Annotated in this window: 60 protein-coding genes and 1 pseudogene (2 of these 61 cut by a window edge); 46 read left to right on the top strand and 15 right to left on the bottom strand. The window is 69.3% G+C overall.

Annotation, left to right across the window (positions count from 1 at the left end; translation table 11 throughout):
* The 10 genes from sufD to G7071_RS15365 form a co-directional block, all read left to right on the top strand.
* Positions 1–1,071 carry the 3' portion of a Fe-S cluster assembly protein SufD gene (gene sufD, locus G7071_RS15410; RefSeq protein ID WP_246210061.1) on the top strand. The gene continues 66 nt to the left of window position 1, outside the view, so only the last 1,071 of its 1,137 coding nucleotides appear in the window; its start codon lies beyond the left edge, outside the window; it ends in the stop codon at positions 1,069–1,071.
* Entirely contained in the window at positions 1,068–1,415 is a 348-nt protein-coding gene (locus tag G7071_RS15405; RefSeq protein ID WP_166320202.1) for a non-heme iron oxygenase ferredoxin subunit, read from the top strand. The genes sufD and G7071_RS15405 overlap by 4 nt, the downstream gene beginning before the upstream one ends.
* The gene (gene sufC / locus G7071_RS15400) at positions 1,412–2,173 is read left to right on the top strand and encodes a Fe-S cluster assembly ATPase SufC (RefSeq protein WP_166320192.1); all 762 of its coding nucleotides are present in this window, start codon (positions 1,412–1,414) and stop codon (positions 2,171–2,173) included. The genes G7071_RS15405 and sufC overlap by 4 nt, the downstream gene beginning before the upstream one ends.
* Positions 2,174–2,175: 2 nt before the next feature.
* On the top strand, positions 2,176–3,432 hold the full coding sequence (locus tag G7071_RS15395; protein WP_166320190.1) for a cysteine desulfurase: 1,257 nt from the start codon (positions 2,176–2,178) through the stop codon (positions 3,430–3,432).
* Between the two features lie 4 nt (positions 3,433–3,436).
* The gene (sufU, locus tag G7071_RS15390) at positions 3,437–3,889 is read left to right on the top strand and encodes a Fe-S cluster assembly sulfur transfer protein SufU (RefSeq protein WP_166320188.1); all 453 of its coding nucleotides are present in this window, start codon (positions 3,437–3,439) and stop codon (positions 3,887–3,889) included.
* A gap of 107 nt (positions 3,890–3,996) precedes the next feature.
* Positions 3,997–4,275, top strand: coding sequence for a metal-sulfur cluster assembly factor (locus tag G7071_RS15385; RefSeq protein ID WP_246210657.1), 279 nt, complete (start codon positions 3,997–3,999; stop codon positions 4,273–4,275).
* Between the two features lie 30 nt (positions 4,276–4,305).
* A complete protein-coding gene (locus tag G7071_RS15380) occupies positions 4,306–4,683 on the top strand; it encodes an ASCH domain-containing protein (RefSeq protein ID WP_166320184.1) in 378 nt (125 codons plus the stop codon).
* Positions 4,684–5,226, top strand: coding sequence for an NYN domain-containing protein (locus G7071_RS15375; RefSeq protein ID WP_166320182.1), 543 nt, complete (start codon positions 4,684–4,686; stop codon positions 5,224–5,226).
* Positions 5,223–5,834 (top strand): acVLRF1 family peptidyl-tRNA hydrolase, encoded by a 612-nt coding sequence (locus G7071_RS15370; RefSeq protein ID WP_166320180.1) that lies wholly within the window; start codon positions 5,223–5,225, stop codon positions 5,832–5,834. The genes G7071_RS15375 and G7071_RS15370 overlap by 4 nt, the downstream gene beginning before the upstream one ends.
* An 11-nt stretch (positions 5,835–5,845) precedes the next feature.
* Complete coding sequence (locus tag G7071_RS15365) at positions 5,846–6,748, top strand: aminoglycoside phosphotransferase family protein (RefSeq protein ID WP_166320178.1); 903 nt, start codon at positions 5,846–5,848, stop codon at positions 6,746–6,748.
* A 12-nt stretch (positions 6,749–6,760) separates the two neighbouring features.
* Here the strand turns inward: G7071_RS15365 and ypfJ are convergent, their stop codons facing one another.
* Complete coding sequence (gene ypfJ, locus G7071_RS15360) at positions 6,761–7,714, bottom strand: KPN_02809 family neutral zinc metallopeptidase (protein WP_166320176.1); 954 nt, start codon at positions 7,712–7,714, stop codon at positions 6,761–6,763.
* A 143-nt stretch (positions 7,715–7,857) separates the two neighbouring features.
* Here ypfJ and G7071_RS15355 point away from each other — a divergent pair, with 143 nt between their 5' ends.
* From G7071_RS15355 to G7071_RS15285, 15 genes are all read left to right on the top strand, one after another.
* The gene (locus tag G7071_RS15355; protein ID WP_166320174.1) at positions 7,858–9,456 is read left to right on the top strand and encodes an ABC-F family ATP-binding cassette domain-containing protein; all 1,599 of its coding nucleotides are present in this window, start codon (positions 7,858–7,860) and stop codon (positions 9,454–9,456) included.
* Positions 9,457–9,465: 9 nt separating this feature from the next.
* Positions 9,466–9,822 (top strand): VOC family protein, encoded by a 357-nt coding sequence (locus tag G7071_RS15350; protein WP_166320172.1) that lies wholly within the window; start codon positions 9,466–9,468, stop codon positions 9,820–9,822.
* Between the two features lie 84 nt (positions 9,823–9,906).
* Positions 9,907–10,692 (top strand): enoyl-CoA hydratase/isomerase family protein, encoded by a 786-nt coding sequence (locus G7071_RS15345; protein WP_166320170.1) that lies wholly within the window; start codon positions 9,907–9,909, stop codon positions 10,690–10,692.
* Positions 10,693–10,734: 42 nt separating this feature from the next.
* Positions 10,735–12,618 (top strand): ABC transporter ATP-binding protein, encoded by a 1,884-nt coding sequence (locus G7071_RS15340; protein WP_246210060.1) that lies wholly within the window; start codon positions 10,735–10,737, stop codon positions 12,616–12,618.
* Between the two features lie 53 nt (positions 12,619–12,671).
* A complete protein-coding gene (locus G7071_RS15335) occupies positions 12,672–13,913 on the top strand; it encodes an RDD family protein (RefSeq protein ID WP_166320168.1) in 1,242 nt (413 codons plus the stop codon).
* Positions 13,914–13,961: 48 nt separating this feature from the next.
* Positions 13,962–18,458 carry a type VII secretion EssC family protein gene (locus G7071_RS15330; protein WP_166320166.1) on the top strand — a complete coding sequence of 1,499 codons (4,497 nt, stop codon included), beginning with the start codon at positions 13,962–13,964 and terminating at the stop codon, positions 18,456–18,458.
* A gap of 87 nt (positions 18,459–18,545) precedes the next feature.
* Positions 18,546–18,833, top strand: coding sequence for a WXG100 family type VII secretion target (locus G7071_RS15325; protein ID WP_206062826.1), 288 nt, complete (start codon positions 18,546–18,548; stop codon positions 18,831–18,833).
* Positions 18,834–18,910: 77 nt separating this feature from the next.
* Positions 18,911–19,207 (top strand): flagellar protein FlgN, encoded by a 297-nt coding sequence (locus G7071_RS15320; protein WP_166320164.1) that lies wholly within the window; start codon positions 18,911–18,913, stop codon positions 19,205–19,207.
* Between the two features lie 140 nt (positions 19,208–19,347).
* Positions 19,348–20,613 carry a hypothetical protein gene (locus G7071_RS15315; protein WP_166320162.1) on the top strand — a complete coding sequence of 422 codons (1,266 nt, stop codon included), beginning with the start codon at positions 19,348–19,350 and terminating at the stop codon, positions 20,611–20,613.
* Positions 20,614–20,623: 10 nt separating this feature from the next.
* Positions 20,624–21,271 carry a hypothetical protein gene (locus G7071_RS15310; protein ID WP_166320160.1) on the top strand — a complete coding sequence of 216 codons (648 nt, stop codon included), beginning with the start codon at positions 20,624–20,626 and terminating at the stop codon, positions 21,269–21,271.
* Entirely contained in the window at positions 21,268–21,891 is a 624-nt protein-coding gene (locus tag G7071_RS15305; protein ID WP_166320158.1) for a protein TPRXL, read from the top strand. The genes G7071_RS15310 and G7071_RS15305 overlap by 4 nt, the downstream gene beginning before the upstream one ends.
* Before the next feature lie 47 nt (positions 21,892–21,938).
* Positions 21,939–22,697: a hypothetical protein gene (locus G7071_RS15300; RefSeq protein WP_166320157.1), complete on the top strand. Its 759-nt coding sequence runs from the start codon at positions 21,939–21,941 to the stop codon at positions 22,695–22,697.
* Between the two features lie 57 nt (positions 22,698–22,754).
* On the top strand, positions 22,755–23,174 hold the full coding sequence (locus tag G7071_RS15295; RefSeq protein ID WP_166320155.1) for a hypothetical protein: 420 nt from the start codon (positions 22,755–22,757) through the stop codon (positions 23,172–23,174).
* Between the two features lie 213 nt (positions 23,175–23,387).
* Complete coding sequence (locus G7071_RS15290) at positions 23,388–25,121, top strand: periplasmic substrate-binding domain-containing protein (protein ID WP_166320153.1); 1,734 nt, start codon at positions 23,388–23,390, stop codon at positions 25,119–25,121.
* A 7-nt stretch (positions 25,122–25,128) separates the two neighbouring features.
* The gene (locus G7071_RS15285) at positions 25,129–26,040 is read left to right on the top strand and encodes a spermidine synthase (protein WP_166320151.1); all 912 of its coding nucleotides are present in this window, start codon (positions 25,129–25,131) and stop codon (positions 26,038–26,040) included.
* Positions 26,041–26,077: 37 nt separating this feature from the next.
* On the opposite strand, the gene G7071_RS15280 is transcribed toward G7071_RS15285, so the two are convergent.
* The gene (locus G7071_RS15280) at positions 26,078–26,863 is read right to left on the bottom strand and encodes an SURF1 family cytochrome oxidase biogenesis protein (protein ID WP_166320149.1); all 786 of its coding nucleotides are present in this window, start codon (positions 26,861–26,863) and stop codon (positions 26,078–26,080) included.
* 59 nt (positions 26,864–26,922) lie between these two features.
* Here G7071_RS15280 and moaA point away from each other — a divergent pair, with 59 nt between their 5' ends.
* Complete coding sequence (moaA, locus tag G7071_RS15275) at positions 26,923–27,906, top strand: GTP 3',8-cyclase MoaA (protein ID WP_206063050.1); 984 nt, start codon at positions 26,923–26,925, stop codon at positions 27,904–27,906.
* A gap of 23 nt (positions 27,907–27,929) precedes the next feature.
* Here the strand turns inward: moaA and G7071_RS15270 are convergent, their stop codons facing one another.
* The gene (locus tag G7071_RS15270) at positions 27,930–28,151 is read right to left on the bottom strand and encodes a hypothetical protein (RefSeq protein WP_166320145.1); all 222 of its coding nucleotides are present in this window, start codon (positions 28,149–28,151) and stop codon (positions 27,930–27,932) included.
* 160 nt (positions 28,152–28,311) lie between these two features.
* Positions 28,312–28,590, bottom strand: coding sequence for a DUF3099 domain-containing protein (locus tag G7071_RS15265; RefSeq protein WP_166320143.1), 279 nt, complete (start codon positions 28,588–28,590; stop codon positions 28,312–28,314).
* Between the two features lie 75 nt (positions 28,591–28,665).
* Here G7071_RS15265 and G7071_RS15260 point away from each other — a divergent pair, with 75 nt between their 5' ends.
* The 4 genes from G7071_RS15260 (at position 28,666) to G7071_RS15245 (ending at position 31,059) form a co-directional block, all read left to right on the top strand.
* Positions 28,666–28,878, top strand: coding sequence for a dodecin (locus G7071_RS15260; RefSeq protein WP_166320141.1), 213 nt, complete (start codon positions 28,666–28,668; stop codon positions 28,876–28,878).
* A gap of 62 nt (positions 28,879–28,940) precedes the next feature.
* The gene (locus G7071_RS15255) at positions 28,941–29,666 is read left to right on the top strand and encodes a beta-ketoacyl-ACP reductase (RefSeq protein ID WP_166320139.1); all 726 of its coding nucleotides are present in this window, start codon (positions 28,941–28,943) and stop codon (positions 29,664–29,666) included.
* Position 29,667: 1 nt separating this feature from the next.
* Complete coding sequence (fabI, locus tag G7071_RS15250) at positions 29,668–30,468, top strand: enoyl-ACP reductase FabI (protein ID WP_166320137.1); 801 nt, start codon at positions 29,668–29,670, stop codon at positions 30,466–30,468.
* A 63-nt stretch (positions 30,469–30,531) separates the two neighbouring features.
* Positions 30,532–31,059 carry a SixA phosphatase family protein gene (locus G7071_RS15245; RefSeq protein WP_246210059.1) on the top strand — a complete coding sequence of 176 codons (528 nt, stop codon included), beginning with the start codon at positions 30,532–30,534 and terminating at the stop codon, positions 31,057–31,059.
* A 42-nt stretch (positions 31,060–31,101) separates the two neighbouring features.
* Here the strand turns inward: G7071_RS15245 and serB are convergent, their stop codons facing one another.
* Both serB and G7071_RS15235 read right to left on the bottom strand, forming a co-directional pair.
* On the bottom strand, positions 31,102–32,313 hold the full coding sequence (gene serB, locus G7071_RS15240) for a phosphoserine phosphatase SerB (protein ID WP_166320135.1): 1,212 nt from the start codon (positions 32,311–32,313) through the stop codon (positions 31,102–31,104).
* A gap of 34 nt (positions 32,314–32,347) precedes the next feature.
* The gene (locus G7071_RS15235; RefSeq protein WP_166320133.1) at positions 32,348–33,067 is read right to left on the bottom strand and encodes a hypothetical protein; all 720 of its coding nucleotides are present in this window, start codon (positions 33,065–33,067) and stop codon (positions 32,348–32,350) included.
* 57 nt (positions 33,068–33,124) lie between these two features.
* Here G7071_RS15235 and G7071_RS15230 point away from each other — a divergent pair, with 57 nt between their 5' ends.
* Genes G7071_RS15230 through G7071_RS15215 form a run of 4 tightly spaced genes read left to right on the top strand, consistent with a single transcriptional unit; the run spans position 33,125 to position 36,314 of the window.
* Positions 33,125–33,925 (top strand): ABC transporter ATP-binding protein, encoded by an 801-nt coding sequence (locus G7071_RS15230; protein WP_166320131.1) that lies wholly within the window; start codon positions 33,125–33,127, stop codon positions 33,923–33,925.
* A 17-nt stretch (positions 33,926–33,942) separates the two neighbouring features.
* The gene (locus G7071_RS15225; protein ID WP_166320129.1) at positions 33,943–34,404 is read left to right on the top strand and encodes an NfeD family protein; all 462 of its coding nucleotides are present in this window, start codon (positions 33,943–33,945) and stop codon (positions 34,402–34,404) included.
* A gap of 30 nt (positions 34,405–34,434) precedes the next feature.
* Complete coding sequence (locus tag G7071_RS15220; RefSeq protein WP_166320127.1) at positions 34,435–35,559, top strand: SPFH domain-containing protein; 1,125 nt, start codon at positions 34,435–34,437, stop codon at positions 35,557–35,559.
* A complete protein-coding gene (locus G7071_RS15215) occupies positions 35,556–36,314 on the top strand; it encodes a sulfite exporter TauE/SafE family protein (protein WP_166320125.1) in 759 nt (252 codons plus the stop codon). The genes G7071_RS15220 and G7071_RS15215 overlap by 4 nt, the downstream gene beginning before the upstream one ends.
* Positions 36,315–36,331: 17 nt before the next feature.
* On the opposite strand, the gene G7071_RS15210 is transcribed toward G7071_RS15215, so the two are convergent.
* Entirely contained in the window at positions 36,332–37,288 is a 957-nt protein-coding gene (locus G7071_RS15210; protein WP_166320123.1) for an alpha/beta hydrolase, read from the bottom strand.
* 93 nt (positions 37,289–37,381) lie between these two features.
* Between G7071_RS15210 and G7071_RS15205 the strand changes: the two genes are divergently transcribed.
* The 4 genes from G7071_RS15205 to G7071_RS15190 all read left to right on the top strand — a co-directional run bounded on the left by G7071_RS15205 (position 37,382) and on the right by G7071_RS15190 (position 41,133).
* Complete coding sequence (locus tag G7071_RS15205) at positions 37,382–38,563, top strand: PP2C family protein-serine/threonine phosphatase (protein ID WP_166320121.1); 1,182 nt, start codon at positions 37,382–37,384, stop codon at positions 38,561–38,563.
* Between the two features lie 258 nt (positions 38,564–38,821).
* Entirely contained in the window at positions 38,822–39,214 is a 393-nt protein-coding gene (locus tag G7071_RS15200; RefSeq protein WP_166320119.1) for a hypothetical protein, read from the top strand.
* Positions 39,215–39,696: 482 nt separating this feature from the next.
* Positions 39,697–40,470 (top strand): hypothetical protein, encoded by a 774-nt coding sequence (locus G7071_RS18770; RefSeq protein WP_206062825.1) that lies wholly within the window; start codon positions 39,697–39,699, stop codon positions 40,468–40,470.
* 171 nt (positions 40,471–40,641) lie between these two features.
* Positions 40,642–41,133: a class F sortase gene (locus tag G7071_RS15190; RefSeq protein ID WP_246210057.1), complete on the top strand. Its 492-nt coding sequence runs from the start codon at positions 40,642–40,644 to the stop codon at positions 41,131–41,133.
* A gap of 12 nt (positions 41,134–41,145) precedes the next feature.
* On the opposite strand, the gene G7071_RS15185 is transcribed toward G7071_RS15190, so the two are convergent.
* Both G7071_RS15185 and G7071_RS15180 read right to left on the bottom strand, forming a co-directional pair.
* Entirely contained in the window at positions 41,146–41,628 is a 483-nt protein-coding gene (locus tag G7071_RS15185) for a CAP domain-containing protein (RefSeq protein WP_166320117.1), read from the bottom strand.
* A gap of 367 nt (positions 41,629–41,995) precedes the next feature.
* Positions 41,996–42,517 carry a YbhB/YbcL family Raf kinase inhibitor-like protein gene (locus G7071_RS15180; protein ID WP_166320115.1) on the bottom strand — a complete coding sequence of 174 codons (522 nt, stop codon included), beginning with the start codon at positions 42,515–42,517 and terminating at the stop codon, positions 41,996–41,998.
* 77 nt (positions 42,518–42,594) lie between these two features.
* On the opposite strand from G7071_RS15180, the pseudogene G7071_RS15175 reads away from it, so the two are divergent.
* Both G7071_RS15175 and G7071_RS15170 read left to right on the top strand, forming a co-directional pair.
* Positions 42,595–43,593, top strand: a pseudogene (locus G7071_RS15175) (siroheme synthase family protein); the annotation flags it as partial.
* A 240-nt stretch (positions 43,594–43,833) separates the two neighbouring features.
* On the top strand, positions 43,834–44,637 hold the full coding sequence (locus G7071_RS15170) for a TrmH family RNA methyltransferase (RefSeq protein WP_166320113.1): 804 nt from the start codon (positions 43,834–43,836) through the stop codon (positions 44,635–44,637).
* On the opposite strand, the gene def is transcribed toward G7071_RS15170, so the two are convergent.
* Entirely contained in the window at positions 44,616–45,239 is a 624-nt protein-coding gene (gene def, locus G7071_RS15165; protein WP_166320111.1) for a peptide deformylase, read from the bottom strand. The genes G7071_RS15170 and def overlap by 22 nt on opposite strands.
* Before the next feature lie 596 nt (positions 45,240–45,835).
* On the opposite strand from def, the gene G7071_RS15160 reads away from it, so the two are divergent.
* On the top strand, positions 45,836–46,720 hold the full coding sequence (locus G7071_RS15160) for an acyl-CoA dehydrogenase family protein (RefSeq protein ID WP_246210056.1): 885 nt from the start codon (positions 45,836–45,838) through the stop codon (positions 46,718–46,720).
* On the top strand, positions 46,720–47,934 hold the full coding sequence (locus tag G7071_RS15155) for an acyl-CoA dehydrogenase family protein (RefSeq protein ID WP_166320109.1): 1,215 nt from the start codon (positions 46,720–46,722) through the stop codon (positions 47,932–47,934). Before G7071_RS15160 ends, G7071_RS15155 begins: the two co-directional genes overlap by 1 nt.
* A gap of 104 nt (positions 47,935–48,038) precedes the next feature.
* Here the strand turns inward: G7071_RS15155 and chrA are convergent, their stop codons facing one another.
* Together chrA and G7071_RS15145 are read right to left on the bottom strand one after the other, a co-directional pair.
* Complete coding sequence (chrA, locus tag G7071_RS15150; protein WP_246210055.1) at positions 48,039–49,439, bottom strand: chromate efflux transporter; 1,401 nt, start codon at positions 49,437–49,439, stop codon at positions 48,039–48,041.
* Between the two features lie 71 nt (positions 49,440–49,510).
* Positions 49,511–49,801 carry a YiaA/YiaB family inner membrane protein gene (locus tag G7071_RS15145; protein WP_166320105.1) on the bottom strand — a complete coding sequence of 97 codons (291 nt, stop codon included), beginning with the start codon at positions 49,799–49,801 and terminating at the stop codon, positions 49,511–49,513.
* A 97-nt stretch (positions 49,802–49,898) separates the two neighbouring features.
* Between G7071_RS15145 and G7071_RS15140 the strand changes: the two genes are divergently transcribed.
* The 4 genes from G7071_RS15140 to G7071_RS15125 are packed head-to-tail and all read left to right on the top strand — an operon-like array spanning position 49,899 to position 53,964.
* Complete coding sequence (locus G7071_RS15140; RefSeq protein ID WP_206062824.1) at positions 49,899–51,323, top strand: pyridoxal phosphate-dependent decarboxylase family protein; 1,425 nt, start codon at positions 49,899–49,901, stop codon at positions 51,321–51,323.
* Positions 51,324–51,327: 4 nt separating this feature from the next.
* Entirely contained in the window at positions 51,328–51,942 is a 615-nt protein-coding gene (locus tag G7071_RS15135; RefSeq protein ID WP_166320103.1) for a hypothetical protein, read from the top strand.
* A 23-nt stretch (positions 51,943–51,965) separates the two neighbouring features.
* The gene (locus G7071_RS15130; protein ID WP_166320101.1) at positions 51,966–53,402 is read left to right on the top strand and encodes a GuaB1 family IMP dehydrogenase-related protein; all 1,437 of its coding nucleotides are present in this window, start codon (positions 51,966–51,968) and stop codon (positions 53,400–53,402) included.
* A gap of 19 nt (positions 53,403–53,421) precedes the next feature.
* Positions 53,422–53,964, top strand: coding sequence for a nucleosidase (locus tag G7071_RS15125; protein ID WP_206062823.1), 543 nt, complete (start codon positions 53,422–53,424; stop codon positions 53,962–53,964).
* Here the strand turns inward: G7071_RS15125 and G7071_RS15120 are convergent.
* The 3 genes in view from G7071_RS15120 to G7071_RS15110 are tightly spaced (at most 9 nt apart) and all read right to left on the bottom strand, a layout consistent with a single transcriptional unit that may run on beyond the window.
* Positions 53,961–54,539 (bottom strand): LysR substrate-binding domain-containing protein, encoded by a 579-nt coding sequence (locus G7071_RS15120; protein ID WP_166320097.1) that lies wholly within the window; start codon positions 54,537–54,539, stop codon positions 53,961–53,963. The two genes, G7071_RS15125 and G7071_RS15120, sit on opposite strands and share 4 nt — an antisense overlap.
* Positions 54,532–55,239 carry an FHA domain-containing protein gene (locus G7071_RS15115; protein ID WP_246210054.1) on the bottom strand — a complete coding sequence of 236 codons (708 nt, stop codon included), beginning with the start codon at positions 55,237–55,239 and terminating at the stop codon, positions 54,532–54,534. Before G7071_RS15115 ends, G7071_RS15120 begins: the two co-directional genes overlap by 8 nt.
* Before the next feature lie 9 nt (positions 55,240–55,248).
* A protein-coding gene (locus G7071_RS15110; protein ID WP_166320095.1) for a vWA domain-containing protein crosses the window boundary here: on the bottom strand, positions 55,249–55,409 show its end. It continues 1,117 nt past the right edge of the window; the window shows 161 of its 1,278 coding nt (coding positions 1,118–1,278); the start codon falls outside the window, past its right edge; it ends in the stop codon at positions 55,249–55,251.

The following is a 55,409-nucleotide window of genomic DNA, read 5'->3' as shown; positions in this document are numbered from 1 at the left end:
GAGGAGATCTGGCGGTTCACGCCGCTCAAGCGCCTGCGTGGCCTGCACGCCGACGCGGAGTTCAACCGCAGCGCGATCAAGGCCTCGTGGAACACCCCCGACGGTGCGCGGGTGCAGGGCGTCACCGGCGACGAGGCGCGCTCGTTGCGAGGCATCAGCGGTCTCGTCCCCAACACCAGGTTCGCTGCCCGCGTGCTGGCCGAGGTCCCCTCGACGCTGCTGGTCGACGTGCCCGCCGAGGTCGAGCTCGCGGAACCGCTGGTGGTCCAGCTCGACGGCCACGACGTCACCAACACCGAAGCCGGTCACGTCGTGATGCGCTTCGGCGCCCACAGCAAGGCGATCGTCGTGGTCAACCACACGGGCTCCGCCTCGGTCGCTGCGGTCGTGGAGATCGTCGTGGGCGACGGCGCCGACGTCACGGTCGTCTCGATCCAGGACTGGGCCGACGACGCCGTCCACCTCTCCCACCACCAGGCGCTGGTGGGTCGCGACGCGACATACAAGCACGCGGCCATCTCCTTCGGCGGTGACGTCGTCCGGATGGACGCCAACGTCGCCTACGACGGTCCCGGCGGTTCGGCCGAGCTGCTCGGCCTCTACTTCGCCGACGAGGGCCAGCACATCGAGCACCGGATCTTTGCCGACCACAACGCCCCGCGCACCAAGAGCAACGCCATCTACAAGGGCGCTCTGCAGGGCGACAAGGCACACACCGTGTGGGTCGGCAACGTCTTGATCCGCAAGGTCGCCGAGGGCATCGAGACCTACGAGGAGAACCGCAACCTCATCCTCACCGACGGCTGTCACGCCGACTCGATCCCCAACCTGGAGATCGAGACCGGCGAGATCGCCGGCGCCGGTCACGCCTCGGCGACGGCCCGCTTCGACGACACCCAGCTGTTCTACCTCCAGTCGCGGGGCATCTCCGAGAAGGAGTCGCAGCGCCTGGTCGTCCACGGCTTCTTCAACGACCTGATCCGCAAGGTCGGCGTGCCCTCCATCGAGGAGCGGTTGCTGGCCACGGTCGAGGCCGAGCTGGCCAAGAACGTCCTCAAGGAGGTCCAGTGACCTACGTCCAGGTCTGTGCCCTCTCCGAGGTCCCGACCGACGAGGCCCTCGCGGTCACGGTCGGCCCCTACGACGTGGCCGTCGCCCGCGACGGTGACGAGGTCTTCGCCCTGCAGGACCTCTGCTCCCACGCGGCCGTGGCCCTGTCGGAGGGCGAGGTCGCCAACTGCATGATCGAGTGCTACCTGCACGGATCGACCTTCGACCTGCGCACCGGCAAGCCCACCACGTTCCCCGCGACCGAGCCGGTCGCCACCTTCCCTGTCGACGTCCGGGCCACCGATGACGGCCTTCACGTATACGTCGACGTCGAGACCACCCTGAATGGAGTGACCCCCACATGAGCAAGCTGGAGATCAACGACCTGCACGTCTCGGTCGAGACCGACGACGGCCCGAAGACCATCCTCAAGGGCGTCACCCTCACCATCGACGACGGCCAGACCCACGCCATCATGGGCCCCAACGGCTCGGGCAAGTCGACCCTGGCCTACTCGATCGCCGGCCACCCCAAGTACACCGTCACCGGCGGCACCGTCACCCTCGACGGCCAGGACGTCTTGTCGATGAGCGTCGACGAGCGCGCCCGCGCCGGCCTCTTCCTCGCGATGCAATATCCGGTGGAGGTCCCAGGTGTCTCGGTCTCCAACTTCCTGCGCACGGCCAAGACGGCCATCGACGGCGAGGCCCCCAAGCTGCGCACCTGGGTCAAGGACGTCAACGCCGCGCTCAAGCAGCTCGACCTCGACCCGACCTTCGGCACCCGCTCGGTCAACGAGGGCTTCTCCGGTGGCGAGAAGAAGCGCCACGAGATCGCCCAGCTCGAGCTGCTCGACCCCAAGGTCGCCGTGCTCGACGAGACCGACTCGGGCCTCGACATCGACGCGCTCAAGACGGTCTCGGACGGTGTCAACCGGTTCAAGTCCAAGGGCGACAAGGGTGTCCTGCTGATCACGCACTACACGCGCATCCTGCGCTACATCAAGCCCGACTTCGTCCACGTCTTCGTCGACGGCCGCATCGCCGAGCAGGGTGGCCCCGAGCTCGCCGACCAGCTCGAGGCCGAGGGCTACGACCGCTACACCAAGTCCGCGACGGTCTGACCATGGACGGCCTGCTTCCCGAGCTGGAGGTCATCCGCAAGGACTTCCCGATCCTCGAGCGCCAGCTCGCGGGAGGGATGCCGCTGGTCTATCTCGACTCGGCCAACACCTCGCAGAAGCCGCAGGTCGTCATCGACACCATGGTCGACCACCTCGAACGCCACAACGCCAACATCTCCCGCGCCATGCACCAGCTGGGCGCTGAGTCCACCGAGGCGTTCGAGGCTGCTCGTGACCGGGTCGCCGCCTTCATCAAGGCGCCGAGCCGCGACGAGGTGATCTTCACCAAGAACGCCACCGAGGCGCTCAACCTGGTCGCCAACACGCTCGCGTGGGCGACCGGTGACCTCGCGATCGGGGCCGGCGACGAGGTCGTCATCACCGAGATGGAGCACCACTCCAACATCGTGCCGTGGCAGCTCCTGACCGAGCGCAAGGGAGCGACGCTGCGCTGGTTCGGCCTCACCGACGACGGCAGGCTCGACCTGTCCGACATCGACGAGCTGATCAACGAGCGCACCAAGGTCGTCTCGCTGACCTGGGTGTCCAACATGCTCGGCACGATCAACCCGGTGGCGCAGATCGCGGCTCGTGCCCACGAGGTCGGGGCGATCGTCGTCGTGGATGCCTCCCAGGCCGTGCCCCAGCTGCCGGTCGACGTGGTGGCCTCGGGCGCCGACGTCCTCGTCTTCACCGGTCACAAGGTCGTCGGGCCCACGGGCATCGGCGTGCTCTGGGGTCGACGCGAGGTGCTGGAGTCCCTCCCTGTGTTCCACGGTGGCGGGGAGATGATCGAGACGGTGACGATGGCGCGATCCACCTACGCGGGCCTGCCGCACAAGTTCGAGGCCGGCACCCCGCCGATCATCGAGGCCATCGGCCTCGGCGCTGCTGTCGACTACCTCGACCATGTGGGGATGGAGGCCATCCACGCCCACGAGCAGGCCCTCACCGGCTACGCCCTCGAGGGACTGGCGAGCGTTCCGGGCCTGACCGTGCTCGGGCCGCGCGACGCGGTGTCACGCGGAGGAGCGATCTCCTTCGAGCTGGCGGGCGTCCACCCCCACGACATCGCCCAGGTGCTCGACTCGCGCGGGGTGGCGGTGCGCGCCGGTCACCACTGCGCGAAGCCGGCCCATGCTCGCTTCGGCGTCCAGGCCTCGACCCGGATGTCGTCCTACCTCTACACCACGCCGGCTGAGATCGATGCCCTCGTCGACGGGCTCCACCACACCCGGTCCTACTTCAAGGTGGGTTGATCCGATGGATGCCGCTCTCGACTCGCTCTACCAGGAGATCATCCTGGACCACTACAAGCACCCCCACCACGCGGGCCTGCGCGACCCGTTCGAGGCAGAGGTGCACCACGTCAACCCGACCTGCGGCGACGAGGTGACCCTGCGGGTCCATCTGGCCGGTGACACCGTCGAGGACGTGTCGTACGACGCCGTGGGCTGTTCCATCTCGCAGGCCTCGGCCTCGGTGATGGCCGACCTCCTCATCGGCAAGCCGGTCGACGAGGCGATGGGGATCCACCAGAGCTTCCTCGAGCTGATGCAGGGCAAGGGCCAGGTGGAGCCCGACGAGGACGTGCTGGAGGACGGCATCGCCTTCGCCGGCGTGGCCAAGTTCCCCGCGCGCGTGAAGTGCGCACTGCTTTCATGGATGGCGTGGAAGGACGCGACGTCCCAGACCCTCTCCAAGGAGAACTCATGACCGAGACCAGCCCCATCGACCACAGCGACCTGCCCGACGTCCCCGAGGCCTCGGGCGCGACGACGGGTGGCGGCTCGACCGTCACCGTCGACGACGTGACCGAGGCGATGAAGGACGTCGTCGACCCCGAGCTCGGGATCAACGTCGTCGACCTCGGCCTCGTCTACGACGTCCACCTCGACGAGGGATCCAACGTCGTGCTCGACATGACGTTGACGTCGGCTGCCTGTCCGCTGACCGACGTGATCATGGACCAGACCAACTCCGCGCTCGAGGGCCTGGTCAACGACGTGGCCATCAACTGGGTGTGGATGCCGCCGTGGGGCCCGGACAAGATCACCGACGACGGCCGTGAGCAGCTGCGCGCCCTGGGCTTCAACGTCTGAGGCTCGCGACCCGGGGTCTAGTCTCGGGGCATGACAACCGACGACGAGATCGCAGCCTTCTGGGATCTCGCCCGCTTCCACGCCAAGCTCAACGCCGCCCCGTCCTACTTCGGACCGACCACCCTCGAGGTGGTCAGGCCCCCGGCGTGGTCCTTCGGGGAGACGCCGGCCGACGCCGACGAGTTCATCGCCCGCCTCGACGCCGGCGAGGAGGTCACGACGTCGACCCCCGCATCGGCATACAGCGAATCGGGTCACGAGCAGGACACCGCCCTCCCCGTGGAGGGAGCGCTCTCCATCCTGTGTGACGGCAGCGGGCACCCGGTCGCCCTGCTCGAGACAGAGCGCGTGGAGGTCGGGAGCGACGTGGTGGAGCACTTCCGCGTCGTCTATCGCAGCGAGGGCTGAATGGAGCGCACCACCTATCTCCTCGTCGACGGGGAGAACATCGACGCCACGCTCGGCAACTCCATCCTGGGGCGCCGACCGCGGCCCGAGGAGCGCCCCCGCTGGGACCGACTCCTCGAGTGGTGCGAGCGGGCGTTCGACCAGCCGGTCAAGGGACTGTTCTTCCTGGCCGCCGGCACCGAGATGCCGACCACCTTCGTCCAGGCGCTGATCGCGATCGGCTTCACGCCGGTGCCGCTCAGTGGTCCCGGGAAGGTCGTCGACATCGCCATCCAGCGGACGGCCGAGGCGTTGGTCGCCAGGGCGGCCGACGTGGTCCTGGCCAGCCACGACGGCGACTTCGTCGACCAGGTCTCGGCGTTGTGCGACGGCAGCCGTCAGGTGGGCGTCGTCGGTTTCGGCGAGTTCGTCAACGGTGCCTTCCGGGGACTCCCGGGCCTGCGGATCATCGACCTCGAGTACGACGTCGAGGCGTTCAACTCCGCGCTGCCGCGGGTCAGGGTCATCCCGATCGACGAGTTCGACCCGCTCGACTTCCTGTGACGCACGTGCTGGTGCCGGCCACCCGGCTCGTGCGCTGGGTCGACAACTTCACCGGGCGCCACGGGGCCACCGCGCTGTCGGTGCGCGAGGGGGTGCTCCACGGCACCGCCGAGGACGGTTCGGCCTTCTCCGCCGGTCTGCCCTTCGCGACCGCCTACGAGGGCGCTCCGGACGTCGCGTCCTTCCTTGCCGCCGCAGCGGCGCCGGGGGAGTGGGGCGTCCTGCTGGTGCGCAAGGGCGGCTTCGCCGTGGCGCGCCTGCGCGGTCGCGACCTCGTCGAGCACAAGATCGGTCAGCGACACGTCCAGGGGCGGACGAAGGCGGGCGGGCAGAGCCAGCAGCGCTTCGCCCGGCGCCGCGACAACCAGGCCCGCCAGGCCTATGAAGCGGCCGCCGACCACGCCGCGCGGATCCTGCGCCCTGGCCCGGTCGTCGTGGGCGGCAACCGGCCGGCGGTCGACGAGGTCCTCGCCGACCAGCGGTTGCGCGGACTCGCCGTGGTCGAGCCCTGGCTGCCGGTCCGCGACCCGCGTCGGGCGGTGCTCGACCAGGCGGTGCTGGATGCGATGTCGGTGAGCATCGAGGTCGTCAACGCGCCGATCGGCTAGCGTCGCCCGACATGTGGCAACCCGAGCCGGCCTGGGAGCGGCTTCCGGGCGGGTCCAGCCCCTCGGCGTACGGCGTGTGGCTGGCCCACGAAGGCGGCAGGGAGGTGGTCGTGAAGCGGCTGCTGGCGCCGAGCGACACGACGCTGCCAGAGCTCGCCGACTGGCGTTCGTTCGCCTGGTGGGAACGCGAGGCACAGGTCGCCCTGCACGGACTGGTCGCAGAGACGTCAGGGTTGCGTGGACCGGTGACCATCCGCGCGGAGGAGGACGACGAGGGCATCACGCTCGTGCAGCAGCGCGTGGCCGATGCCGCCAACCCGGGGCTGTTCGTGGCGCGGGCCATGGGGCGTTTCGCGCGCACCACCCCTCCCGACGTGCCCTGGCTCGCAACCCACCAGCTGCGCGACCGGCTCAGGCGGATCGAGCGCAGGGGCGGCTGGCGGACGCTCGCCCGGACCACCCTGGCTGACGTCGCCGACCACCTCTGGCACCAGCGCAGCAGTCACCTGGCGGCGCTGGAGGAGGTGCCACAGGTCCTGCAGCACGGCGATCCGACACCGGCCAACCTGCGAGGGCGTTCGGGCGACGACGTGGTCGCGATCGACTGGAGCTCGCTGGGCACCGGTGCTGTCGGCCACGACCTCGGGTTGTGGGCGCTGGCGGCCCGCGAGGACTTCGAGCCCCTGCTGGCGGCGTACGTCGACGGGCTGGCCGATCCCGCGCTCGCTGACGCGGCGGCGCTGGCGGCGCGGGTCACGTCGGCGTACACCGCGCTGAGCCGGCTCGACTGGGCGCTGCACCAGGTCGTCGACGGGGAAGGTGCGCTGGCCGGGAAGTACTCCCACCCCAGCGTCGCCCCTTATGTCTTGTCGATGCAGCGCCAGGCCGCGCAGATCGAGGCGCTGCTCGGCTGAGGTGGTCTGCGCTCAGAGCTGGCTGGCCGAGAACGTGTCGCAGGCCTGGAGGGTGCCCTGCTCGTAGCCGGTGGTGAACCACGCCATCCGCTGCTCCGAGGAACCGTGGGTCCAGCCCTCCGGATCCACACCCTGGCCGGACTTCTGCTGGATCCGGTCGTCGCCGACGGTCTTGGCCGAGTCGAGCGCCTCGTCGATGTCGCCCTGGTCGAGCTCGGCGAGGATCCCGTCGCCATCGCTGGCGTCGCGGGTCCACATGCCGGCATAGCAGTCGGCCTGCAGCTCCAGTCGCACGGCGTCGGAGTCGGGACCCTTCTGCGTGCGGACCTTGCCCATCGTGCCGAGGAGGTTCTGGATGTGGTGGCCGTACTCGTGGGCGAGCACATAGGGCTCGACGAAGTCGCCGCCCTCTCCGCCCAGCTGTCCCTCGAGCACGTCGGCGAAGAACGTCGTGTCGAGATAGATCCCCTGGTCGGCGGGGCAGTAGAACGGCCCGACCTGTGAGGTCGCCTGGCCGCACCCGGTGCCCACGCCGCCGCTGAAGGTCTTGGTCTGGGCCGGCGCCAGCTGGGGGCCGCCCTGTTCGGGGAGGGTCCGTCCCCAGAACTGCTCGAGGGAGAAGAGCACCGCCTTGCGTGCGCAGTCGACGTCCTCGTTGGCGTCCTGGCCCGTCTTGCAGTTGGCGTAGCGCTCGCTGTCCTCCTGCAGGCCCTGCGGGCTGCCGGCCTGGCCCTGGGGGTCGATGCCGGTGCCGGGGCTGGTGGAGCCTCCGCCGCCGTTGCTGCCCATGCACATGTTGAGCACGATGATGAGCACGACGATCAGGACGCCGCCGATGCCGCCACCGGCGCGCGTGCCGCCCGGGATCGGGATGCGCATGCCGCCGCCGCCCATACCGCCGCCGCCGCCGCGACCTGCGTCGCTGACGCGACCACCGCTGATGTCAGCCTTGGGGTTGAACCGCATGTGCGTCTCCGTTCGTCGAAACCAGCGTCCGGGCCGGCTCTGGGCAATCTATCGAAAGCTGGCCCCCGACGTGTCTGCGTGCCCCCTCACGGGTGGTCCGCGATGCCGGGGAAGTGTCCTCTCCCCGATAGCCTGAACACCTGATGATCACTGCTCAACAGCTCGAGGTCCGTGCCGGCGCCCGACTCCTGATGGAGGACGTCACCTTCCGCATCGCCGCCGGGGACAAGGTCGGACTCGTCGGTCGCAACGGAGCCGGCAAGACCACCCTCACCAAGATCCTGGCCGGGGAGGCACAGCCCGCCTCCGGCAAGGTCCTGACCTCCGGTGAGGTCGGCTACCTCCCTCAGGACCCCCGGATCGGTGACCCCGAGGTGTTGGCCCGCGACCGGATCCTGTCCGCGCGCGGCCTCGACGACGTCGTGCGCCGCCTGCGGGAGGCCGAGGACGAGATGGGCTCTCCGGAGCCGGCGATCCACGAGCGCGGCATGAAGCGCTGGGCCCGTGCCGACGCCGAGCTGCACGCCGGCGGCGGCTACGCCGCCGAGTCGGAGGCCGCCCAGATCGCCGGCAGCCTCGGCATCGAGGCCAGGATCCTCGGTCAGCAGCTCAAGACGCTCTCGGGTGGTCAGCGCCGCCGGGTCGAGCTGGCCCGCATCCTGTTCTCCGGCGCCGAGACCCTGCTGCTCGACGAGCCGACCAACCACCTCGACGCCGACTCCATCGTGTGGTTGCGCGACTTCCTGAAGTCCCACCGCGGGGGTCTGGTCGTGATCAGCCACGACAACGCGCTGCTCGAGGCAACGGTCAACAAGGTGATGCACCTCGACGCCAACCGCTGCGAGATCGACGTCTACAACATGGGCTGGAAGAACTACCTGACCCAGCGCGAGACCGACGAGCGGCGCCGCAAGCGTGAGCGGGCCAACGCCGAGGGCAAGGCCAAGACCCTCACCGACCAGGCCAACCGGATGCGCGCCAAGGCCAGCAAGGCCACCGCGGCCCAGTCGATGCTCAAGCGCGCCGAGAAGATGATGGCCAACCTCGAGGGCGAGCGTCAGTCCGACAAGGTCGCGCGGATCAAGTTCCCCGCCCCGGCGCCGTGCGGCAAGACCCCCATCACGGCCGAGGAGCTGTCGAAGTCCTACGGCTCGCTGGAGGTCTTCACCGACGTCGACCTCGCGATCGACAAGGGCTCGCGGGTGGTGATCCTGGGTCTCAACGGTGCCGGCAAGACCACGATGCTGCGCATCCTCGCCGGTGTCGACCAGGCAGACACCGGGCGGGTCGTGCCCGGACACGGGCTAAAGCTGGGCTACTACGCCCAGGAGCACGAGACGCTCGACACCGACCGGACCGTGCTCGAGAACATGCAGTCGGCAGCCCCCCAGCTGACCGACAGCGAGGCGCGCAGCGTGCTCGGGTCGTTCCTGTTCTCCGGCGACGACGCCCACAAGTCGGCCGCGGTGCTGTCGGGCGGCGAGAAGACCCGCCTCGCCCTGGCCAGCCTGGTCGTGTCGAGCGCCAACGTCCTGTTGCTCGACGAGCCCACCAACAACCTCGACCCCGCCTCGCGCGAGGAGGTGCTGGCCGCGATCCGCACCTACGAGGGGGCGATCATCCTGGTCACGCACGACGAGGGGGCGGTCCGTGCGCTCGAGCCCGACCGGGTGCTGCTGCTGCCCGACGGCGATGAAGACCTGTGGAACGAGGGCTACGCCGACCTGGTGTCCTTGGCCTAACGTGGCCGGATGGCCATCGCGCGCTTCCCGAGCATCGTCCTCGACTGTCCCGATCCGCATGCCCTCGCCGAGTTCTACGGCAAGATGCTGGACTGGAGGATCGAGGTCCAGGACGACTGGGTCGAGATCCGCGCGGACTACGGGCAGTGCATCTCCTTCCAGCGCGTGGAGGGCTACGTACCGCCCGACTGGCCGGGCCAACAGTCCCCGCAGCAGATGCACCTCGACGTGGTCGTCGACGACCTCGACGAGGCCGAGTCCGCCGTCGTCGGACTGGGCGCCACCAGGCACGAGCACCAACCCGGCGAGACCTTCCGGGTCTTCCTCGACCCGGCTGGGCACCCGTTCTGTCTCTGCCTGACCTGAAGCCTGACCTGGAGCCAGGGCGACCGTCGACGCGTCGAGCATGCCGCCGTCCCGGACCAGCCGGAGGCTGGGAGAATCACGGCCATGACGCTCCCTGACCTTGCTGCAGTCGGCCTCGAGTACGCCGTGGACGGCGCCGTCGCCACCATCACCCTCAACCGGCCCGACGTACGCAACGCCCAGACCCCCGCCATGTGGCTCGCGCTCGCCGAGCTGGGTCGCCAGATCCCCGACGAGGTGCGGGTCGTCGTGGTGAAGGGAGCGGGCGAGACGTTCTCCGCCGGCCTCGACCGGGCGATGCTCGACCCCACCACGACCGGCGAGCAGAGCGTGATCGGCCTGTTGTCGCTCAGCGACGACGACATGTCGGCAGCGATCGAGGAGTTCCAGCAGGGGTTCACCTTCCTGCGTGACCCGCGCTTCGTCTCGATCGCCGCAGTCCGGGGCTATGCGATCGGCGCCGGCTTCCAGCTCGCCCTCTCCTGCGACCTGCGCGTGGTGGCCGAGGACGCCCAGTTCTCCATGAAGGAGTCGGCGCTCGGCCTCGTGCCCGACCTCACGGGAACAAAGCCGCTCGTCGAGAGCGTTGGCTATTCCAGGGCACTCGAGATCTGCGCCACCGCCCGCCTGGTCGGCGCGCAGGAGGCCGTCGACATCGGGCTGGCCACCAAGGTCGTCCGGGCCGCCGACCTCGACGGTGAAGTCGCCGACCTGGCAGCTGCCCTGGCCGCTCCGATGCCGGACGTGGTCACCGAGACCAAGACACTGCTCCAGGGGGCCGCTGACCGTGACCTCGATGAGCAGCGCCGGCTCGAGCGCGAGTCACAAGTACGCCGATTCCGCGCCCTCGCTGCTGCCCTCGCCGGCTGAACCCCTGGCCGGACCGGGCCGCCCATTGAGAAGGAGACCGCGATGTCGATGATGGGACCTGGCGGGGGCGGGCCGCCCTGGCGCCACCTCCGCTCCGACCGGACCGTCGTCGAGGAGCGCATCGAGCGCCAGACCGTGCGTCGCGTCCTGTCCTTCGCCCGGCCCCACCGCAAGGCGATCACGGCCTTCCTGGTCGTGACGATCGTGGACGCGGGCCTCGTCGTGCTGCCTCCGCTCCTGCTCCAACGCATCGTCGACGACGGCATCACCAGCGGAGACGTCTCGCTGGTCGCCTGGCTGGCCGGGGCCATCGCGGTGGTCGCGGTGCTCACGGCAGGGCTCGGGCTGGTCGGCGGCTATCTCTCCAGCCGGATCGGCGAGGGCCTGATCTTCGACCTCCGCACCCAGGTCTTCGCGCACGTGCAGCGTCAGTCGCTCGCGTTCTTCACCCGCACCCAGACCGGCGCACTGGTCAGCCGTCTCAACAACGACGTGATCGGCGCCCAGCGAGCCTTCACGTCGACGCTCTCGGGGACGGTCTCCAACGTGATCTCCGCCGTGGTCGTCGGCATCACGATGCTCGCTCTCAGCTGGCAGGTCACCCTGGTCTGCCTGCTCCTGTTCCCGTTGCTGCTGCTCACCTCACGGTGGGTCAGCAACCGCCTTGCCGGCCTCACCCGACAGCAGATGGACGGCAACGCCGACCTCGGCAACGCGATGACCGAGCGGTTCAACGTCGGCGGGGCGATGCTCCTCAAGCTCTTCGGGCGCCGCGAGACCGAGGACCGGAACTATGCCGCCAAGGCTGCCGTGGTCCGCGACCTCGGGGTGCGGATCTCGCTGCTCACGCGGGTCTTCTTCGCCGCGATGACCCTGCTGCCGTCGCTTGCCACCGCTCTCGTCTATGGCATCGGTGGCTATCTCGCCATCAAGGGCGAGCTGTCCGTCGGCACCCTGGTCGCCCTCGGCATCCTGCTGCTGCGGCTGCTCGGACCGCTGCAGGGCCTCTCCAACGTGCGCATCGACGTGATGACGGCGCTGGTCAGCTTCGATCGGGTCTTCGAGCTGTTGGACCTCCCGTCGCTGGTCAAGGAGAAGCCCGACGCCCAGGTGCTGCCGGCGAGCGCCTCGTCGCTGGAGTTCGAGCACGTCGACTTCACCTACCCGAGCGCCGAGGATGTGTCGTTGCAGTCGCTGGAGACGATCGCCCGCACGGAGACGCGTCCCAGCGGTCAGGTCCTCACCGACGTCACGTTCACCGCCGAGCCGGGACAGATGATCGCCATGGTCGGCCCTTCGGGGGCCGGCAAGACCACCGTCACGCACCTCGTCGCGCGGCTCTACGACGCCACCTCCGGGACGGTGCGTGTCGGCGGCGTCGACGTACGCGACGTGACCCTGGAGTCGCTGGCCGGCGTCGTCGGCTACGTCACCCAGGACGCGCACATGTTCCACGACACGATCCGTGCCAACCTGCTCTATGCCAGGCCTGACGCCACCGACGACCAGGTCTGGACAGCCCTCGAGGCAGCCCAGATCGCCAGTCTGGTGCGCGCCCTGCCGGACGGCCTCGACACGGTCGTGGGTGATCGCGGCTACCGCCTCTCCGGCGGTGAGCGCCAGCGGATCGCGATCGCTCGACTGCTGCTGAAGGCTCCCTCGATCGTGGTCCTCGACGAGGCGACCGCACACCTCGACTCCGAGTCGGAGGCGGCCGTCCAACGCGCCCTGGACGCGGCCCTCGCATCGCGGACCTCCCTGGTCATCGCCCATCGACTCTCCACCGTGCGCAACGCCGACCTGATCCTGGTCCTCGAGGAGGGCCGCGTCGTCCAGCGCGGCACCCACACCGAGCTGCTCGCCCAAGGCGGGCTCTATCGCACGCTCCACGACACCCAGTTCCGCGACGACGTGCCCGTTGCGTGACGTCGGTGGAGTCGGCGCTCACGTCGCGGTGAGGCTCGGTTAGCATCACGCGCATGTCGATGACGTCCCAGGCTTCGATCTGGGAGCTGCCCGACAGCGACCGCCCCGTGGAAGGCCTCGACGCGTACGGCGCGCCCGATCCCGCATACGCAGCAGCCCTGGGGCTGGTGTCGGCGCCCCTGGGCCGTCGCGCCGGTGCCGCGGCGATCGACATCGGTCTCTTCTGGCTGCTTCAGCTGCCCTTCCTGATCCTCTCGCTGCCGCTCTTCCGTCGCCTGCTCAGCGGGCGGATCACCTGGTACGGCTTCGTCAACCATCCCGACTTCGTGCTCTCAGTGGTCGTCGCCGCGGTCACGCTGCTGTTGACGATCCTGTTGCTGGTGGCTCAGCTCGTGGTGCAGGGGCGGTGGGGGTTCACCTTGGGGAAGCTCGTCGTCGGCCTACGCGCGGTCAACGTCAGAACCCTCGAGCGGCCGGGCTTCTGGCTCGTCACCCTGCGGGCGCTGGTGGTGTGGCTCCCGGTCCTCACCGTCCTCGGTCCCATCCTGTTCCTGGCCTCGCCACTGTGGTCCCGCGAGGATCGCTGCCGTGGCTGGCACGATCGTGTCGGGCGGGTCTGGCTCGTCGATGCGCGCCGGGGACTCGATCCGTTCGACAAGAAGCGGATGCGCATCGCTCGCAAGACCGTGACCTCGGCCGGCGCCCCACGGGTGAAGAGACTTCCGTCCCTCGCGACCGACGCCGCGTTCAACGGGTCCAACGGATACCGCCCCGGTGCCAGGACCAGTGCCGGAGTCCTCGGCGTGGCTCGCCCGCACGCTGGCGACAGGCGAGTGGTCGTGGGGCTCTCCGGTTTCGAGGCCGGCGAGCCCGCGCCGATGCCATCGACGACGACGGACCGCCCTCGCCTCGGCGCTCCGCTGACAGCGCCGTCCTCCGACGCGTCGACGCAGCTGGTGTCCCATCCGCACGCCGGGACCGGGGTCACCCTGCTCCTCGACGACGGCCAGCGCATCCCGGTCTCGACGCCCGTTGTCGTCGGACGCTCACCGGTGGCGATCGACGGGGCGCTCCCGTTGGCGATCGCCGATCCGGACTTCTCGATCTCCAAGGTCCACGTCGTGCTGCGGCCCGTGAGCGCTGGACTGGAAGTGATCGACCAGGGATCGACGAACGGGACCTCGGTGGTCCACGACGGGCGTGAACAGCCGTTGGCAGCGGGCGAGGTTGCGACTGCCAGGTTCGGGGACACGATACGAATCGGTGAGCGAACTGCCCAAGTGCTCAGCTCCTGACCGAAGCGTGCTCAGCGGCAACCGCCGCTGTCTTGAGAAGGGTGATGGATGAAGGTCAAGCTGACGCTCGTTCGCGACGGGGGAGAGCCGGCGGACATCGTCGTCACGGCCGACTCGACGGCCACGGCCGCCGACGTCGCTCGCCACATCGCGACGTCGGATCCCGCGCGCTCCGTGCTGGTCGGTGCCGGCGACGTGGTCACCCTTGCGGTCGCCCCGCCTGACGGATCCGCGCTGGAACCTCTGGATCCGTCGATCCACATCGGCGAAGCACCCCTCGGCTCGGGCTTCTCGGCAGCTGTCGTGAACTATGGACCGGACAAGTCTGCGGGCGCGGCGACCTACGACACCCGCAAGAACGTCGGCGTCCTGGTGGCCACGGCTGGCCCGCTGCGTGGTCAGGAGTTTCCCCTCAACGTGGGTCACGCGACCCTTGGCCGTGCGCCCGCCAACCACATCGCGCTCGACGACCCGATGGTCTCCAAGCTGCATGCGCGCATCGAGGTCGGCAGCTGGATCGAGCTCGTCGACCTCAACTCGGCCAACGGGGTGCTCGTCGACGGCGTGCCGGTCCAGCGCGTCCGACTCGTCCCGAACAGACCGATCGTCATCGGCGCCACGACTCTCGTGCTCCAGCTGGCGAGCGACTTCGAGGTGGGAGAGCGCGAGATCCTCGAGCGTGGAGGGGGGTTGCACTTCAACCGGAGCCCGCGCGTCGACGTACGTTATCCGGGCACCGCGCACCCGCCGCCCCGGATGCCGACAGAGCAGGCCGGGCGGGTGTTCCCGTGGACGATCCTGGTCGCGCCGATCATCATGGCCCTCGCGATCTATGCGATCACCGGGCGAGAGCGGGCGCTGCTGCTCATCTTCATGACGCCGCTCATGGCGATGGGCAACTTCATGAACATGCGCACGCAGACGTCGAACAAGAAGAAGTACGAGATGGAGCTCTTCGAGCGACAGTTCGAGAAGCTCGAGGAGGTCCTGTTCAGGTCGAAGCCGGAGGAGGAGGGCGCGCGCAACGACGAGGTGCCTCCCGTGGCCGAGGTGTTCGAGCACGCGGTCCGGCTCGGCCCCATGCTGTGGACGCGTCGACCTGAGCACTGGAACTTCCTGGCGCTCCGCCTCGGCACGACGCGCGCGCCGTCTCGCAACTCCATCGCTGAGCAGGACACCCAGGACGGCCTGCCCGAATACATCGAACGGCTCGACCGACTCCGCGACCGCTATCGCTATGTCGACGACGTGCCGGTCCTCGAGTCGCTGCGCGCCGTGGGCTCGGTCGGGGTCGCCGGACCGGCGGGCCCTGCCTCCGATGCCCTCCGCGGCATTGCGGTGCAGCTCTTCGGCCTGCATGCGCCCAACGAGGTCGTCGCAGTCGGCATCGCAGGCAGCGACTGGACGCCCGAGCTCGAGTGGATGAAGTGGCTGCCGCACACCACGAGTGAGACGAGTCCGTTCAAGGACCTGCCCCTCGCCGACTCAGCACCCACGGCGAACGCCCTGCTGAGCGCCTTGGAGGAATACGTTCTTCGAGCCGGCAAGCAGCCGGAGCCACGCGGACCCTTCGCGGAGACGTGGAACCCGATGCAGTACGGCACCGATGTGAACCGGGCGGCCGAGGAGGGGGCGACCAAGCAACGCGTGTCGGTGATCGTCATCGTCACCGACGACGCCCCCGTCGACCGGCCACGCCTGGTGCAGGTGCTCGAGCGCGGGGCAGACGTCGGCGTGCACGCCGTGTTCTGCTCACCGACGGTCGAGTCGCTCCCAGCAACCTGCCGGAGCTTCCTCGACGTCACCGCCGGCCTGCACGACACCACTGTGGGCCTGGTGCGCAACGGCGACCTTCACGAGCACGTCCGGGTTGAGGGGGTCTCCAACGACTACATGCACACCTTCGCGAAGCGGATGGCTCCCGTGGTCGACGCCAGCACGGTGATCCAGGACGCATCCGACATCCCCAACTCCGTGATGTTCCTGTCGCTCGTGGGACAGGAGACCGCGCAGGATCCCGAGGCTGTGATCGAACGGTGGCGTCAGAACAACACCATCATCGACCGGAGCCTTGCCGAGCGTCCCAGGTTGAGGCAGTCGGGCAACCTCCGGGCCATCATCGGTCAGGGTGCCAGTGATGCGATGACCCTGGACCTGCGCAGTCAGGGGCCGCACGCCTTGGTGGGAGGCACCACAGGCGCCGGCAAGTCGGAGTTCCTGCAGGCATGGGTGCTCGGGCTGGCCTCCGCGCACAGCCCGGACCGCGTGACGTTCCTGTTCGTCGACTACAAGGGTGGGTCGGCCTTCGCGGACTGTGTCGACCTGCCGCACTGCGTCGGCATGGTGACAGACCTGAGTCCCCACCTGGTGCGCCGGGCTCTCACCAGCCTGCGGGCCGAGCTGCACCACCGCGAGCACCTGTTCAACCGCAAGAAGGCCAAGGACCTGCTGGAGCTGGAACGGCGGCAGGATCCCGATTGCCCGCCTGCGCTGGTGCTGGTGATCGACGAGTTCGCGGCGCTCGCCGGCGAGGTGCCGGAGTTCGTCGACGGGGTGGTGGACGTCGCGCAGCGGGGCCGGTCCCTCGGCATCCACCTGATCCTGGCCACGCAGCGGCCGGCCGGCGTCATCAAGGACAACCTGCGAGCCAACACCAACCTGCGCGTGGCCCTGCGCATGGCCGACGAGTCAGACTCCAAGGACGTGGTCGACGACCCCGTCGCGGCGACGTTCCCCTCGAGCCTGCCCGGACGAGGAATCGCCAAGACCGGACCGGGACGCCTCACACCGTTCCAGTCCGCCTACGTGGGCGGCTGGACCAGCACCAACGAAGACGTCATGGCCGACGTCAAGGCCGCCGAGCTCCGCTTCGGCTCGACCGTGCAGTGGGAGCCCGAGCGGCCTCCCGAGTCCGACTCCCACGACGAGGACCTGGGCCCGAACGACCAGAAGCGGGTCGTCACCACGCTGACCCGGGCTGCCGACATGGCGGGCATCCCGACGCCGCGTCGGCCGTGGCTCGACGACCTCGCCGATGTCGTGGACCTGCGCGACCTTCCGGCCGAGGGTGACGGTCAGATCCTGCTCGGCCTGGCCGACCTGCCGGAGAAGCAGCAGCAGAACGCGACCTACTTCGTGCCCGACCGGGACGGCTCGATCATCGTCTTCGGCACCTCGGGGTCCGGGAAGACCACGGTGCTGAAGACCATCGCGACAGCGGCCGGGATGCGCCCAGACCTCGGCGCCTGTGAAGTCTTCGGTCTCGACTTCGCCTCTGGGGCGCTGGCGGCGATCGAACGTCTTCCGCACGTCGGATCGATCATCAACGGCGACGATGCCGAGCGCGTGCAGCGTCTGCTCCGCCAGCTCGGCCAGGAGCTGGACCGTCGCTCGGAGCTGTTCGCCAACGCCAACGCTGCGAACCTCAGTGAATATCGCGAGCTGGTCGACCCGACACTGCCCCGCATCGTGCTGCTGATCGACAACTACCCGGAGTTCAAGAGCGAGTGGGAGATCAGCTCGGCACGCGCGCCGTTCTACCAGGTGTTCATGCGCGTCCTGGGCGAAGGTCGCCCGTTGGGCGTGCATGCCGCCATCACCGCCGACCGTGGCGGTGCCGTTCCGACAGCGGTGGCTGCCAACATCTCCCGGCGGGTCGTCCTGCGTCTGGCCGACCCCAACCAGTACACGCTGCTGGGCGCACCCAAGGACATGCTGAGCGACGCGTCCCCGCCAGGCCGGGCCTCGGTCGACAAGAACGAGGTGCAGATGGCCGCGCTCGGGGGAACCACCAACGTGGCCGAGCAGACCAAGGCCCTCGACGTCCTCGCTGCTGAGCTGAGAGAGCGGGGTGCGCAGGATGTGCCCAGGATCGGGTCGCTTCCCGTGCGTGTCTCCTGCTCCGAGATGCCGGCCCGCGTCGACGGCCTTCCTGTGTTCGGCATCGCAGAGGACACCCTGGCGCCCCGCGGATTCGAGCCGGTCGGCCTGTTCGCCATCACCGGCCCACCGCAGTCCGGGAAGACCAACGCCCTGCGGGCGTTGATCACGGCGATGGAGAAGTTCGACCCCGACGTGAAGCTCTTCCACTTCGGCGGGCGCCGCGCCGAGCTGGGTTCCTATCGCGACTGGGTGCGCAGCGCCACTCGCCCTGAGGAGCAGAAGGAGCTGGCCACCGAGCTCGCCGAGATCGTCGCCGAGGAGTCGGCGACCGGCCGGATCATGGTGGTCATCGAGGACGTGCCGCATCTCATCGACGGGCCGGCCGACCGCGGCATGCGCGCCCTGATGCAGGCCATCTCCAACAGCGAGCACCTGTTGGTCGGCGAGTCGGACATCTCGCGTGCGGGGAGCGGCTCGGGTGTGCTCGGAGCGTGGAAGGCGGACAGGCAGGGAATCGCCCTCAAACCGGACACGCACGACGGTGAAACTTTGTTCAAGGTGCCGTTCGGACGTGTCAAACGGACCGATTTCCCTGACGGGCGGGGGATATTCGTCCAGGCGGGTCGAGCGATCACGATGCATCTGCCGATTGCCGATGTTTAGGATGCAGCCGTGGTGGGAAAGCCACTCACTGACCAGGGGCGGGACATTCCAAAGATCTCGCAAGTCACGAAAAGGACGGACTGAATCATGAGCGACTTCGGCGCAACCTACGACGAGATGGAGGGCACCGCCCTCAAGCTTGACGACGGCAAGGAGTCCATCGAGAACGCCCTGACCGAGTGCCAGGGCTACGTCGACGAACTGGTGCAGGATGGCTTCAAGACCGAGAAGGCCTCAGGCAAGTTCCAGGAGGGCTACGAGGACCTGACCACCGGTCTCAAGGACGCCTCCGAGGGCGTCACGGAGATGGCTCAGGCGTTGCGTGACATGGCCCAGGCCATCCGCGACCTCGACGACCAGCTCGCCGGAGGCTGATCGCTCGTCTGGTGGAGCCGCACCGTCACCGGTTGCGGCTCCACCGGTCCCGGTAGCTCGGAAGGAAGCAACACATCATGGCTGACATATACGTCAAGCTGGACGACCTCGAGGAGGTCGTCACGCAGCTCGAGGAAATCATCACCGAGTTCGAGAACGCCACCTCGCTGTCCGAGGAGCTGGAGTCGGCCATCGGCGACCCCTTCGGCGACAGCGATCTTCGTGACAAGGCTCGAAACTTCGAAGAGCGATGGGACGACAAGCGCAATCAGCTCAAAGACGGGTTGTCAGGTGTCAAGGACCACGCCAAGGGTGTCATTGAGGGCATCAGGGACTGGGATTCCCAAACAGCGACTCAGCTGAGCAACGTGTAGGCCCCAGTTCGGGTGCATCGTGGCCCACTGACGCGTTTCCCGTCGCCGAATTCTGGCGGTGGCGATGGCCCGCAGACTCGTCGTCGTCCGGCACACCGGTGCAGCCCACCGCATCACTAGACCACCAAGGAGAAGCACCGATGGATCGATCGCCTGATCGACAGCTCGAGATCGAGCGCGTCGAGGGAAGGCCTGGCGACATCATCGACCGCGGGGAGAAGATCGAGACCCTCGGACAGATGATGCTGGACAGCGCCACGACTCTCGAGACCATCAAGAACAACGCAGTGGGCGACGGCAGTCAGCAGGGCAAGGCGATCGACAAGCTCAAGGACTCCATCGGCGAGTCCTTCGAGAAGCTGCGCGAAGCAGGGGAGCTCTACAAGCCAGTCGGCCCGGTGATCAAGGACTACGGCACTGCTCTGGCGGAGTGCAAGCCGGTGATCAACGATGCAGTCGACGACTGCGAGTCGCTGTGGGCCGTCTACGAGGGTCTGCCGGGGGACAAGGACGGACCGACGAACCCCGAGGATGTCTTCGACATCGGGGCGGAGATGTCGAAGCTCGGCGGGGAGGACAAGGGCCCGACCGATGCGCAGAAGAGCGGGGCTGCCAACAACCAGGCCAAGCTCGTCGCCTACGAGAACTGGTGCGATGCGGCCAAGGACTTCGAGGACGGCTACGACTCGTGGGAGACCGCCTTCGACGACGCGGTGACAAACATCGGCAACGAGCTCTCCGGCTCCATCAAGGACAGTCGTTGGGCGAGCCTCGTCGACTTCCTCGAGGTCGCCGCGCTGATCGTCGGCGTCGCCGCACTGATCATCGGCGGCCCGCTGATGGCGGCGCTCGCACTCGCCGTCGGTGCACTCCTGCTGATCACCACCATCATGGCCTACAAGAACGGCGAGCGCTCCGGGAGAGACATCGCCTTTGCGGCACTGGGTGCTTTTCCGTTCTGCAAGGTCACTGCGGTCACCAAGGTGTTGAACCTCGGTGCCGGATCGACCTCGAGGATCGTCAGGACAGCCACCGGGATCAAGGCTCTGGACGGTGCTGGAGCGCAGGCCGCGAAGTTGGTGAGCGGTCAACAAATCCTCAACAAGGCCGGCCTGGCGGCGATCTTCAAGAACCACGGAGCCGCCGCCGGGTTCCGACAGCTCTTCACCGGGTCACGGAACGGTTTCACGAGCTTCTACCGCGGTCAGAAGAAGCTCTACGAGGGACTGGAGTTCGCGGACGCGCGCGGCCTGGACGCCGTCAGGAGGCTCGCAAGGATCGACCAGGCGGTCACGCTGTTCTCGACCACCGGGCGCAACCTCAACTACGCCAACCTCACCGCCGAGCAGTTCGGCGGCAGCGTCCCGACGATCCCCAAGTCGCTCTTCGTCAAGTTCGCCTCCTAGGGTCGTGACGATGAACGAAGCTGAATGGGTGATCGACCTCGTCGACAAGGACCTCGACATCGACGGGTGGAGGTTTCTTCCTTCCGGTCTCGACGCCGACTCTCGCGAGCAATGGCTCGCCGAGTCGGCCGCCGAGCTCGATGGCATGGTCGGCTGGGACGAGGACCATGTCACGGCCGACGTTGCGCGGGCGCTGCTCGAGCAGGCGCTCGAGATGAGGGACGAGGCTCAGTCCGTCGCGATGCTGCAGGTGTGGCCGCCGTTCGATGGGCAGACGGCCATGTGTCACGTCAACATCCTCCCGAGCGCGGCCATGCCCGCGTGGACGGAGCTGGACGACGCCGTCGTCCAGCCCGTCGACGCCCCGCACCTCGGTCGCGGCCTGCATGTCGTGACCCAGCGGATGGTCAGGATGGACGAGGGCCAGCAGGACGTCGAGATCACCGGGGTGCACTTCATCTTCGCCAACGACGAGATCACCGTCATGCTGAGTCTCGACGAGACGTTGACTCCGCTCGTCGGACTGACGATGCCGGCCCTCGTCGTGCTCATGCACAACATGCGCGTGATCAACAAGACTGATGGCACGGCGTTCGAAGGTGTATCGCCGCAAGGTCTGCTGAGCGAGGAACCCTGGGACTTCGAGGCCAGCCGATGACGGTTTCTGATCTGCGAGCTGAGCTGGGAGCGACAACCGTGCCGGACTTCGAGATGACACTGCCGCCTGGATGGACGCGTCAAGCTGTCGACGAGACGACGCTCGACGGAATGCTCGGCGCACTTCGCAAGAGGCTGATGGAGGCGCACAAGCCCCAGGCGTACGCCGAGCTCCAACCGCTGGTGAAGCAGTCCTTCGAGGCCATGCGGCGCCAAGGTGCGTTCGCATTCTTCTCGCCGACCGAGCCGGACGACTCAACGGTTTGGCTCCCTGCCTCCATCATCGCCTCCGAGCGACGGGCCGAGGCGGGTCAGAACCTGGACGACCTGGCTCGCACCCTGATCAGGGAGGAGGGTGCGACACCCTTGGCAGGCGACAAGCGGACGCTGCGCTTCGAGCGTGAGCGACCGGTGCGCGTGGGCTCACAGACCGTGATAAGTCACTCGATCATCTACCTCACGCCGATCCCCGGGACCGGACGTCGCAGAGCTCTCCAGCTGGTGGCCGGCTTCGGGCGCGTGCCTGAGGATGCGAGCGACGATCCGTTCCTGATGAAGACGAAGTACCTCTTCGACAGCTGTGTCGCAACACTGCGGTGGCGGGCGCCGCAGAGCACCTGAGAGCCGTTCTGCGCTGGTTGAGTCGATCGTCGATGGGAGTGTCACAGGTGTCTTTGAAGCAGTTGCAGCGGTGGGCGAAGACGACCGACTTCCCAGGTCCCATCAACTGGGCCGAGGTCGAGGCGCGAATCATGGCGGAGCCGGGGCCGACGTCTGAGGAATTGGCCAGGGCCGCCCAGCGTGCTCCGGCGCAGGGGGCGAAGGGCCTGTTGCTGAAGCTCCTGAAGGCGCTGCTGTTGGCGCCGTTCGTCGTGCCGACGCTCGGTGCGTCGGCCGTGGGCCTCGGGTTCGTGGTGGCGTTCGTGGTCTTCGACAGGGAGCTGCCGACCGGGTGGGGCATCGTGGTGCAGCTGGTGTTCGGCGGCGGGCTGCTGGTCACGTTCTTCACCGTCTACACGTGGCTGGAGTCGCGGCGCCGAGGGTGGGAGAACCTCGGGGTGAGTGGCCTCACTGCGCTGGCGTCCGGGGGGAGCTCATTCCTGCTCGCCACGTCCACGACTCCTCTCACCGACGTGTGGCCCTCGGTCGCGCTGATGGCCAACATCACGGCAGCGGCGGCACTCCTTGCCTTCCTCTTCTTCCTGGTCGTCGCCAAGCCCGCGCCAGGACTGAGCGCCCATGAGCGCAAGCGTGAGATCTCGCCCGAAGAGCGTTGGCTGCGCACTCAGCGGGCGGTCGTGCTCGAGCAGCTGGTCCGACGCGGTCTCGTCGACGATGCGGACGTCTCGAACATGATCGTCATGCCGCCCGGCACGTGGTCACAACAGGAGTCGCTGCCCGACGGGCGCGTCATCCGTCATCGGTGACCACACGTGTGATCGTCCGTCACGCATCGTTCCGTCATCCAGGAAGTGGAGTCCCCCATGGGCGCAGAGAAGAACATCAGCCTCAACTCGCAGGTGTCTGAACACGCCCTCTTCACGACACTCGTAGCCGTGGTGCAACAGGCCCCCTACGAGATCCGCGGCCTGAGCAACGAACTGCACCAGATGAAGTTCGTGAGCGGCAAGACCCTCATGTCGTGGGGTCACGCCTTCGCGGCGACCGTGACGGGGGAGGGTGCAGGGTCGGTGCTGCATTTGACTGTGACGGTGGTGCCGGGGGCGCCGAAGTCGTTGATGGATGGTCGGAAGAACCAGAAGGCGGCTGAGAAGTTCATCGAGGCGATGAACGCTGCTCTGGCAGCTCCCAACCCCCCTCGGCCCGAGCCCGTCGAGTCGTTCGCCACGATCCGTGACGGCAGGCCCGTGCCCTGGACCGACGGTGACTACCCGGGAGCGTAAGGGTGTCCCTCGACCCCCAGGTGGCGGGTCTTCTCCCACAGCGACCCGCCGTGCGTGTCGCCGCCCGGAGAAGCCACCCGGGCGACTTGGGGGACGCGCCGGCGCTCGTGTCGGGAAGCACAGGCTCCCTCTCCACCGTTCGACCGTTGATAACCTCGCTGCCATGCTGAACGGCGGTACGGGGCGACGTACGACCCCACACGGCTTCCGCCGGTGAGGCCACGACCTCGCGGAGCGCGCCCTGGCTCCCACTCGATCGCCGCTGCCCCCTTGGTCGGTGCCCTCCTCCTGACTGCGTGCACGCCGGACCTGCCTCCTTCGGTCGTCGAAGGGTCCTCTGTCAGGGTCGGCTGGTCGCACAGCCTGACCAGCCTCAACCCAACGACCAGGAAGGGCGACACCGAGGGCAACCGGGAGATCGCCGCCATCACGCACGACCAGTTCGCACGCCTGGCCGGCGGCGAGGTCGTCGAGGACGAGAGCTTCGGGACGGTCGCCGTGGTGGACGACTCCCTCACGTCCTTCACTGTCCGCTACGACCTGGCGGAGCGGACGTGGTCCGACGGCATCCCGATCGATGCCGCCGACCTCCTGCTCGCCTGGGCCGCCGGCTCGAACGCCACAGCGGGAGACTTCGACTCCGTGCGCAGCGATCTACGCCGAAGCACCGCCGTGCCAGAGATGGACGAGTCGAAGCGGCGCATCGACGTCTCCTACACCGTGCCGGTGCGGGGCTGGCACACAGCACTCGACGTGACGCTGCCCGCGCACGTCGTGGGGAAGACGGCGCTCGGTGTCGAGGACCCGATGGAGGCCAAGCAGGCGGTGATCGACGCGATCATCGACGGTGATGAACAAGACCTCGCCGAGATCGCCGAGACGTGGAGCTCAGGCTTCGATGTCGGCGGCGGCGACGTCCCTGAGGAACTCGCCGTCGGGAGCGGTCCCTATCTGGTGACCGCCGTTGACAGCGCGGAGCCAGGTGCCGGCAGCCTCACGCTCGAGGTCAACCGCTCCTACAGAGGGGACTCTCCGCCGTCCTACGAACGCGTCGAGGTCGTGGCGGCTGACGATCTCCTCGCCGGCTTCCCGGACGACCTCGACGTGGTGCAGGTCAGCCCCACTCCGGACAACTTCTTGACCGTGCGTCACTTCAAGCGTCGCGACCACCACCTGGCGGAGACCCACGCAGGGCAGCTGTGGACGCTGGTGCTTCGCGCCGACGCGGGTGTCTTCCGCTCGCGAGATGCCCGCCGGGCGTTCCTGCGCGCGACGTCGGCGGCCGACATGCGGTCGGCTGGAGCGGGTCAGTGGGAGAGCACCTACGCCAACAGCCAATCGCTGCTGTTCCCACCCGAGTCCGACGGCTACGAGATCTCGGTCGAGGACGCCGGCTTCCGAGCAGCCTTCGAGTCCGCTGTCGCGGACGCCCAGGTCGAGCGCGCCCAGGCCGGCGTCGCGGCCGGCACCCAGGTGTGCGTCCTCCACGACAACGACGACGCGTTCGCCACCGGGGTGTTCCGAGAGCTCAGCAGGTCTGCCGCTGAGGGCGGGTGGGCGGTCCGCGACTGCGGCGCAGCGGACATCGAGCCGGCCCTCGCCCAGGGGCAGGGGTGGCAGGCCGTGCTGACCAGGGTCCCGCTGCCCGAGAGCCCCGAGGACATCAGCGCCGTGTGGGGCGGCAAGGAGGCCTCCCCGCTGACGGGCACCCGGAGCAAGGAGCGCGGGAAGCTCGTCGCAGCGCTCGACGAGACTGCCGACGTCTATGACGCCCGGGACATCCAGGTGGCCATCGAGGCGGGCCTGTTCGAGGAGTTCGTCGCCCTGCCGTTGACCCTCGATCCGGTCGTGACCCTCTCCGAGCGCGGCATGAATGCGGTGCTTCCACCATCTGGGGACTCCGCCACCCTGCTGGGAGGCGCGGCGATCTGGGAACCGGAGAGCTGACGCTGCCATGACAGAACCGACGCCGCCGAAGGATTCGGGGATCGAGACGCTGCTCCTCTCCGACGGCACGACCGCGGAGCTGATCGGACGCGACGGGGGGTGGATCCTCGAGGTCGACGGCATCCGGCAGTCCCACATCGTCCGACCGGGTGAGGCCACGGCGTTGGCGGTGGCCCGCTGGCTGCTCGCCGCTCTCGGGACCGAACGGCGCAGTGTGCTTCACCTCGGTGGGGGCCTGCTGACCTTGCCGCGGGCCGTGGCCGAGGTGAGCCCGCAGTCGCGACAGGTGGTCGTCGAGCGGGATCCGGTCCTCGCAACCCTCGTGCACGAGAGGTTCGGGTTGCCGGAGAACGTCACCCTGGAGGTGGCGGACGCCCGGGGCTGGCTGGCGGCAGCGGAGGCTGCGGAGTCCCCGAGAGCGACGTACGACGCCGTGGTGATCGACGTCTTTGCCGGCGGCCGCATCCCTGGGGCCTTCACGTCCCGGGAGTGTTTCGCCAGTGCCCGGTCGCTGCTCGACGCCCGGGGCGTCCTGCTCGTCAACTCCGTCGCTGGGGGCGACCTGACCTTCACCCGGCGCCAGATCGCCACCGTCAGGGCCGAGTTCGAGCATGTCGCGATGATCGTGCAGAACTCGTCGCTGCACGGGTTGCGGTTCGGCAACGCCGTCCTGATCGGGTCAGCCGCGCCGATCGAGAGCGATGCCATCAGGGCCGGGCTCGCGGGCGATTCCTCACGCGGTGCCCTGGTCACCGAGCTCGACGACCTCGTCGGTGCCGCGGAGGTCGTGGTGGACTCCGACGACCTGTGGTCACCCGAGCCCGACCTGCCCGATGCCGGACCTGCTCTGCGTCTGCTGGCTCAGGCCAGGACCCTCGGCTCGGCGTTCGGACCCGCGGCAGGAGCGCCGCCGCAGTAGCCCGACCGGCTGGACCGACGAGCAGTCGGCGACGCTCTCAGCTCGGTCGTGCTCGGTGCGGCCCGGAAGGTGAGCGGCGCGACCCACGCACCGGTCCGCGTCCGCCCCGGGCCTCGTCGATGACGAGGTAGACGAAGCCGAACAGCGCGAGTGCCCCGAAGAACCACCACTGCAGGCCGTAGAAGAAGTGGGGACCGCTGTCGAGGTCGGGCAGCTCGACCGGGGCCAGCGGGTCGTCCGCCTCCGGGGACTCCGAGCGCAGGTCGACGAACCCGCTGACCACTTCGCGGTCCAGCGCCTCACCGATCTCCTTGCTGCTGATCGAGCGTGTCGACTGATCGGTGACGGCAGCGCTGTCGCCGGTGGCGTCCAACCGCAGCCACCCCTCGATCTCGACCTCCCCGGCCGGAGGCTTCGGAACGTCCTCGGGGGTCGCGCCGCGGTTGTCGGTGGCGAACCACCCCCGGTCGATCAGCACGCTCGAGCCATCGGCCAGCACGAGCGGGACGACGACGTCGACGCCCGCGGCCCCCTCGCGCGTGCGATATCGCACCACGACCGTGTCCTCCACGGCGTAGGTGCCGGTGGCGGTGACGTGCTTCCACTCGTCGGCGCGGGTGAGCTCAGCTCCAGGCGCCGTCACCTCCGAGACCGGCACCGGCGGACTCTGCTCGTTGCGCTCGATTTGGGCGTTCCGCTCCCGGCGGTCCTCGAGACGGTCGAACTGCCACTCGCCCAGCCGCCACGCGACCCAGGCCAGGGCGATGACCACGACGAAGAAGATCACCCACCGGCGACTCAGCAGGAACCTCAACGACGGCACCGGACGAGGTTAGGCCATGAGTGGGTCGAGCTGGCAGGCACACCTAGACTGTGGCCGTGATCCCCCTCGCAGACCGCTTCGGCCGTGTGGCCACCGATCTGCGCGTCTCGCTGACCGACCGCTGCAACCTGCGCTGCTCCTACTGCATGCCGGCCGAGGGGCTCGACTGGCTGCCGGACGACCAGACGTTGAGCGACGACGAGGTGAAGCGGCTCATCGGCATCGCCGTACGCCGCCTCGGAGTCACCGAGGTCCGCTTCACCGGCGGCGAGCCGCTCGTGCGCCGCGGACTCGTCGACATCGTCCGGCACACGCACGACCTGGGCGTCGAGACGTCGCTGACGACCAACGCGCTGGGCCTCGCCCGGACCGCCCCGGCACTGAGGGCGGCCGGCCTCGACCGGATCAACGTGTCGCTGGACACAGTGCGGCCGGAGACCTTCCTCGAGATCACCCGCCGAGACCGGCTGGCGGACGTCATCGCCGGTCTCGAGGCCGCGCGCGACGCCGGTCTGTCGCCGCTGAAGATCAACGCTGTGCTCCTGCGCGGGGTCAACGACGACCAGGCGGGAGAGCTGTTGCAGTGGGCGATGGATCGCGCCTACGACCTGCGGTTCATCGAGCAGATGCCGCTCGACGCGCAGCACCGGTGGAACCGCGACACGATGGTGACTGCCGATGAGATCTTCGACCGGCTGAAGGCCGACTTCATGCTCACCCCGCACGCAGTCCCGCGGGGGAGCGACCCGGCTGAGCTCTTCGACGTCAACGGCGGTCCGGCGACGGTCGGCATCATCGCGTCGGTGACGAGGCCCTTCTGTGGCGACTGCGACCGCGTGCGGTTGACCGCGGACGGTCAGATCCGCAACTGTCTCTTCGCGCGTGAGGAGTCCGACCTGCGGTCGGCACTGCGTGCCGGCGCCACCGACGAGGAGCTCGCGCGCCGATGGGTGGTTGCGATGGCGGGGAAGCGTGCCGGCCACGGCATCGACGACCCCACCTTCCTCCAGCCCGACCGCCCGATGTCGGCGATCGGCGGCTGACGGCGCCCTGTGGGCTGTTGCCCCTAGGCCGTCGGGACGGGCTCGGTCTCCTTCAGGAAGCCGCGAGCGCCGAGGAACTCGCTGAGCGACACCCGGTGGGCCTCGCAGGCCAGCCACGTCTTGCGCCGCTCGGGGGTGTGGAGCTTGGGGTTGTTCCACAGCAGCGCCCACGAGGCGCGCTGCGTGCAGCCCTTGGCCGAGCAGACGGGCTCGTCCTCAGCGTCTGCCTGGTGCTGTTCGGTCACAGTTCCTCCGGGAAATAGACCGGTGCCGGACAGCCACGGGGGGAGCTGTCCGGCACCGAAGCGACCACAGACGGGGGATGCTGGGGTCGCAAGTTGATTCTTGCACGACACGATCCAGATTCCAACAATCGCCCGGGCGAGTCGCCTCCGCCACGGGGGCCTAGCGGAGCTCTCGCTCGGCCCGGGTCTCCCGGAGCTCGAAGCCGTCGTCCTTGCGCTGGGTCGCGTTGGCCAGGACGACGGCGACGTAGGGCAGCAGCACGGCCCCGGCGACCAGCACCCAGCGCAGGATCCCCGGGCCCACGACCACGGCCCCGATCACGCACGCGGTCCGGATCGCCATCGAGACCAGATAGCGGCGCTGGCGGCCCGCGATGTCCTCGGACGCGCTCGAGGGCGCGGTGGTGATTCGCACGGTGGGCGAATCCTTGGCGGCCATGCCTCCATCGTACGGCGCTAGGCTCAATCGGGAGCGGGCGAGCTGCGCCCACCCTGCCCCAGCACAGGAGCCCACATGTCCAACCGCACCTATCGCGTCACCGAGATCGTCGGCACCTCCCCGGACGGCATCGACCAAGCTGTCCGCAACGGGATCGAGCGAGCCGGGCGCACCTTGCGCCACATCGACTGGTTCGAGATCACGCAGGTGCGCGGTCAGGCCAAGGACGGTCAGGTCGAGCACTTCCAGGTCGGCATGAAGGTCGGCTTCCGCCTCGAGGACGACTAGCCACCTCGAGCTGCAGTGGTGCGTTTTCGCCTACCCCGGGGTAATCACTAGCGTCGTTGGACGTGACTGAAAACACCACTGCAGCTCCCCGATCTGTGCTCGTGACCGGTGGCAACCGCGGCATCGGCCTCGCCATCGCCGAGGCGTTCCTCGCCGAGGGCGACCGGGTGGCTGTCACCAGCCGCTCCGGCGGCGCCCCCGAGGGCGCCCTGGACCTCGTGTGCGACGTGACCGACCCCGACGCCGTCGAGCGGGCGTTCGCCGAGATCGAGGCAGCCCACGGGCCGGTGGAGGTCCTGGTCGCCAACGCCGGCATCACGCGCGACACGCTCGTGCTGCGCATGTCGGAGGACGACTGGTCCTCGGTGGTCGAGACCAACCTCACCGGCTCCTTCCGGCTCGCGAAGCGGGCCGCGAAGGGGATGCTGCGTCTGCGACGCGGGCGGATCATCTTCATCTCCTCCGTCGTGGGGCTGCTCGGATCTGCTGGGCAGGTCAACTATGCGGCCTCCAAGGCCGGTCTCGTCGGCATGGCGCGGTCGCTGGCGCGGGAGCTCGGCTCACGCTCGATCACGGCCAACGTGGTCGCGCCCGGCTTTGTCGAGACCGACATGACGGCCGTGCTCAGCGATGACCAGAAGAAGGCGATCAAGGCCCAGGTGCCGCTGGGCCGCTATGCAGCGACGAGCGAGGTCGCCTCCGCGGTGACCTGGCTGGCGTCCGACGGCGCCGGATATGTGACAGGAGCCGTCATCCCGGTTGACGGCGGACTCGGAATGGGGCACTGAGATGACGAGCACGGATTCGACGATCAACCCGAACGGACTGCTGGCCGGCAAGCGGATCCTGGTCGCAGGCGTGACCATGGACTCCTCGATCGGGTTCGCCACGGCCAAGGTCGCCCAGGAGCAGGGGGCCACCGTCCTGATCTCCAACTTCGGGCGTGCCCTGGGCATCACCCGCCGCATCGCCAAGCGGCTGCCGGCGGCTGCGCCGGTGCTCGAGCTGGACGTGACCGACGACGACCACCTGGCGGGCCTGGCCGACCAGGTGCGCGAGCACGTCGACGGCCTGGACGGGGTCGTGCACTCGATCGCCTACGGGAACCCCGAGACGCTGCTCGGCGGGAAGTTCCTCGACGGTCCCTGGGCGGACGTCGCGCAGGCGGTGCAGGTCTCGGCATACTCCCTCAAGTCGCTCGCCGTGGCCACCCGGCCGCTGCTGTCGTCGGGCTCCTCGATCGTGGGCCTGACCTTCGACGCCACGACTGCCTGGCCGGCCTACGACTGGATGGGCGTGGCCAAGGCGGGCCTGGAGTCCACGTCGCGCTACCTGGCTCGTGACCTGGGCCCCGCGGGGATCCGCTGCAACCTGGTGTCCGCCGGGCCGCTCAAGACCTTGGCGGCCAAGGCAATCCCCGGCTTCGAGGATCTCGAGTCGGCGTGGAAGGACCGGGCTCCGCTGGGGTGGGACGAAACCGACCAGGAGCCGACGGCCAAGGCCGTCTGCGCGCTGCTGAGTGACTTCTTCCCTGCCACCACCGGCGAGATCGTGCACGTCGACGGTGGTTTCCACGCGATGGGTCTCTGAGCCGGACGGCAAATATTTCGTTGCGGAAGCGACACGTCACCACTTGACTGGAAGAATCTGCGCGTGCAGTCCGATCGAACCACCTCGCCCCGCCGCCTGGTCGTGATGCGTCACGCCAAGGCACAGTCGTGGGGGGAGACCGACCACGACCGACCGCTGGCCGACCGCGGGCGCGATGACGCTGTGGCAGCGGGCCGCTGGGTGGCCGAGCAGGGCGTGGTCGTCGATGCGGCGCTCATCTCGAGCGCAGCCCGCACCCAGGCGACGTGGGCCGGGGTGGCTGAAGGCGCCGGATGGGACGCCCACCCCGTGGTCTCGGACGCTCTCTATGCTGCCGAGCCCGACGCAGCTCTGGATCTCATCCGCGAGACCCCCGAGCAGGCTGGTTCGCTGATGGTGCTGGGCCACAACCCCACGGTCGGCTATCTGGCTCAGCTTCTCGACGACGGTCACGGGGACCCCGAGGCCAGCATCTCGATGATCGGGGGCTTCCCGCCGTGCGCCTTGGCGGTCTTCAGCTTCGAAGGTCGTTGGGCTGACCTCGACCTCGGCGCGGCCACCGTCCAGAGCTTCCACGTGGGGCGAGCCTGAGCTCTGGCCGCCGGCGCGCGTGCGAGCGCGGGTCGGTGACCGTCAGACCGGGGGAGCCGGCGTCACGATGCCGGCCTCTGCGTCGGCGGCTTCGATCTCCTCGCGCGTGATGCCCAGGACGTAGAGGATCGTGTCGAGGTAGGGCACGTTGACCGAGGCGTCCGCGGCGCTGCGCACGAGGGGCTTGGCGTTGTAGGCGATACCCAGGCCGGCCGCGTTGAGCATGTCGAGGTCGTTGGCGCCGTCGCCGATTGCGATGGTCGCCTCGACGGGGACGCCGATGTCGGCCGCGAACTCGCGCAGTGCCCGGGCCTTCCCAGCGCGGTCGACCACCTCGCCGACGACGCGCCCGGTGAGCACCCCGTCGACGATCTCCAGCTCGTTGGCGCGTGAGTAGTGGATCCCCAGCTCCGCCGCGAGACGATCGGTGATCTGGCTGAAGCCACCCGACACGATCGCGAAGCGATAGCCCAGCCGGCGCAGGACACGGACCAGGGTGCGCGCGCCGGGCGCGAGCTCGATGGCGTCGTACACCTCGTCGATGGCCGACGCCGGAACGCCCTCGAGCAGGGCGACGCGTGAACGGAGCGACTCCTCGAAGTCGAGCTCGCCCGCCATCGCCCGTTCGGTCACCTCGGCGACCTCGCGCTCGCAGCCGGCGTGGGCGGCCAGCATCTCGATCACCTCGCCCTGGATCAGCGTGGAATCGACATCCATCACGATCAGTCGCATCGAACGGCGCAGCAGGTTGGCAGGTTGTACGGCGATGTCGAGACCCTGGCTGGCGGCCTCCGCCGCGAGCAGCGGCCGCAGCACCTCGGGCTCCACCCCGGAGATCGCCAGGTCGATCGCCGTCACCGGATAGCGCGCCATCCGCTCCATCCGGTCGATGTTGGCGCCTGCGTCGGCGATCCGCCCAGCGATGGCGGACATGGCCGACGCCTTGAGCGGGGCGCCGATGACGGTGACGTGGGACCGGCCGAAGCGGCGCGGCTTGTTGTCACCCTGTCCACGTTCGACCTCGACCTGCATGTCGAGCCCGGCAGCAGTCTGCTCCACCGCCGTCCGCAGCCGCTTCCAGTCCCGCGGGGCTGCGACGAGCACGCCCAGCACGAGACGCCGACGCAGCACGATCTGCTCGATGTCGAGCACCTCGACACCGGCGGCAGCCAGGGTCGCAAAGATCGCTGCGGTCACACCGGGGCGGTCCTTGCCCGTGATGGTGATCAGGAGGGTCTTGGGCTCTTCGTCCATGGCGAGGTCGAGGCTAGTGCCATGTGAGCCGCTGTCACTCCGGCGGCCACACCTCGGGCGAGCACGCGGCGACCAGGGCTCGCCGGGATGCGCGTTCCAGGGGGCGCAGCGCGTCGCGGCGAGCCTCGATCTCGGATGCCGACACGGCGCCCCCGTCATCCTGGAGAGCCACGTCGACGAGCGCCCAACCCTGCAGGCTCCGGGCAGCGAGATCGGCGCACCGGGCAGGGGTACCGGCCGGAGCCACCATGGCGGGCCGGTGGCGCAGGTTCATCAGCAGGTCGGCCGCCTCAGGGCGCCAGCGGGCGACGTCGAGGCCGGCCAGCGCGTTGGCGGCGTCGACCAGCGCGGCGCGAAGTGCACGGTCTGCCTCACCGACGTCTGGCAGCTGGCGCGGTGAGGCCGGCAGGACTCGCCACAGGACGACCTCACCCACCACCTCGGGGACGGCGGCGAGGGAGCCGAGCACGACCGCCTCACCGACCTCCAGAGCGGCCTCGTTAAGGGCCCGGGGACCTCCCAGCCCGAGCAGGTCCCCCTCCACGGGGAGCGCGAGGCCGGCGCCGGTGGCGCCGGAGCTCCGGGCCTCGCGCAGGAGCTCGAGCATCGGTACGCGGCCTGCCGGGCCGTCCACCAGGTGGAGGAGGTCGCCGTCGGTGACCGCGTCGAGGACGTGGTCGGTCACCTCCGTCCCCCGGAGCCAGGCGGTCGTCCACCAGGCGAGGCGAGCCGAGAGGGGCAGATGGAGGGACACGTCGGGTGAGGATACGTCGCCCGGCCACTGATGACGCGCGATCGCTAGGGTGGCCGCATGTCCGCCGTGATCGAGTTCGCCGACCTCACGGTCCGTCGTGGTGGCGCGACCTTGTTGGACGAGGTCAGCTGGACCGTCGAGGAGGACGAACGCTGGGTCGTCCTCGGCCCGAACGGCGCAGGAAAGACCACGTTGCTCCAGGTTGCAGCGGCCCAGATCCATCCGACCGGTGGCGTCGCCGGCATCCTGGGCGAGGTGCTCGGCACCGTCGACGTGTTCGACCTGCGGCCCCGGATCGGCCTCACCAGCGCAGCCCTGGCAGAGCGCATCCCGCGCGGCGAGCTCGTCAAGGACGTGGTCGTCTCCGCCTCCTACGGCGTGCTCGGCCGCTGGCGCGAGGTGTATGACGAGCTCGACCACGACCGCGCTGCGCTGCTGCTGCGTGAGGTCGGAGCACTCCACCTCGCGGAGCGCACGTTCGGCACCCTGAGCGAGGGTGAGCGCAAGCGCGTCCAGATCGCCCGAGCGCTCATGACCGACCCGGAGATGCTCCTGCTCGACGAGCCGGCGGCCGGTCTCGACCTCGGGGGACGCGAGGACCTCGTCTCGACGCTCTCCGTGCTGGCGCTCGACGCCGACTCACCCGCCACCGTCCTGGTCTCGCACCACGTCGAGGAGATCCCGCCGGGCTTCACGCACGCGCTCCTCCTGCGGCAGGGTCGTGTCGTCGCCTCGGGCCTGCTCGAGCACGTCGTCACCGCCGAGGCGCTCTCGGAGACCTTCTCGATGCCCATGCAGCTCACCCACGCCGAGGGTCGGTTCGCGGCCCGTCGCCGTACGCGTCACGCCTCCCGCTGACCCGATAGGGTCGAGTCATGGACTGGATCGCAAGACATGCCTGGGAGGCCTGGCTGGGGGTGGCGATCGTGCTGGGCGTGGCCGAGATGTTCAGTCTCGACCTCATCCTGATCATGCTCGCCGCCGGAGCCCTGGTCGGCATGGTCGCGGCCATCCTCGACCTGCACATCGCCGTCCAGATCCTCGCCGCCTCCGCAGCCTCGCTGGCTGCGCTCGCGGCGGTGCGGCCGACGATGGTCAAGCGTCTTCACGGGGGTCCCGAGCTGTCGCTCGGTCACGGCAAGCTGGTCGGCAGGCAGGGGGTCGTCACCGAGGACATCTCGGGGCTCTCGGCCGGTCGGATCAAGCTTGCGGGGGAGTTCTGGACCGCCGAGCCCTATGACGACACCATCAGCATCCCGGCGGGGGAGACCGTCGAGGTGCTGGAGATCCGCGGTGCCACCGCCGTCGTCCACCCGGTCGCCCGGCTCGAGTCCTGACCCACCCGACATCTCTCGAAGGAAGCATCCATGGAGATCGCACTGACCCTGCTCGCGCTGCTGGTCGTGTTCGTCATCGTCGTGCTCGCCAAGACGGTGCGGATCGTGCCACAGGCACGCGCCGGCATCGTCGAGCGCTTCGGCAAGTACAAGGGCACCCTGCCCGCCGGACTCAACATCCTGATGCCGTTCATCGATCGGTTGCGCTACCTGATCGACCTGCGCGAGCAGGTCGTGAGCTTCCCGCCGCAGCCGGTGATCACCGAGGACAACCTGGTCGTCTCGATCGACACCGTCATCTACTTCCAGGTGACCGACCCGGTGGCCGCGACCTACGAGATCGCCAACTACATCCAGGCGATCGAGCAGCTCACGATGACCACGCTGCGCAACATCGTCGGCGGCATGGACCTCGAGGAGACGCTGACCAGCCGCGACCAGATCAACTCCGGACTGCGTGGTGTCCTCGACGAGGCGACCGGCAAGTGGGGCATCCGGGTGAACCGGGTCGAGCTCAAGGGCATCGACCCGCCGCCCTCCATCAAGGACTCGATGGAGAAGCAGATGCGCGCCGACCGCGAGAAGCGTGCCGTCATCCTCACCGCCGAGGGCCAGCGCCAGGCTGCGATCCTGACTGCTGAGGGGTCGAAGCAGTCGCAGATCCTCAACGCCGAGGGTGACCGGGAGTCGCAGATCCTCCGCGCCCAGGCCGACCGCGAAGCATCCATCCTGCGCGCCCAGGGTGAAGGGCAGGCCATCCAGACGGTGTTCCAGGCGATCCACGACGGCCAGCCCGACCAGTCGTTGCTGGCCTACCAATACCTCCAGATGATGCCGAAGATCGCCGAGGGCAGCGCCAACAAGGTGTGGGTCATCCCCTCCGAGATCACCAAGGCGATGGAGGGCCTCGGCTCATCGATCCACGAGATCGCGGGGATCCCCAAGGACGCCTCGCCACGCACCCGCGTGGACATGGGCCCGACGGAGCCTCAGCTGCCCCAGTCGTCGGGTGCAGGCTCCACCAAGAAGGTCGTCGAGGAAGCCATCGCCGCGGCCGAGTCCGCAAGCCGCGCGCCCACCTCTTCCGCACCTGCGGCGCCCCCGGCCGTTGACCCTGCGCCCGCTGACGCCGCCCAGGAGCCTCCGACGGCGTGAGCCCGCTCGAAGCCGGGCTGATCGCCCTCGCGGGCGTGGCCGCCGGCACCATCAACACCGTGGTGGGGTCGGGAACGTTGATCACGTTCCCGACCCTGCTGGCGTTCGGCGTGCCTCCCGTGACGGCCAACGTGTCCAACACCATCGGGTTGGTCCCCGGCTCCGTCGCCGGCGCAGTCGGCTATCGGCGAGAGCTGGCCGGGCAACGATCCCGGTTGCTGCGACTCGCCAGCGCTTCGCTGCTGGGGGGCGTGGTCGGTGGCGTCCTCCTGCTCTGGCGACCCGATGCCTTCGAGGTCGTCGTCCCGGTCCTGATCGGGCTCGCGCTCGTCCTCGTCGTCGCCGGTCCGCGGATCTCCGCGTGGGTCGCCCGCAGGCATGCGGCCGTCGGGGGACTGCCCGCACGCGGGGCGTGGTGGGTGTGGCCGCTGATGTTCGGCTGCGGTGTGTACGGCGGCTACTTCGGCGCAGCCCAGGGCGTGCTCATGATGGCGGTGCTGGGGATCGGGGTCGACGAGACCCTGCAGCGCCTCAACGGCCTCAAGAACGTCCTTGCTGCCCTCGTCAACGGGGTGGCGGGTGTGCTGTTCGTGCTCGTCGCCGAGGTCGACTGGCAGATCGTGGCCCTGATCGCCGTCGGGGCCGTGGTGGGCGGCCTGCTGGGCGCCTCGATCGGCCGTCGGCTGCCGCCGGCCGTCCTGCGCGCCGTCATCGTCGTCGTGGCGCTCGTCGCGCTGGTCATCCTGCTGACCTGATCGACGACTCGAGCGCCTCAGCCGCCCTCGACGTAGGAGGAGAGCCACCGCTCGAGCTCGGCGTAGACCTGCACCCGCACGTGCGGCCGCGACAGGACGACGTCATGGCGGGCATCCGCGACCGCGACGCTCGTGACATGGGGACCGAGCGACGACGCCCAGCGCCGGATCTGTCGCACGTCGAGCACGATGTCTGTGGTGTGTGCGTCCTCGCCGAGCTCGGTGGGGGAGGACGACCGCACCGATGACAGGACCAGGACCGGGGCGGGAAGGTCGAGGCCGCGGTGCAGCTGTGCGTGCCCGCGCCTGATGGCACGCAACCAGCCGACATGGAGGGGAAACGACTGGAGCGGCTTCCAGGTGAGGTCGTAGTCGAACTCGCCCTGGTGGTCGCGGTGGAGCGATCTGCCATAGACGCCGGTCACGGTGCGCGGGATCACCAGTCGTGGCTGCCTGGCACCGATCCGGTCCAAGGCCGCCTTGCCGGGCAGCGAGCGCAGCCAGGCAGAGCCCTGCATGTCGAGCCAGGGCGAGTTGAGGAACACCCCGGCGAGCTGGGCGGGCCGCCGGTCATGCAGCCACAGGGACAGCACCAGTGCTCCCGTCGAGTGGGCGGTGGCCACCACGGAGTCGTGCCGTCCGGTGACGACGTCCCACACGGCGTCGAGGTCCTCGAAGTAGTGCGAGAGGTCCTCGATGAAGTTGGGGGTCTGGTGCTCACGCAGCGATCGGCCGTACTTGCGCAGGTCGACGGCGTAGAAGTCGTAGCCCCGCTCGGTCCACCACTCGGCATACTCGGTGTGGAAGAAGTAGTCGGCAAACCCATGGACGTGGATGACAGCGCGACCGGACGGGCTGGGGGACGGTCGGTGGACCAGCGTGGTCACCACTGCGCCCTCGCTGTCGTCCGGGAGCTCGATGGTCAGCTGGGTGTAGGGCTCGCCGAGGATGTCCGGGATCTCGTCGGTCGGCATGGGCGTGACCCTAACCGGCAGTGATCGGGACAGGGCCGCCACGGTTCCGTGCATTCCGCTTCGCCGGACGAGATCGCGCCCTAGGCTCGCGAGGTGGCGAGTGGACTGACGCGGGTGTGGACAGCCATGTCCGCCTATGTCGACGCGCGCGTCGCCAGCTGGAGAACAGGGTCACACGGCAGCCAGGCCTATGTCCTGGGCGTCTTCCTGGTCGGCGTCGCGGCGTGCTTCGCGGTCGCGTGGACGACCAACATGATGCCCTTCGCGGTCTGGTTCGTGTGGCTCATCCTCGGGGTGCTGGTGCTGAGGTTCGCGCCGTTGGCGCTGCTCTCCATCGTGATCTGGTTGGCGGCTGTCCTGACCAGCGACCACGCGGGCGAGCTGAACGGAACACGCATCGCCGCGATCATCATGCTGGTCCTGTCGATGGGGCTGGTCATCCACCAGTCCCGGGGGCACCGGTCGGGCCTGCCGGTGGCGCTCAGCGAGCAGCTCCTCGCCAACCTGCGTGACCGGCTGCAGGCGCAAGGCGTGATCCCGGAGCTGCCCGAGGGCTGGCGCTCCCAGTCGACCATGCTCACCGCGCACGGCGCTCGCTACGCGGGCGACTTCCTGGTCGCCGACCACAGCGACGGCAGGCATCTGGAGATGGTCCTGGTCGACGTGTGCGGGAAGGGCGTCGCAGTCGGTCCGCAGGCACTCCAGTTCGCCGGCGCGCTCGGTGGCCTCATCGGGGCCATGCCGCCGCAGGAGCTGATGGGAGCGGCCAACGCCTTCTTGCTGCGGCAGAACTCCGAGGAGTCGTTCGCCACCGCCGTACACCTGCTGCTCGACCTTCGCAGTGGAGACTTCGTGGTCACGAGCGCCGGCCACCCGCCGGCGCTGCACTGGCGGCCGCGCGAACAGGAGTGGGTCCTGGACCGCGCACGCGGGATGGCCCTGGGTGTGGTCGAGGACGCCGACTTCGAGTGCAGCACCGGGCAGCTGGCGCCGGGCGAGGCGCTGATGTTCTACACCGACGGGGTCGTAGAGGCCCGAGGCCGCGACGTCGACGCAGGCATCGAGTGGCTGATGGGTGCTGCCAAGGAGGCGGTGGAGCCGGGCTTCGTGGGCGCTCCCGAACGGATCCTGCGCCACATCCCGCGCGGGCAGGACGACCGCGCGGTGCTGATCATCGAGCGGATCGACGCGGAGGCAGAGGCCCTCAGGGAGGCGGCGCGACGCCCTGCGAGTCGCTGGGGATTCCCGCCGCGCGTGCCGTCTTCGCGGTCCTGAGAGCGACTCGGGCGTCGACCCGGCCGCGGGCCGGGTCGACGCGCCGAGCTCATGAGTAGAGCGTCACGGGGCGGTGTAGGCCCAGGTGAAGTAGTAGTTGCCTGCAGTGCCGCCCAAGATGTTGACGTAGAACCCTCGGGTCCGCAGGTTTGAGTTGGACCACGCGAGCCCCTGGACGTTGGTCGCGTCCCGAGGCCGAAGCCGTCGTGGTAAACGCACACCTTCCCAGCGGGGGCCGTCGGATTGGCGTAGCTGCCGGTGCAGGTCGCGTCGTCGTCCACGGTGCTGGCGGATCCGTCGGCCGCCATGTTGATGGTCGCGTTGCTCAACGGTGCGGGGGCCGCGGCAGGCATGGTCACGTTGATGGGTGCGGCGCCGTCGATGTCCATGTATTCCTGGCCCTTGACCGTCACCCCACTGGGGATCGCGTCCCAGGCGCTGAAGCCGCGTGGGCCCTGCGCTCCGGCCGGCCCGGTGGCACCGGTCGCCCCCTTGGGTCCCGCCGGGCCGGCCACGCCGGTGCTCGACGCGTTGAGCTTGGTCTTGACCGCCTTGTTCAGGTCCTTCTCCTTGACCGTCCCGTTCTTGATGTGCTTGGTCGTGACGGCGTTCTTGGCGATGTCCAAGGACGTGATCTGTGCGGCGGCATAGGCACCACCGGTGCCAAGCGCAAGCGTCAGCGCCAAGGTCGATGCGACCTCGGCATAGGTGGGCGCGCGAAGCTTCATGGAGTTTCTCCCTCTGTCCGAGAATGCGGGTCGTCGGCCACATTGCTCCGACTCCCGGGCCGGCCGCAACGGGGGACTAGACCACCCGTTCGGATGGATGCGACACCCCTCCGGGTGGCGCTTCTGTCCGCCTTCGGGCGCTGCTGTCTGGACCACCGAGCACATTCGTGGCTTCTTGGTCGGTTGAGGCGTTCACTCGATGGAGTAGTCACATTCGTGACGCGCAACTCGAGAGCTCCGGCAACGACGCCGGGGAGAGGAGAAGCTGATGCGATCACTCGCTCAGCCTCGCTCGAGGAAGGCAGACCGTACGTCCGGACAACCGGTCCCAGCGACTGAGTCCTTCGGCATGGCGGCAAGGCCGTTCTCGACTGCTACTGATGGCCTGCTGGAAAGGCCACGAACATGAATGCCAAGCGCGGCGTTGTTGCCCTCTCGGTCGCGGCGGTGGCATCGATGACGGGGGTCTTCGGAGTGTCCGCGGTAGCGGATGCAACGGAGAAGGTCTTCGTCTGCAAGTACGTCACCACACCCGGTGAGGGCGAGATCCTCCAGACCGGTCAGAACCCGATCGAGGTCGCGGTCACCGCGATTCCCGGCTCCGCCGGAAAGACAGCGGCACAGCTCGTCGGGTATGAGTTCGCGGATGCGCAGGGGCGCTCGCTCGTGATCGCCGAATCTCCCACTCGGGGCGCCGGCCAGACGGACGAACCCTCGGTAGGAGCTCCGGCGTGCCCGGCGCCGCCGCCACCTCCGCCTCCGCCTCCGCCGCCTCCGCCGCCGCCTCCGCCGCCACCTCCGCCGCCACCTCCGCCGCCGCCGCCACCGCCGCCGCCGCCGCCTCCTCCGCCGCCTCCGCCGCCTCCGCCGCCTCCGCCTCCGCCGCCGCTGGTGGTGGAGAACGAGGTCCTGGGGGAGCAGGCGTCCCAGCCGGACAAGCCGAACAAGGCGAAGCCCGCCAACGAGGTCGAGTCGGCCCCGGCCCCTGAGGTGCTCGGCGCACAGGCCGTGGCTCCGGCTGCAGCTCCTGTGCCCACGTCGGTGGCTGCCGGCATGGCCGGAACGCCGGTTGCCACCCAGGCTGACACGCGCCTGGCATGGGCAGCGGGCACCGGACTGCTCGCGTTGCTGCTCGGGTTCGCCTCGGTGGCAACGCGACGCGTCAGGGGAGGTGACTAGCCACCGCGCACGACGGGCCGGCCGCGGGAGCCTTGGGCTCGCCGCGGCCGGCCTCGCGGTGTGCGCGGGGGTGCTGGTCCTCGACTACGTCCTGGACCCCCGCAGCCGCAGTCGCAGGTCAGCAGGGCCCCATCCCGGCCGGAGGTGGTGCCACCGGCTCCGGCTCGACCGGTGCTCGGACCTGTGCGTCCGGCAACCATCCCGATCCCCGAGCCCCGACGGCACCAGGCCGCGGCACCCCCCCGACGGGTGGAGGTCGACGCGCTGGGAATCGATGTCGAGGTGATTCCCATCGAGCTCGAAGCAAGCACGCTGGTTCCGCCTGACGACCCTCAGGTCCTCGGCTGGTGGGCCGAGGGTGCAGTGCCCGGCGCCCGCCGGGGGAGCGCCTTGGTCACCGGGCACACGGTGCACGCGGGAGGGGGAGCCCTGGACCACCTCGAGACGTTGCGGCAAGGTCAGTCGGTCACGGTCACGACCGAGGCGGGGTCGATCGCCTATCGGGTCAGCAGGGTCGAGGTCTTCGTCAAGTCCCGCATCGCGGCGTCAGCCGAGCGACTGTTCAGCCAGCGGGTCCGGGGGCGGCTCGTCCTGGTGACGTGCGAGGACTGGAACGGGGTGTCCTACGAGAGCAACGTCGTGGTCATCGCCCACCCCGTGTGAGGAAGGGACGAGTCAGTTGGCGTCGGCAAGGTTGAGCACGCCGACCTGACGGCCCTGACCGTCGAGAACGACAGCGACTCCGGCCAGTGTCGCGCGCCGCTTGAGCAGCACCGCGCGGTGGGCGGGTGAGTCGAGCCACGCCCGGACGATCGTTCGGGCGTCGAGCCCCTCGCTGCGGATGAGGTTCTCGCCAGCCCAGGACTGGTCGCACCGGCCGAGGACCCGACGCTGGTCGCGGTGGGCGAGCTCACCGGTGCGGGCGATCCGGTTGCCCCACGAGGTGGCCATGCGCTCGACGCAGGAGTCGAAGAACCGCACAGGGGGCTGGCCGGCTGCCACTCGAGCTCGGTTGATCTCCACCATGACCTGGGCCTCGAACGCGGGCCCACTGCGTGCCACCACGTCGACGACAGTGGTCGGCACGCGGGACAGGTCGGCATGCGCCGGGGTGCCGACGAGGCTGGTCGTGCCCGCGATGGTCGCGAGCGCGAGCATGAGGAGGGTACGAACAAACTTCACAGGAACTCCACAAAAGGGTGCTGGGGGGTGTTGGGCTGGGATCTGAGTGCGGTCCCGGCCGACTGTGCGATGACTCGGTCCGAGTAGCCGGTCGCCCTCCGTGGGCGTCCAAAAGGGTGGAGCAGAGGAACGTTTACCGGACAGTAGTCATAGGATCTGCCTGAAATCTCGGTTTCAGAGAAACTGCTCGCTATGTCCGCCCAAGCTGGCACGTCGACTCATGCTCGACGTTGCCTTCCTGGACTGACCACGAGAGTGCCACAGAACGGTAACAAATGTCACGGAATGGCAAAAATAGCCGAAGAGCCGCGGCTAGACCGCGGTCGGCGAGTCTTGAGACGACTCAGTGCTGGTAGGTCCCGTGCAGGATCGCTCGCCCGAGGGTCTTGAAGGCGAGGTTGAAGGACACGACCGCGTTGGAGGCATCGGCATCGACACCGAGTGACTCCTCCTTGACCGCGTGCACCACGAAGAAGTAGCGATGGGGGTGGTCTCCCTGGGGGGGAGCCGCACCCATGAAGCCCGCCTGCCCGCCGTCGTTGCGGACGTGGAAGGCGGTGCCGGGGAGGTCGCCGGAGGCGGCACCCGTCTCGAGGGATGTGACGTCTGCGGGGATGTCCACCAGGCTCCAGTGCCAGAAGCCGCACGGCGTGGGGGCGTCGGGGTCGAAGCAGGTCACCACGAAGGACTTCGTGCCCTCGGGAGCTCCCTCCCAGCTCAGCTGGGGCGACGTGTTGCCCTTGTCGGCGACCTGGTCGTCCTTGAGGGGCTGGCCGTCGACCACGTCCTCACTGGTGACCCTGAAGCTCGCCGTCGGCGGCAGGTAGTCGTAGGGGTTGGGGGCGATCGGTCGCTCGATGCTCATAGCAGGCAACGTAGAAGGCTGATGGGCGACGGGCAAGCCGCGGACGCTTGAGGAGGCGGAACGAGGACGGCGGGACAATGGTGGACATGGAGCACCCCAGCCCTTATCTCTCGGGACTCATCCTCACCGACCGCCTCGTCGTCGTGGTCGGCGGCGGGCACGTCGCGCAGCGCCGGGTGCCGGCCCTGATCGCGGCAGGAGCCCGGGTCCACATCGTGAGTCCTGAGGTCACGCCTGCTCTGGAAGGGATGGCGTCCGAGGTGACCTTGAGCCTGCGGGAGTTCATCGACAGTGACCTGGACGGTGCCTGGTATGTCGTGGCTGCGACCGATGACCCCGCGGTCAACGAGCGCATCACCCAGGCTGCCGAGGCCCGCCGGATCTTCTGCGTCCGCAGCGACGACGGCAGCCGAGGCACCGCGTGGACGCCGGCCACCGGGCGGCACGGCAGCGTGACGGTGGGCGTGCTCGGCAACCGGGAACCGCGCAGGTCTGCCGCGCTGCGCGACGACATCGTGACGGCGCTGCGGGACGGGCTGATCACCGCCAGCGACGCACACGACGTCAGCCCAGGCGTCGTCCTGGTCGGCGGCGGCCCCGGTGACCCCGAGCTCGCCACCGTGGGTGCGCGTCACGCCTTGGCCTCAGCCGATGTCGTGGTCGCCGACCGGCTCGCCCCTCGCGAGCTGCTCGACGAGCTCCCGGCCCACGTCGAGCTGATCGATGTCGCGAAGCTGCCCCGCGGCCGTTATGCCTCCCAGGACTTCATCAACGAGGTCATCGTGGCCCGCGCCCTGGAGGGCAAGCGGGTCGTCCGGTTCAAGGGAGGTGACAGCTTCGTCTTCGGTCGAGGCTTCGAGGAGGTCATCGCCTGCCGTGCCGCCGGGGTTCCTGTCACCGTGGTCCCCGGTCTGTCCTCCTCCATCTCCGTTCCCGCTCGCGCCGGCATCCCGGTCACGCATCGCGGCGTGGCCCACGAGTTCACCGTGTTGTCGGGGCACCTGCCTCCCGGGCATCCCGACTCGCTGGTCGAGTGGGCCCCGCTGGCGCAGCTGCGGGGGACGTTGGTGTTGATGATGGCGGTGGAGAATGCGGCGCGGATCGCCGAAGCGCTCATCGCCGGGGAAGAGGAGGCGACACGCCTGTCGCGGTGGTGGTCGAGGGCACGATGCCGGAGGAACGGACGGTCCTCACGACCCTGGGTGACCTCGGCGCGGACATCGAGAAGCAGGCTGTCCGACCGCCGGCCATCATCGTGGTCGGCGACGTCGTGGCCGTGGCGCATCCGGATCGCTATCCGGAGGTCGGGCCGTCGCGTGGCTGAGCTCATCGAGATCTCCGATCCCGACGATCCGCGGCTCGCCGACTATCGCGACCTGCGAGATGTCGAGCTGCGCAAGAACCTCGAGGCGGAGCACGGACTGTTCCTGGCCGAGGGGGAGAAAGTCGTACGCCGTGCCGTCGCGGCGGGCTTCCGTCCCCGCTCCCTGCTGATGGCGCCGCGCTGGGTCGAGGGACTCGGCGACGTGCTGGCCACCACCGGGGCTCCGTGCTTCGTCGTCTCGGAGCCCATGGCCGAGCAGGTGACGGGCTTCCACGTCCATCGCGGCGCCCTGGCCTCCCTCGAGCGCAGGCCGCTCCCGGTGCTCGAGGACGTGCTGGCCGGCGCGCGGTCGATCCTGGTGGTCGAGGACGTCGTGGACCACACCAACGTCGGCGCGATCTTCCGGTCGGGGGCAGCGTTCGGCTTCGACGCCGTCCTCCTCTCGCCGCGATGCGCAGACCCTCTCTACCGACGATCCATCAAGGTCGGGATGGGGGCGGTGTTCACGATGCCGTGGACCAGGCTCCCGGACTGGTACGGCGCGATGCCGCTGTTGTCCGAGCTCGGCTTCACCACGGTCGCCCTCACGCTCGCCGCCGACTCGACCCCCATCGAGGCGGCCGTCTCCGGAGTGGAGCGGGTGGCGCTGGTGCTCGGGTCGGAGGGGCACGGGCTGTCGCCGCGGTGGGAGCAGGCGGCGGATCGCAGGGCGACCATCCCCATGCACGAAGGCATCGACTCCCTCAACGTCGCGGCGGCCACCGCGGTTGCCTGCTACGTCGCCGCCAGGCGCTGAGCCTCAGGCTGCCGGCCAGTCAGGGGATAGTCGTCGGCGGCCTTGTCGTGGGCCTTCTGCAGCTTCTTGCGGGCCTTGGTGGAGAGCCGATCGCCGAAGACGGTGCCGAGGGTGTGGTCGGTCTCGTGCTGGAGGCAGCGTGCCAGCAGGCCGTCACCCTCGAAGTGGACCGGCTCGCCGTCGAGGCCGACGCCGTCGACCTCCGCCCAGTCCGGACGAGGGCACTCCACGAACGCGCCCGGGAAGGACAAGCAGCCCTCGTCGCCGTCGTCGAGTCGGCGGTCCCGACCTTCGGGGAGGGTGAGGCGCGGGTTGCACACGATCCCCACCGTGTGGCGTCCTGACTCATCAGGGCAGTCGAAGACGAACATTGCGATGTCCTCACCGACCTGGCAGGCAGCCAGCCCGACTCCGTCCGCTGCGCGCATCGTCGCCACCATGTCGGCGGCGAGGGCGACCAGGGCGTCGTCGAAGGAAGTGACGAGCCGCTGGGGCCGGTGCATCACCTCGGTGCCCCAGCGCGTCATCGGCCGGACGCTGCCGCCCTCCGGCAGGGGACCGTGCGGGGCCAGTCGCTCCGGTGCGTGGCTGCTCTCAGACATGCGGTGATCCTAGTGACCCGGTCTGGGACCGACGTGTGCCACGTGACACCACGAACCTGTGGTCTTTTCATGTAACTCGGAGTTACAGTTGTGGACATGTCCCTGATCACTGACACCTTCAAGCGAGGCACCATGGGCGCGTCCACAAGCCGCCACGGCCTGTCGTCGGGGGAGAGCCGAGACCCGATCGGCCTCGCCGTCGCCGGCCTCAACAAGCTCGCGCAGAGCGAGATCATCGACCGCCTCGGCCTGCGGAAGCAGACCGAGCAGCTGGTCTTCACGACCACCCGCAACGGATTCCGTACGGCGACAGCCGCCGGCCGCCAGTTCGGCAAGGTCAGCCGCAAGTCCGCCCCGGGCAAGCGTCCTGCCACGGCCGGTCGCAGCGGCGTCTTCGACCTGACCCCGACCGAGGACGAGCAGATGCTCGTCGACGTCGTCACCGACTATGCCGCCGAGGTGCTGCGCCCGGCCGCGGCAGAGGCCAACGAGGCCTGCGCCGCTCCTGCCGAGGCACTGGCGGCCGGCCTCGAGATCGGCCTCCCGATCCTGGGGGTGCACGAGGCCCTCGGGGAATCTCGGAGGAGCGGTCGGCCATGGCCGGCACCCTCGTCGCCGAGGCGCTTGGCAAGGGCGACATGGGCCTGGCCGTTGCCGCACTCGCGCCCGGATCGGTTGCCACCGCGCTGGGTCTGTGGGGCACCGAGTCCCAGCAGGAGACCTATCTCCCCGCCTTCACGGGCGAGGACGTCGCAGTCGCCGCCCTGGCCCTGACGGAGCCCACGGTCCTCTTCGACCCGCTGCTCCCCGGCACCACCGCGACCCCCACCGATGACGGTTTCGTCCTCGACGGCGTCAAGTCGGCCGTCGTCCGGGGTGCCGAGGCCGAGCTGTTCGTCGTCGGCGCGATGCTGGACGGTTCTCCCACCCTGTTCCTGGTCGAGTCCGGCCTCAAGGGACTCACCGTCGAGGCCGACCCCTCGATGGGTGTCCGCGCGGCCTCGCTGAGCCGCCTGTCGCTGGCCGGCGTCAAGGTCCCGGCCGGGTCCGTGCTCGGTCAGACCGACGGATCGACGTACGCCGAGTGCGTGCGGCTCTCGCGCCTGGCGTGGTGCGCACTGGCTGTCGGAACCGGGCAGGCCGTCCTCGACTACGTCTCGACCTACGTCAACGAGCGCGAGGCCTTCGGCGAGCCGATCAGCCATCGCCAGGCCGTGGCGTTCATGGTGGCCAACATCGCGATCGAGCTCCAAGCAATGCGACTGGTGACCTACAAGGCTGCGTCACGCGCCGCTCGCGGCAAGGACTTCACGCGCGAGGTCGCCCTCGCGCGGCAGCTCTGCGCCAGCAAGGGCATGCAGATCGGCCTCGACGGTGTCCAGCTCCTCGGTGGCCACGGCTTCGTCAAGGAACATCCCGTCGAGCGGTGGTATCGCGACCTGCGAGCCATCGGAATCATGGAAGGTGGGGTGCTGGTCTGATGATCAACCTCGAGACTCCCAAGAAGCACCGCATGCTCATCGACCAGGCCCACCAGGTCGCGATGAACATGCTCCGACCGATCTCCCGCAAGTACGACCAGGCTGAGCACGAGTATCCCAAGGAGCTCGACATGCTGGCGGCCATGATCGACGGCCTCTCCGACTCCGGCGCCGGTGAGGGCGCAGGCGCCAGCGGCGTGAAGCGGGAGGACGAGCCCAAGGACGAGGGCGGGGTCAAGAACGGCGCCAACCTCGCCTCGGTGATGTCCATTGCCGAGATGTGCTGGGGTGACACCGGCCTGCTGCTGTCGATGCCGCGCCAGGGCCTGGGCAACTCCGCCATCGCCTCCGTCGCGGACGAGGAGCAGCAGAAGCGCTACGAGGGCACGTGGGCCGCCATGGCCATCACCGAGCCCAGCACCGGCTCCGACTCAGCGTCCATCACCACGACCGCTCGCCTCGACGGGGACGAATACGTCCTCAACGGCGAGAAGATCTTCGTGACCTCGGGTGATCGCGCCGACTCGGTCGTCGTCTGGGCCACCCTGGACAAGTCGCTCGGCCGGGCCGCGATCAAGTCGTTCGTGGTGAAGAAGGGCAACCCGGGGATGAAGGTCGAGCGGCTCGAGCACAAGCTCGGCATCCGCGCGTCCGACACCGCCGTGATCACCTTCACCGACTGCCGCGTGCCGGCCGAGGACCTCCTCGGCTCGCCGGAGATCGACGTCAAGCAGGGCTTCGCCGGCGCCATGGCGACCTTCGACAACACGCGGCCGCTGGTGGCCGCGATGGCCGTCGGCTGTGCGCGCGCTTCGCTCGACCTGACCCGCGACCTGCTCCAGCAGGCCGGGATCGAGATCGACTACGACCGACCGGCCCAGCTGCAGTCGGCAGCGGCCGCGAAGTTCCTGCAGATGGAGGCGGACTGGGAGGCGGCGCAGCTGCTGACCATGCAGGCTGCCTGGATGGCCGACAACCGCAAGCCCAACTCGCTCGAGGCATCCATGGCCAAGGCCAAGGCCGGCCGGGTGGGCTCCGACATCACGCTCAGCTGCGTCGAGCTCGCAGGCTCGGTGGGCTACAGCGAGATGGAGCTGCTCGAGAAGTGGTCGCGGGACTCCAAGATCCTCGACATCTTCGAGGGCACCCAGCAGATCCAGCTGCTCATCATCGCTCGGCGGATCCTGGGCCTGACGAGCGCCGAGCTGCGCTGAGCCGACGGTCGTGGGTCGGCGGAGTCCCCGCCTGAGCGGGGACTCCGCCGAACAAGGCCGCGCCGGCGCAGACGCCTGCCACCACGTCGGAGACGTGCCGGGGTCTAGGCCAGCTGCACGGACAGGCCCACGACCAGCCCGGTCAGGGCACACACTCCGAGCGTGCGCAGGACCGACCAGTCTCGCCAGAAGATGAGCACGCAGCCCAAGGCGGTGATGGCGACGCCGGCCCACTGGACCGAGGCCAGGACAGGGACCTCGAAGTCGAAGGGGCCGGCGGTGACCCGGCTGGTGTCCGCGAACAGCGTGTGGAGGGCGAAGAAGAGAGCCAGGCTGGCGATGACGCCGACGACCGCAGCCGTGATGCCGGTCAGGGCTGCGGCGAGCGACCGGTTGCCGCGCAGCCGCTCGACGTACGGGGCGCCCAGCAGGATGAAGAGGAAGCACGGCACGAACGTCACCCAGGTGACGAGCAGGGAGGCGATCACGGCGGCGACCCACGGGTTGAGGTCGCCCGGCGTCCGGAAGGCGCCCACGAACGCCACGAACTGGACCACCATGATCAGCGGCCCCGGCGTGGTCTCCGCCAACGCGAGACCGCGGACCATCTCACCGGGGGCGAGCCAGCCATAGACGTTGACCGCCTGCTGCGCGACGTAGGCGAGCACCGCGTAGGCGCCACCGAACGTGACGACGGCCGCCCCGGAGAAGAACAGTCCCTGGTCGACGAAGATGCTCGAGCGCCCGAAGACTCCTGCGGCCACGAGCACGGGGGCCGACCACAGGACGAGCCCGCCCACCAGGATCATCCCCGCCCGGCGGGACGACGGCCGTTCGGTGTGCAGCGCGTCGTCGCTGATGAGGGGAGCGGGGCCGTCGTCGGTCGTGGGCTTCTTCGGGGCCGTCAGGTCCGGGATGGTCCGGCCCAGCAACCAGCCGAGCAGGGCAGCGACACCCACCACGACCGGGAACGGGACAGCGAAGAGCGCCAGCGACACGAACGAGGCAACGGCCAGGGCGACCAGGGCGGGATGGCCGAGGCCCTTCTTGCCGACCCGCAGCACAGCCTGGAGGACGATCGCGATGACCGCAGGCGCCAGGCCCAGGAACAGCGACTCGACCACGGTGGTGTCACCGAAGGCGACGTAGACGCCGGAGAGGGCCAGCAGGGCCACGACGCCCGGGAGGATGAACAGCCCCCCGGCGATCAGGGCGCCCTTGAAGCCGTTGAGGAGCCAGCCGACGTACGTCGCGAGCTGCTGCGCCTCGGGACCCGGCAGCAACGTGCAGTAGGACAGGGCGAACAGGAACCGCTGCTGGCCGATCCAGCGCTTCTCGTCCACCAGCATCCGCTGCATGACCGCGATCTGCCCGGCCGGCCCACCGAACGTCTGCAGCGACACGTGGAACCACGCCTTGGTCGCCTCGCGCAGCGGGATGACGTCGCCCGGGTGGGGCCGCTGCCCCCCGGTGGGGTCCAACCCGGACGAGCTCGACGTCATCATGCTGAGCATCGTTTCGCCGGCGGCGTCCCGAAGTCAACTACATCACTCGACTTTGCCCGGCTTGGCCGAGGTCAGGCGGTCTTGAAGGGGTCGTGCTGGGCCAGGACCTTGTCGAGGCGTGCGGCGTCGAGGCGGTGGACGACCGTGTTGTCGTCCTGCATGTCGCGCACGACCTTGGCGAGGGTGAAGGTCGAGGTCGTCAGATAGAGGGTGCCGAGGGCCATGAAGCCCTTGATCCAGGGGTCGGCGTCCATGAAGTAGATGCCGACCAGCATCGCGAAGAGCGAGGCGCCGAAGGAGATGACTGCCTGGGCGGCGAAGGCGGTGGTGTTCTTGGTGGCGGTGCTGCTCGAGTTCGTCATGGCCCAACCCTCGCCCCGGCGCGCCACCGATGAATCTGTCGCGCTACCCGAGTCGGCCTGAGTACGTCGGCTCAACGCCGGGCAGTACGTTCGGGCCATGTCGTCGCACATGAGTCCCGAGGAGTTCCGGCGGCAGGGTCACGCCGCCATCGACTGGATCGCCGACTACTGGGCGGGTCTCGACGACCTCCCGGTCCTGTCGCAGGTGGCGCCGGGCGCCGTACGGCGGAGCATGCCCACCGCGCCTCCGGAGGAGGGCGAGCCCTTCGACGCACTGTTGGGCGACCTCGACGAGATCGTGCTGCCGGGCCTGACCCACTGGCAGCACCCCCGGTTCTTCGCCTACTTCCCGGCCAACTCCTCACCCGCCGCGATCCTCGGTGACCTGATCTCCAGCGGCATCGGCGCGCAGGGGATGATCTGGGCGACCAGTCCCGCGGTGACCGAGGTCGAGCAGGTGGTCGTCGACTGGCTGGCCCAGGCCCTCGGCCTGCCCGAGCAGTTCCGGCTCACCGACCACGGCCGCGGGGGCGGGGTCATCCAGGACACCGCCTCGACGGCCACCTTCACAGCCCTGCTGGCGGCCCTGCACTCGGCCAGCGGCGGGCAGGCACGTGAGTCGGGGGTGGGGTCGACCCGGTGGACCGTGTATGGGTCCTCGCAGGCGCACTCATCACTGGTCAAGGCCGCGATGATGGCCGGCCTGGGCGCCGAGTGCGTGCGCTCGGTCGAGGTGGACCCGCGCACGCAGGCGATGGATGTCACGGCGCTTGAGCGACTGCTCGCCGACGACATCGACGACGGCTGCCGGCCGCTCTTCGTGCTGGCCGCGGTGGGAACCACCTCCACCGGTGCCATCGACGACGTCCAGGCCATCGCCGAGGCACTCGACGGGGTCGACGCCTGGCTCCACGTCGACGCTGCCTGGGCCGGAGTGGCCGCAGTGTGTCCCGAGCTCCGCGACCGGCTGCTCAGCGGCGTCCACCTGGCCCAGTCGATCGTGACCAACCCGCACAAGTGGATGCTCACGACCTTCGACTGCAGCGTGCTGTGGGTGCAGGAACGGACAGCGCTGACCAACGCGCTGTCCATCACGCCCGAATATCTCCGCAACCCGGCCTCGGAGTCGGGCGCGGTCGTCGACTACCGCGACTGGCACCCCCAGCTGGGTCGCCGGTTCCGGGCCCTCAAGCTGTGGTCGGTGCTGCGCACCTATGGCCTGGCCGGGATCCGGGCCCACATCCGCGAGGGGGTGGAGCTCGCGGCCCACTTCGCCGACCTCGTCGTCGACGACGACCGGTTCGAGCTGGTCACCGAACGGTCGCTGAGCCTGGTCGTCTTCCGGCTCGTCGAGGGGGACGAGGCGACGCTCGCGGCCATGCACCGGCTTAACGAGTCGGGCCTCGCCTATCTCAGCCACACCGTGGTGGAGGGTCGGACGGCGATGCGGCTGGCCGTCGGCAGCTGGCGCACCACCCGCGCGGACGTCGACGCGACCTGGGCGGCCCTGCAGGCACTATGAGGGGATGAAGCTGTATGCCGACGCCCCTGGCCGCCGTACCCGTCAGCTCCTCGTCGACCTGCTGGTCGTCCTGTGGTTCCTCGCCTGGGTGTGGATCGGCTTCGCCGTCCATGACGGGACGATGGCCCTCGCGGGCCCGGGGCGGCAGACAGACGAGTCCGCGTCGGCCCTGGCCGGCCAGCTGCGCGACGCGGGCGGGCAGCTCGACGACGTCCCCCTGGTCGGGGACGAGGTCGCATCTCCCTTCGACAAGGCCGCCGAGGCCTCCGACGGGATCGCCGCCGCCGGACGGTCCTCGGTCGAGGCCGTGGAGAAGCTGGCCGTCGTCCTCGGCCTCTCGATCGCCCTGATCCCGATCCTGGTGGTCTCGGCGTTCCATCTTCCTGGTCGCGTCCGCTTCGTCCGCGAGGCCAGCGCGGGAGCGAGGTTCGTCAACTCCTCCGACGATCTCGACCTGTTCGCCCTGCGCGCGCTGGCCAAGCAGCCGATGCACGTGCTCGCCAAGGTGAGCGACGACCCGGCGGGCGACTGGCGCAGACAGGACCACCGGGTCGTCCGCCGCCTCGCTGAGCTGGAGCTCAAGGACGTCGGTCTGCGGCCGCGACGCCTGCCCGGCTGAGCCCGGCGCGTAGATTCAGCGCCGTGCGATTCCTCGACGATGCGGCTCCGCCGTACGACCTGACCTACGACGACGTCTTCATGGTGCCGGCCTATTCGGCGATCGCCAGCCGCTACGACGTCGACCTCGCCACCCATGACGGCACGGGGGCCACGCTGCCCCTGGTGGTCTCCAACATGACCGCGATCGCGGGCAAGCGGATGGCAGAGACCACTGCCCGCCGTGGCGGGCTGACGGTGATCCCGCAGGACATCCCCATCCCCGTGGTGACCGACGTCGTCGGCTGGGTCAAGCAGCGTGACCACGTCTTCGACACCGCGATCGAGCTGGCTCCGACCCAGACCGTGGCGGAGGCGCTGGCGCTGATCCCCAAGCGCTCGCACGAGGCCGCGGTCGTCGTCGACGAGGGGCGCCCCATTGGTGTGGTGACGGCCAGGGACTGCGCCGAGGTCGACCGTTTCGCCCAGGTAGGCCAGGTGATGAACCGCTCGATGGTGACGGTGAGCGACGACGCCGACCCGCGAGAGGTGTTCGAGGCGCTCGAGGCAGCCAAGGCGTCCCTGGCGATCGCGGTCTCGCCGGACGGCCTGCTCGTCGGTGTGCTCACCCGACTGGGGGCACTGCGGGCGACGGTCTACACGCCAGCGGTCGACGCCTCCGGCGGACTGCGGATCGCGGCCGCTGTCGGGGTCAACGGCGACGTCGCCGACAAGGCGGCCCGGCTGTTGGCAGCCGGCATCGATGCGCTCGTCGTCGACACGGCCCACGGCCACCAGGAGCGGATGATCGAGGCCCTGCAGACGATCAGGGGACTGGCACCTTCTGTCCCGCTGGTGGCCGGCAACGTGGTCGACGCCGCGGGAACGGACGCCCTGATCGACGCCGGCGCCGACATCGTCAAGGTCGGAGTCGGGCCGGGCGCGATGTGCACCACCCGGATGATGACCGGCGTCGGACGCCCGCAGTTCTCCGCGGTCCTGGAGTGTGCGGCAGCGGCCCGGGCCCGCGGCAAGCACGTGTGGGCGGACGGGGGAGTGCGACACCCCCGTGACGTCGCCCTCGCGCTGGCCGCCGGAGCGAGCTCGGTGATGATCGGGTCGTGGTTCGCGGGGACGCACGAGTCGCCGGGCGACCTGATGCACGACGCGGACGGGCGGGCCTTCAAGGTCAGCTTCGGCATGGCGTCCGCCCGCGCGGTCGCCAATCGCACGTCGACGGAGTCGGCCTTCGACCGCGCACGCAAGGGCTTGTACGAGGAGGGGATCTCGTCGTCTCGGATGTATCTCGACCCCGCCCGACCCGGCGTCGAGGACCTCATGGACCAGATCTGTGCCGGCCTTCGGTCCTCGTGCACCTATGCCGGGGCCTCCACCCTGGCCGAGCTGCGCGAGCGTGCCGTCGTGGGCGTGCAGTCCGCTGCGGGCTTCCACGAGGGACGTCCGCTCAGCACCTCGTGGTGACACCGCTAGCGTGACGGGCGTGCAGACCCTCGTCGTGGCGGCCACGGTCGCCGAAGCCGCCCACGTCCCGTCCTCGATGCCGCTGATCATCACCGGTCTGGGCAAGACCGCCGCGGCCGCGTCGACGGCTCGCGCCCTGGCAGAGCATGGCGACCTGACCGACCTGACGGTGGTCAACATCGGCACGGCGGGGGCCCTGCGGGAAGGGCTGATCGGCCTCCACGAGCCGGGGGTGGTGCTCAACCACGACCTCAGCGCCGACCTGGTGCGGGCCCTGGGCTACGACCCCGAGGAGCGGCTCGAGGTCGGTCCCTCCGAGCTCGTCCTCGCGACCGGGGACGTCTTCGTCACCGACCCGGCGGTGCGCGACCAGCTCGCCCAGCGGGCCCACCTCGTGGACATGGAGGGCTATGCCGTGGCGTGGGCCTCCCGGTCGTTCGGGGTGCCCGTGCGCCTCGTCAAGCACGTCAGTGACGCAGCCGACGAGACGGCGATGGACTGGTCGAGCGTGGTCGAGGCGAGCGCGGTGGCGCTCGGTGCCTGGCTGCAGGAGAACTGCTAGCGCGAGCTGTTGGCCGAGCGCCCGCGGGCCAGACCGACGAACGCCTGCGTGTCCTCGGCATCGCGCTCGATCCGCCAGGCCAGGGCGATCTCGGTCGGGTCGAGGTCGGTCACGGGTCGGTGGACGACGTCCTTGCGCATGTGGAGCCGGGCGATCGACATGGGCACGATCACCACTCCGGTCCCGGCCGCCACCGTCTCGATGGCGTCCTTCTCCGACATCGGCGGCCAGTCGAGCTGACTGGCGTCCGGCTGCCAGCCGCTGGCGTGAGGCCGCACGAGCTGCTCGTCGGTGAGGTCGGCGAGAGTGACCTCCTCGGCAGCAGCGACGAAGTGGTCGACTCCTGCGACGACGACCGGCACCTCGGCATACAGCCGGACGCAGTGAAGGCCCTCACGGTCGATCGGGAGCCGCACCAGCGCCATGTCGAGGGTCTCCTCGCGAAGGCCGATCTCCTGCTCCGACTCCAGGACGGGGACGAGCTCGAGCGGCACCCTGCGTCGCTCGCGCCAGGCGCGCGCCCACTTGTCCGGAGTCGACCCGGTGACGAATCCGACGCGGAACGGCTCAGACACCCGCGACCTCGCCCGGGGCTGCCTTGCGGATGACCATCCGGGTCCACGCGCCGAGATAGATCCGGTCGCCGGCCCGGACCTCCTGCTTCTGCCCTGGCACCACCGGGGTCTTGGGCAGGGCGTCGATCGCGCCACCGACGTAGGTGCCGTTGGCCGAGCCGAGGTCCTCGACCCACCACCGGCTCCCGTCAGTGGTCAGCTGGGCGTGGCGGCGACTGATCCCGGTGTCGGAGCCCAGGTCGATGTCGGGAGTGATGTTGCGGCTCCTGGACTCGCGCCCGATCAGGATCGAGGTGTTGCGCAGCGGCACCACGAGCGGCACTCCCGGAGAGGGCAGCGGGTCGGTGGACTGCTGGTCGGCATACCAGTCGGGGTCGACCCACACCTCGGCCACCCACGCCACCTCCAGCGGCGGTGAGACGTTGGCGCCGGGCGCTGGGGCCGGTGCTGCGGAGGTGGCCGGTTCGGCTCGTCGGGGCATCGAACCGGTGGTGAAGTCATAGCCGCAGCCCTCGCAGAAGAGCGCGTCGGCAGCGCTGGTCGCAGAACAACTGGGGCAGACGCTACCGACGGGTGGAGTGGTCGTCGCCGGGAGCGTGATCGTCCCCGTCGGGTCTGCGCCCCCTGCCGTGGGCATCGCGATGCCGCAGACGTCGCAGTAGTCGTTGGCGGCTGAGTCGTGGCCGGCGGGACACTTCACGAGCAGCTCCTACTTCTTGATCCGGGTCGTCTTGGTCGAGGCGGTGTCGAGGGCCATCTCGTCGGCCTTGTCGACCGCCTTCTTCAGCCGGACGGTGCCTTCCTTCTCATCATCCACGTCGACGACCTTCCTCAGGCGTGTGGTGGCCTCCTCGTTGCCGGTCGCGGCGG

Origin of the sequence: Nocardioides piscis (assembly GCF_011300215.1) — a bacterium.
Taxonomy (GTDB): Bacteria; Actinomycetota; Actinomycetes; order Propionibacteriales; family Nocardioidaceae; genus Nocardioides; species Nocardioides piscis.
Note: the sequence above shows the minus strand (reverse complement) of the source record. Positions and strands in the feature narration are given on the sequence as shown.

What these genes read in the sequence shown, in the direction of transcription:
- sufC (WP_166320192.1), top strand. Translation starts at nt 1,412, where the DNA reads ATGAGCAAGCTGGAGATCAACGACCTGCACGTCTCGGTCGAGACCGAC.
- G7071_RS15395 (WP_166320190.1), top strand. Translation starts at nt 2,176, where the DNA reads ATGGACGGCCTGCTTCCCGAGCTGGAGGTCATCCGCAAGGACTTCCCG.
- sufU (WP_166320188.1), top strand. Translation starts at nt 3,437, where the DNA reads ATGGATGCCGCTCTCGACTCGCTCTACCAGGAGATCATCCTGGACCAC.
- G7071_RS15385 (WP_246210657.1), top strand. Translation starts at nt 3,997, where the DNA reads ATGAAGGACGTCGTCGACCCCGAGCTCGGGATCAACGTCGTCGACCTC.
- G7071_RS15380 (WP_166320184.1), top strand. Translation starts at nt 4,306, where the DNA reads ATGACAACCGACGACGAGATCGCAGCCTTCTGGGATCTCGCCCGCTTC.
- G7071_RS15375 (WP_166320182.1), top strand. Translation starts at nt 4,684, where the DNA reads ATGGAGCGCACCACCTATCTCCTCGTCGACGGGGAGAACATCGACGCC.
- G7071_RS15365 (WP_166320178.1), top strand. Translation starts at nt 5,846, where the DNA reads ATGTGGCAACCCGAGCCGGCCTGGGAGCGGCTTCCGGGCGGGTCCAGC.
- ypfJ (WP_166320176.1), bottom strand. Translation starts at nt 7,714, where the DNA reads ATGCGGTTCAACCCCAAGGCTGACATCAGCGGTGGTCGCGTCAGCGAC.
- G7071_RS15355 (WP_166320174.1), top strand. Translation starts at nt 7,858, where the DNA reads ATGATCACTGCTCAACAGCTCGAGGTCCGTGCCGGCGCCCGACTCCTG.
- G7071_RS15350 (WP_166320172.1), top strand. Translation starts at nt 9,466, where the DNA reads ATGGCCATCGCGCGCTTCCCGAGCATCGTCCTCGACTGTCCCGATCCG.
- G7071_RS15345 (WP_166320170.1), top strand. Translation starts at nt 9,907, where the DNA reads ATGACGCTCCCTGACCTTGCTGCAGTCGGCCTCGAGTACGCCGTGGAC.
- G7071_RS15340 (WP_246210060.1), top strand. Translation starts at nt 10,735, where the DNA reads ATGTCGATGATGGGACCTGGCGGGGGCGGGCCGCCCTGGCGCCACCTC.
- G7071_RS15335 (WP_166320168.1), top strand. Translation starts at nt 12,672, where the DNA reads ATGTCGATGACGTCCCAGGCTTCGATCTGGGAGCTGCCCGACAGCGAC.
- G7071_RS15330 (WP_166320166.1), top strand. Translation starts at nt 13,962, where the DNA reads ATGAAGGTCAAGCTGACGCTCGTTCGCGACGGGGGAGAGCCGGCGGAC.
- G7071_RS15325 (WP_206062826.1), top strand. Translation starts at nt 18,546, where the DNA reads ATGAGCGACTTCGGCGCAACCTACGACGAGATGGAGGGCACCGCCCTC.
- G7071_RS15320 (WP_166320164.1), top strand. Translation starts at nt 18,911, where the DNA reads ATGGCTGACATATACGTCAAGCTGGACGACCTCGAGGAGGTCGTCACG.
- G7071_RS15315 (WP_166320162.1), top strand. Translation starts at nt 19,348, where the DNA reads ATGGATCGATCGCCTGATCGACAGCTCGAGATCGAGCGCGTCGAGGGA.
- G7071_RS15310 (WP_166320160.1), top strand. Translation starts at nt 20,624, where the DNA reads ATGAACGAAGCTGAATGGGTGATCGACCTCGTCGACAAGGACCTCGAC.
- G7071_RS15305 (WP_166320158.1), top strand. Translation starts at nt 21,268, where the DNA reads ATGACGGTTTCTGATCTGCGAGCTGAGCTGGGAGCGACAACCGTGCCG.
- G7071_RS15295 (WP_166320155.1), top strand. Translation starts at nt 22,755, where the DNA reads ATGGGCGCAGAGAAGAACATCAGCCTCAACTCGCAGGTGTCTGAACAC.
- G7071_RS15285 (WP_166320151.1), top strand. Translation starts at nt 25,129, where the DNA reads ATGACAGAACCGACGCCGCCGAAGGATTCGGGGATCGAGACGCTGCTC.
- G7071_RS15265 (WP_166320143.1), bottom strand. Translation starts at nt 28,590, where the DNA reads ATGGCCGCCAAGGATTCGCCCACCGTGCGAATCACCACCGCGCCCTCG.
- G7071_RS15260 (WP_166320141.1), top strand. Translation starts at nt 28,666, where the DNA reads ATGTCCAACCGCACCTATCGCGTCACCGAGATCGTCGGCACCTCCCCG.
- fabI (WP_166320137.1), top strand. Translation starts at nt 29,668, where the DNA reads ATGACGAGCACGGATTCGACGATCAACCCGAACGGACTGCTGGCCGGC.
- serB (WP_166320135.1), bottom strand. Translation starts at nt 32,313, where the DNA reads ATGGACGAAGAGCCCAAGACCCTCCTGATCACCATCACGGGCAAGGAC.
- G7071_RS15230 (WP_166320131.1), top strand. Translation starts at nt 33,125, where the DNA reads ATGTCCGCCGTGATCGAGTTCGCCGACCTCACGGTCCGTCGTGGTGGC.
- G7071_RS15225 (WP_166320129.1), top strand. Translation starts at nt 33,943, where the DNA reads ATGGACTGGATCGCAAGACATGCCTGGGAGGCCTGGCTGGGGGTGGCG.
- G7071_RS15220 (WP_166320127.1), top strand. Translation starts at nt 34,435, where the DNA reads ATGGAGATCGCACTGACCCTGCTCGCGCTGCTGGTCGTGTTCGTCATC.
- G7071_RS15210 (WP_166320123.1), bottom strand. Translation starts at nt 37,288, where the DNA reads ATGCCGACCGACGAGATCCCGGACATCCTCGGCGAGCCCTACACCCAG.
- G7071_RS18770 (WP_206062825.1), top strand. Translation starts at nt 39,697, where the DNA reads ATGAATGCCAAGCGCGGCGTTGTTGCCCTCTCGGTCGCGGCGGTGGCA.
- G7071_RS15185 (WP_166320117.1), bottom strand. Translation starts at nt 41,628, where the DNA reads ATGCTCGCGCTCGCGACCATCGCGGGCACGACCAGCCTCGTCGGCACC.
- G7071_RS15180 (WP_166320115.1), bottom strand. Translation starts at nt 42,517, where the DNA reads ATGAGCATCGAGCGACCGATCGCCCCCAACCCCTACGACTACCTGCCG.
- def (WP_166320111.1), bottom strand. Translation starts at nt 45,239, where the DNA reads ATGTCTGAGAGCAGCCACGCACCGGAGCGACTGGCCCCGCACGGTCCC.
- G7071_RS15160 (WP_246210056.1), top strand. Translation starts at nt 45,836, where the DNA reads ATGGCCGGCACCCTCGTCGCCGAGGCGCTTGGCAAGGGCGACATGGGC.
- G7071_RS15155 (WP_166320109.1), top strand. Translation starts at nt 46,720, where the DNA reads ATGATCAACCTCGAGACTCCCAAGAAGCACCGCATGCTCATCGACCAG.
- chrA (WP_246210055.1), bottom strand. Translation starts at nt 49,439, where the DNA reads ATGATGACGTCGAGCTCGTCCGGGTTGGACCCCACCGGGGGGCAGCGG.
- G7071_RS15145 (WP_166320105.1), bottom strand. Translation starts at nt 49,801, where the DNA reads ATGACGAACTCGAGCAGCACCGCCACCAAGAACACCACCGCCTTCGCC.
- G7071_RS15140 (WP_206062824.1), top strand. Translation starts at nt 49,899, where the DNA reads ATGTCGTCGCACATGAGTCCCGAGGAGTTCCGGCGGCAGGGTCACGCC.
- G7071_RS15135 (WP_166320103.1), top strand. Translation starts at nt 51,328, where the DNA reads ATGAAGCTGTATGCCGACGCCCCTGGCCGCCGTACCCGTCAGCTCCTC.